Source organism: Sphingomonas sp. UYP23, from assembly GCF_054059235.1.
In genome coordinates, this window is sequence record NZ_JBSSBX010000001.1 from 1,414,252 (window position 1) to 1,470,293 (window position 56,042).

Below are 56,042 nucleotides of genomic sequence, written 5' to 3' on the forward strand. Positions count from 1 at the left end.
CGTACCCCGCGCCGGGCACGACATCGGCAGGCCAGACCAGATTGGGGTCGCCGAGCCCCGGAATACGCAGCGCCATGAAGCCGTGGATGAGCGAAAAGCGCTCCTCATCGGTCATCTTGGTCTCGGTTTCGGCCGCCCAGCGGTCCGCCGCCGTCTCGCGTTGCAGCGCGGCACGATCGCCAGCGCCGCCCGGCGCCTCCGCACCGGCCGCGCTACCGAAAGGTCCCACGACAGCCGCGCAAAGCAGCAAAAGCGTTCGCAAGTTCGTCTTCATCTGTATCCCCTGTCTGCGATCGGGGCGGTTCGGCCAACCCGTAGCGCCGCGGGTTCGTGGGTATCGGAAATGGTAGCGTGCCCGAATACCCGCATCGCGGCGAGCATTGCGCGAGAAGGTCTGCGCAACAAGGCCCGTCATGCGACCCGAGGCAATTCCCGACGCGCACGCACTAGGCTTGCCCACCAGAGGGGTGACGAACACCGCGACGCGGATCGCGCCGCGCGCCTTCCGGTCGCTGCCAATGCTGCCGTTGACGATCATACGGGCGCCTAGCGTGAGCGCCGGGTTGCCGAGCAGATCGACCTTGACCGCGCGCTGGTAGCCGACATCGACCTGGCAGACGCGGCGAGCGGCATCTGCGGCAACAGCACCCATGCGTGCCGCCGCCGGTGAACGTCCAGCGCGGCGCGTTCAGCCGCTTGCCCGACAGATCCTGGAAACCACTGCTCGAGCTTGCGAGCGGAAGCCACCGCGAGCGGGCTGGCCGGCACCTCGGCGTGGATCGGCGGCATGCTGTTCCCGCGGCGCTTCGGGGCGCGCGCGGACGCATTGGCGATGACCCGCTCGGTGCTTGGCCGTATGCGCGGCCTTGCCGAATTGCGGGGGGCGAGCCGGGGGTCGCTTACGCGGCGGGGCAGCATGCAGTCGCGACGTCCTAGACGGCTTCCGGCGAGGGCGCCGCTGTTCCAGCACGAGGCTCCCCGACATTTCGAGTCATCGCTTTGAAGGACGAAAATCCTTGCCTCCCGGGGCCTGCTCACCGAAGCGGCACATGCCTGGCATGGTGTATCGCCCGGCGCGTATGCCGAAGGACCGACGATGCCCAAGAAGCGCCCCGAGGGGATCAAGGATTATACCGGGCCCGCGGGGGGTTGGGGCGCGCTGAAGGCGGTGGCGGTTGCGCTCAAGGCGCAGCAGATCGTCTCGCGCGGCGCGCAGACGCTGCTCAAGTCGAACCAGCCCGACGGCTTCGACTGCCCGAGCTGCGCCTGGCCCGACCCCAAGCACAGCTCCTCGTTCGAGTTCTGCGAGAATGGCGCCAAGGCCGTCGCGTGGGAATCGACCGCCCGCAAGATCGGCGCCGCGTTCTTCGCAAAGCACAGCGTCTCTGACATCTGGCAGCAGACCGATCATTGGATCGAAGACCAGGGCCGGGTGACCGATCCGCTGCGCTACAATGCCGCGACCGACCATTACGAGGTCGTCACTTGGGAAGAGGCGTTCGCCGGGATCGGCGCCGGGCTCGCCAAGCTCGAGGATCCCAATCAGGCCGAATTCTACACCTCTGGCCGCTGCTCGAACGAGGCGGCGTTCCTCTATCAGCTGTTCGTGCGGCTCTACGGCACCAACAACTTTCCCGCCTGTTCGAACATGTGCCACGAAGCGACCTCGGTCGGCCTGCCCAAGTCGATTGGCATCGGCAAGGGTACGGTCAGCCTCGAGGATTTCGACCATGCCGACCTGATCCTGTCGATCGGCCACAATCCCGGCACCAACCACCCGCGAATGATGGCAACACTGCGCGAGGTCGCGCGGCGCGGCGGCAAGATCGTCGTGTTCAACCCGCTCAAGGAACGTGCACTCGAGCGTTTCGAATCCCCGCAGTCGGTGGTCGAAATGGCGACCTTCGCGGCGACGCCGATCGCGACCAGCTATCTGCAGGTCAAGGTCGGCGGCGATGCGGCGGCGCTGAAGGGAATCTGCAAGGCGCTGGTGGCGCTGGACACCGCCGAAGCGCCGGTGCTCGACCACGCCTTCATCGCCGAGCACACTGCCGGCTTCGACGCGCTGGTCGCCGATCTCGCGACCGCCGAATGGGCCGATATCGAGCATGCCAGCGGCCTCGGGCGCAGCGACCTCGAGGAGGTCGCACGGCTCTATTCGCAATCGAAGGCGACGATCTGCTGCTACGGCATGGGCATCACCCAGCACCGCACCGGCACGAGCAACGTCCAGCAGATCGCCAACCTGCTGCTGCTGCGCGGCAATGTGGGCCGCCCGGGCGCCGGCATCTGCCCCTTGCGCGGCCATAGCAACGTGCAGGGCGACCGCACCGTCGGCATCACCGAGCGGCCGTCACCGGTGTTGCTCGACACGATGCGCGATGTGTTCGGCTTCGAGCCGCCGCGCGCCGACGGGCATTCGGTGGTCGAGAGCATCGCGGCGATGCGCGACGGGCATGCCAAGGCGGTGGTGTGCCTCGGCGGCAACCTCGCGATCGCCTCGTCCGACCCGCAGGCGTGCGCGCAGGGCTTCCGCAACATGGATCTCGCGGTCCACATCACCACCAAGCTCAACCGCACCCAGCTGCTGATGGCCAAGGGCGCGACCTACATCCTGCCCTGCCTCGGCCGGACCGAGCGCGACAGCCAGGAGGGCGGCGTGCAGGCGGTGACGGTCGAGGATTCGATGTCGATGGTCCACGCCTCGCGCGGCTTCCTGATGCCGCCGGGGGAGAATGTCCGCTCCGAGCCGTGGATCGTCGCCGGCATCGCCAAGGCGACGCTGGGCGCCAAGGGCGGGATCGACTGGGACGGCTATGTCGCCAATTATGACCGGATCCGCGACAGCATCGAAGCCGTGTTCCCCGCCTTCAAGGACTATAACGCGCGCATCCGCGAGCCGGGCGGCTTCCATCTGCCCAATTCGGCGGCGCAGCGGATCTGGCTGACCGACACGAAGAAGGCCAATTTCATCGTTTCGCCGGGGCTGGAGGAAGACGAATCGACCAGGGACCCGACCGTCCTGCGGCTCACCACGCTGCGCTAGCACGACCAGTATAATACGACGATCTACGCGCTCGACGACCGCTATCGCGGCGTCTTCGGGCGGCGCGACGTGCTGTTCATGAACGCCAAGGAGATCGCGCGGCTCGGTTTCGCCGAGGGCGATGTGATCGACGTCACCACCGCGCTCGACTTCAAGCGCGCCGATCGCATCGTTCAGGGGCTGATGCTGGTCGAGCACGCGCTGCCCGACGGCTGCTGCGCGTCCTATTATCCCGAAACGCAGCCGCTGATCGCGCTCGAGGATCACGATCCGCAGAGCTTCACCCCATCCTACAAATCGGTTCCCGTCCAGATCCGTCGCGCGGGCGCCGACGATGGCGCGGAGCGTGTCGTCGCGCGGGCCGGCGTCGCCGGGCGGCTCACGTCGGTGAAAGCCTGACCGATGTACGCACCGACCGTAACCACCTTCGCCGACCGCGCCGCTGCGGAGGCGGCCTCGATCCGCCGGTCCCCGATCGGCTTCTTCGTCGGCGCGATGCTGGCCGGCGCCTATATCGGCATCGCCATGATCCTCGCGCTCAGCACCGCCGACGCGCTGCCCGCGGGGGTGCGCCCGCTGGTCATGGGCGCGACCTTCGGGCTCGGCCTGATCCTGACGGTCTTTGCCGGCGGCGAGCTGTTCACCGGTTATGTCCTGTATCTCGGCTTCGGGCTGATGCGCCGCACGCTGAGCTGGGCGGATGCGACGCTGCTGATGGTGGTCGTATGGGTCGGCAATCTGGTCGGCGCGCTGCTGCTCTGCGCCATTTACATCGCCGGCGGTGGCGGTGCGGTGTTTGCCAACGCCGCGACCATGTTCAACGCCTATGCCGCGCATAAGGTCGAGGCCGACGCGGTCGCGCTGATCGCGCGTGCCGCCCTGTGCAACTGGCTGGTATGCCTCGCGATCTGGACCGCGGCACGCGTGCAGGGCGACACGGCCAAGTGCATCGTCATGGCCTGGGTCCTGCTTGCCTTCGTCGCTGCGGGGTTCGAGCATTCGGTCGCCAACATGACCGCGCTCACGCTCGGACTGTTCGCGCCCGGCGAGACGATCACGATGGTCGGCATCGTCCGTAATCTGGCGCTGGTGACGCTCGGCAATGTCGCGGGCGGATTGCTGTTCGTCGTCGGCGCCTATGGGCTGGCGGCGAAGACCGATGCCGAGCCGGTGCGCCGCTGAGGGCCACGCCGCAGGGCGGCGGGTGCGTCAGACCGCCAACCCTGCGGCACCCGGAATCGAGCCTGAAGGTCAATTCGACGATGCCGTCGCCGTCCAGGGGAATCCCCGCCTCCTCGAGCCGCCGCCGATATCCGATGCCGCGCCCGAGGCTGTTCGATGCATCCGCCAAGCTGCAAGGCCGGCGGAGATTCGTACGCCGCCACATGATCATCACAATCCGCCCCGCCGCCCGCTCCATCGGCTGCCGTAAGATGTGAGCGGATCGTACCGGCGGCGATGCTGCGATCGCCTTCGGCGGCATCGCGATACCGGATCAGCGTCGGCACGGTCGTCGCGACGAGCCGCTCGCGCAGTAGTCCCGTCAACACGCCGTCATCGCCCAGCGCGGTGCGCGCGGCCGGTGCTTTGACGTGTCTCGCCCGGAACCGACCATCCGTGACGCCAGGCGCACATCATCCATGCGCCGATCCGTTCGGAACCGTCGTCGCGATCGGCCATCGGCCAGGTGCCGTCAGAGCCAGCCCTTGTTTCTGGCGATCCGGCTCGCTTCGACCCGGTTGTTCGCCCCGATCTTGGCGGCGGCTTCGGACAGGTAATTGCGCACGGTGCCGGGCGACAGCGACAACCTTCGCCCGATCTCCTTGTTCGAGAGTCCTTCCTCCGCGAGCCGAAGCGAAACCCGCTCGCGTTCGCTCAGCGGATCGTCCGCTTCCCAGGCGCTTGCTGCCAGATCGGCGGCGATCGTCCGTCCTCCGCCCGCCACCGTGCGGATCGCGGCAGCCAGTTGTTCGACGGGGCTGTCCTTGAGCAGATAGCCCTTCACGCCGGCGGTCTGTGCGCGCCGGAGATATCCCGCCCGGGCGAAGGTCGTCACGATCACGACCCGGGTCGCAAGCCCCTCGTCGGCGATCGCCTGCGCGACTTCGATCCCCGAGCGCTTGGGCATCTCGATGTCCGACAGCAGGATGTCCGGCGTCAGCGCCCGTACCAGGTCCAGCGCTTCGTCCCCATCGGTGGCGCGACCCACGACCTCCAGGTCGGATTCATACCCCAGGAGCGTCGCGATCGCACCGAGCACGAGCGCCTGGTCTTCCGCAACGACGACGCGGATCATGCCACACCGGTGGGTACGGCAGCGGCCAGGCGGGTGCCCGGTGCCGAATTCTCGAGACGGAGGCTGCCGCCCGCCGCGGTCAGCCGCTGGCGCATCCCCCTCAGCCCCGTGCCCTCGGCAAAGGTGCCGCCGCGCCCGTCGTCCTCGATCGTGAGGCGTGCCAATCCGTCGAAGGTGGAGATCGCCATCCGGCAATGCCGTGCGCCGGCGTGGCGGATGACGTTGGTAATCGCCTCGCGCAATTCGCCCAGCCCCTCGCGCGCGGCGCCCGCCACGCTGCGCATCTCGGCGGCCGCCGCGAGCGGGTCGTCGATCGCCAGCCGGGCGGCGATGTCGGATTTCAGCGCGACGAGCGTCAGCGTGCGACCGACGACATCGTGCAGGTCGCGCGTGATGCGCTCGCGCTCCGCCGTCTGGCTGAGCCGCCGCACTTCCTCCTGCGCCGCGAGCAGCGCGTCGTTCCGGTCGAGCACGGCCTCGCGCGACATCACGCCGAACCCCGTCGTCCCGATCAGCAGAACACCGGGCAGCCACCAGATCAGCGGATGCGACATGGTCAGTCCGACCACGACCGTCAGCACGGCGAAGCCGAAAATCGTCCATCCGGCGAAGCGGCCCGGACGCAGCCCTCCCGCCATCGATCCCGCGTAGATCGCGAACACCGTCCAATTGCCACCCCAGGGCGCAAGCGCCACGGCGATGACCATGACCAGGCAGGCGGCGGTGAACAGGCCCCAGCCTGCCGTCCGGGATCGGCTCAGATAGAGGGGCAGGAACAGCACCAGACCGATCAGGGAGGCGGTGACATCCGCGCGTGTCGGCCTCACCCAGAACCATGGCACGCTATAGAACGGCAGATAGGCGAGCCATGGCAGCGGCCCGTTGAGGAAGCGTCGCCAAGCGGTGTCGTTGCGCAACGATGGCCGTAGTCGGGTCATGGTGCGAGCCTCTCCGTTGCGCCGTCCGCCGTCAAGCCGGGCTGCGGCGCCATCCGGCCCGCGCCCAGACGGCGGCCACGCCGGCCATCGCCATCACGATCGCAATATGCACGCGCGTATCGCCGATAACGGGTGCGCCGACGATCGCGCGCGCGATCTGGCCGAGGTGATAGGCCGGCACGACCTCGCCGAGCGTCCGCATCCAGGCCGGGAGCAGTGCCGACGGGATCCACAGGCCTCCGACCACCGCCGACCCCAGGAACAGCGCGTTTGCCATCGCGACAGCCCCCTTCCCGCCCATCCGCATGCCGATCCCGAAGCCGATCAGCGCATAGGGGATCGTCGAGACGAGATGCAGGCCGATCAGCAGCGCCCAGCGTTCGGGTGCGAGCCGGACGCCGCCGACCGACGCCAGCGCGTAGATCAGCGCGATCGCGGCAGCCGTCGTGGCGACGGCTGCCGCCAGCTTGGCGGCGACATAGGCGGCCGGTGGCATTGGCGAGACGCGTTTGAGTTCGACCAGCCCCTGCTCCCGCTCCATCGCGACGCCTGCGCCGAACCCGAACAGCGCGGGGCCGATCGACGCGAACACACCGTAGCCCGCCAGCGACGCCGCCGCGGCCGCGGGCGACGGCTTGCCGATCGCAAGCGTGAAGAGTGCATAGAAAGCGGCCGGGGTCAGCACCGACGGCAGCATGAACTGCGGCAGGCGCCACGATCGGCGGAGTTCGGCCAGGCATTCGCGGCGCCATACGCCGACGGGATGGGCGAGCGCGCTCATGCCGCGATCCTCGTGTCGGCCTGCAGCAGGACGGATAGCGGATCCTCCAACGAGGCCTCGCTGATCCGCAGATCGGCGAGCTCGACATCCGCCGTGACAAGCGCGCGTACCGTGGCGACGGCATTGCCGGACTGGACGATGCACTCGGCACCCGCATGCTCGACCCGGCGGACCGCCGGCAGCGCCAGCAGCGTCGCATCGCTCAGGGTCGTGCGGCACCGCACGGTCGACCCGCCGACCTGCGCACGGATCGCCGCCGGCGTGTCGTCGGCAATGACGCAGCCCCGCGCCATGACGAGCGCGCGATCCGCCAGCGCGTCGGCTTCCGCGAGATCGTGGCTGGTGAGCAGCACCGCAGCGCCCGAATCCGCGGCTTCGCGCACCGTCGCCCACAGCGCCATCCGCGCCTCGCGGTCCATCGCCGCGGTCGGTTCGTCGAGCACCAGCAGATCGGGCCGTCCGCAGATCGCCAGCGCATATTGCACGCGGCGCGCCTGGCCACCTGACAGCGCGCCGCAGCGACGCTCTGCGAGATCGGTCAGGCCCGCCATGTCCAGCGTCTCATCGACGTCCCGAGCATCGGCATAATAGCCCGACTGCAGCGTCACCACCTCACGCACCGTGAGCACGTCGGGCAAGCCTGCCGCCTGCAGCATGACGCCCATGCGCGCGCGTGCGGCCGGCCGGATCGGGTCGAGGCCGAACAGCGTTACCTTGCCGTCGTCCGGACGCAGACGACCGGTCAGCAGGCTGACGGATGTCGTCTTGCCCGCGCCATTGGGCCCGAGCAGCGCGGTCACCTCCCCCGCCCGCACGGCCAGATCCAGCCCCGCCAGAACGGCATTGCCGCCAAGCGTCTTCGAAACCCCGACCAGCGCCGCTACGACCGAAAGATCTTCGCGCTTCATATGCATCTCCTTGTTACCAAACAGGTGATGCCCGCAACTGGAGCGCATGATCAGTGCGCGATGTCATGTGCGCGAGGTGACAGATGTCACTGTTCGCGGGACGGGGATCCCGCGCATCTGGTCCAACCAACTGGAGGGACGCATGATAAAAACTGGCATCAGATCGCTGACGTTCGCGCTCGGGGTCGCCGCCTCGGTCGTGCTCGCTGTGCCGGGCACGGCGTCGGCGCAGAGCAGCACGGCGTCGCCGACTCGCCTCTATGCTGACAGCAGTCTCGTTTCGACCGACCGCATCTCGGTCGAGACCGTCGGGCGCGGACCCGATCTCGTTTTCATCCCCGGGCTCGCCTCGTCTCGTGAGACGTGGCATCGCACCGCCGATCGGCTGCGAGCCCACTTTCGGGTGCATCTGGTGCAACTCAACGGATTCGCCGGGGAGCCCGCGCGGGCCAATGCCAGCGGCGCCGTCTTCGATCCGGTGGCGGAAGCGATCAGCGCCTATCTCGGCACTTTCAAGCACCCGGTCCTCGTGGTCGGCCACAGCCTCGGCGGTACGTTGGGCCTGGCAATCGCCGAGCGGCACCCGGGGCTGATCTCCAAACTCATGGTGGTCGACGCTCTTCCGTTTTTCGGGGTCGCGATGGGTGGCCCCGCCGCAACGCCGGACACGCTCAGGCTAATGGCGATGGCGATGAAGGCCGGGATGAAAGGCGCGATGCCCGATGCCCGCGCGCAACAGATGGCCGCCGCGATGGTCACCGCACCGACCGATATCGCCCGCCTGGTCGGCTGGATGAAGGCCAGCGATCCTGCCGTGGTCGCGACCGCAATGACCGATGATATGCTGGCCGACCTCCGGCCGGGGCTCAGCGCAGTCGGCATACCGGTCACGGTGCTCTATGAAACGTTGCTCAGCGACGCGGTGACGACGGGTTATGCACCCTTGCCGACGAAGTCGCTGGTCGAAGTGCCCGACGCGAAGCACTTTATCATGTACGACCAGCCGGCGCGGTTCGATGACGCGCTAGACGCCTTCGTGGCGACCAGGCGCTGACCGCATCCGGCATTGCCAGAAGAGCCCGTGCGAGGACGACACCACCGGCAGGTGCGAACAGGCGGAGCCGGGCTTCATCGATGCCCGCGGCATCCCATTATTGGGATGCCGCTGCGCCGGGACCCGCCTTTTGGTCGGGGCGGGCCGGAAAACGGGTGAGCGCGGTCAGCGCCGCCAGCGTGAGCGTACGAATGCCGGTCGGGATCGCGCGCGTATAATCGGGCGCGAAGAATGGGGAATGGTTGCTCGGCACCACCACATGCTGTGCCGCGTCGCGCGCGATCACCGCCGGATCGTACCCGCCGATCGAGAAATAGACCGATGGCACGCCCGCTTCGATAAAGGCGGAATAGTCCTCGCTGGCCGTCCAGCCGGGGGCGGTCGCCGGTTGCCAGACGATCGTGTCCGAACCGCCCGCCGCGGTGAGGACGTCCAAGGCTCTGCTGGCGAGCGCGTGATCGTTGACGACCGAGGTGGTGCCGTGAAGCCATTTGACCTCCGGTGCCGGGGCGAGCGCCATAGCGGCGGCCGCCTCGGCGGTGCGCTTCACGCCATCCAGCAGCAGCGTGCCAACCTCTGCCGCGTAGGAGCGCAGCGAGAGCTTGAGATCGGCCGTGTCGGGAATGATGTTGCCCACGCTGCCGGACTGGAAGCTGCCGACGGTCACGACGCCGAACGCGTTCGGGTCTTTCTGCCGGCTGATGACGGTCTGCACATCGCTGACGAAATGCGCGCCCATCACGATCGGGTCGATCGATGCCGCGGGCATCGATCCGTGCGCACCGCGACCGTGGAAGATCACCTCGACCGAGTCCGAATTGGAGGTCGTGACACCGTCCTTGATGACGACCTCGCCGGCTGGCCCGTTCCCGACATGCGCGGCGAAGCCCATGTCTGGCTTGGGAAAGCGGGTGAAGAGGCCGTCGTCGACCATCGCCTTGGCGCCCTTGACCAGTTCTTCCGCCGGTTGCGCCACGAACATCAGCGTTCCGTGCCACCGCGCCTTCATCGCCAGCAGGGCCTGTGCGGACCCCAGCCACCACGCCATGTGATTGTCATGCCCACAGCTCATCGCGACGAAGGTCTGCTTGCCGTCATCGCCCAGGGTCTGAACGCGGCTGGCGTACGGCAGACCCGTCTTCTCCTCCATCGGCAGACCATCCAATTCGGTGCGGACCATCACCACCGGCCCGTCGCCGTTCTTGTAGATGGCGACCACCCCGGTCCCGCCCACCTTCTCGGTCACCGTGAAACCCAGCGCCCGCATCCGTGCCGCGAGAAGAGCGGCGGTGCGCTGTTCGTGCATGCCGAGTTCGGGGTGCTGGTGGATGTCCTTGTAAAGCGCTTCGAGCTGCGGCCAGGTCTTCGCGATCTGCGCATCGATCTCCACGCGCGCGGCGGTCGGGTCGATCGGCTGTGCGGCGGCCGCGGTGGACAGGACACAACAGGAAAGCAGGCCGAGGATGAAGCGGGTCATGCAGGGGATCCTTGGAGAATGGCACCGTTCCCTATCCAGCGCCGGACCAGCCGCCAAGCGCCGCGGAGCCTTGCCGTGAACGTTCGCATGACCTGACGGAAATCGCGAGCTTTCGCAATGTTGCCGTACTGCCACAGCCGCGGACACAAACTGATCGCAATGGGCCGACGCATATAAAGTTTGTTGCTAACCTGTTTCTGGAGCGTCATGGTCGCGTGCGAAACGACCTGCGCGACAACGACAGGGACGGCATTGGGGAGCGGGGGTTCGAGCGCGGCTGCGCGCGACCCGATCATGCGGCAAACGGCTTTAATGGGCCAAACAGACTGTACCCGGAGACGTTCGGGCGCACCGGACGCCTGTAGGATCGGATGCGCAGGGTGACGGCCGGGGCACTATTCCATCAGGGGGCAATGATTGATGAATTGGACGAGGTTTCGCGCGATGCTGGCCTGCACCAGCGTTCTCGCCACCGGGAGCGTGGCAAGCGCCGCCTGGGCACAAAGCGTACCGGCCGCACCCGAGCCGAACAGCGCCGACCCGACGACCCCGTCCGCATCGGCACCCGCGAGCGCCGCAGGTGACCAGGACATCGTCGTCGTCGGCTCGCAAATTCGGGGACGCGCTTCGGAGGCGCTGCCGGTAACGGTTATTGGACAGGCCCAAATCGCCACCACCGCCGCGGTATCCGGCGAAGAACTGTTCCGCGCCATCCCGCAGATGGGCAGCCTGACGTTCAACAGCTCGTACCTGCCCGGCAGCAGCAATTCGGCGCGTGGCGACGTCGGCTCGGTCAATCTGCGCGAGCTCGGGCCCGGCAACACGTTGGTGCTGCTCAACGGTCGCCGCGTCGTCCAGCACCCGGTAAGTCAGGCGGACGAGAATCTGGTCCCGGTCATCTCGTACAACACCAATGCGATCCCGGTGGGAGGGATCGAGCGGCTCGAAGTGCTGCGCGATGGCGCCGCCGCGATCTACGGCACCGATGCCGTCGCCGGGGTCGTCAACACCGTGCTGCAGCAGAATTTGCACGGCGTTTCGCTCAACACGCAATACGGCGTCGCAGAGGGCACCTCGCTGCGCGAATCCTCCACCACCTTCACCGCCGGGCACAATTTCGAGCATGGCAATCTCAGCCTGGTCGCGAGCTACACGCACCGCGATCCGCTCTATTCGGCCGATGAGGACTATACGGCGTCGAACGACCTCCGTCCGCTGTTCGCCAACACGCGCTTTGCTGGAACGGCCTCGCTCGACGGGCGGAGCACGACGAGCGACTATGCGAGCCTCTCGACCCCGACGAGCGCCGGCACGATCCGCCGGGGAACCACCGCGCTGACCAGCGCCGCGGGCGCGTTCCACATCCAGCCATCGGCGCAGACCGGCTGCGCTTACACCTTCACCAACGGCACCTGCCTCGGCACCGGCGCGCTCGCGACGTCGGGCGCCAATCGCGACGCACGCTATGACTCGTCGCTAGCAGACGGCACGACGGTCATTCCTAGGCTCGATCGTCTCAACCTGTTCCTGACCGGCCATTACGACGTTTCGCCCGACGTCACCGTCTATAGCGAGGCAGGCTATTACCGCGCCGTGACGCGCAACGTCGTTGCCTCGACCGGCACGCTTTCGTCGGTGAGCATCACGGTCCCGGCCTCCAATTACTGGAACCCGCTGGGGCCGGTCACCTTCGCGAACGGCACCACGAACCCGAACCGTATCCCGGGCCTCACCAACGTTCCCGCCGCCGGGCTGCCGGTGACGATCACCGGGTACGATTTCTCCGACGTCGGCCCCAACATCGTCACCGATCGCAACTACCAGTATCGCCTGCTCCTGGGCACCCGCTTCAACCTGTTCGGCTTCAAGTGGGACAGCGCCGCAGTCTATTCGAAGGCAGGCGTGACCGACACCTCGACCGGCGTGAGCGCCACGCTGCTCCAGCAGAATCTCGCGCTTTCCACGCCCGATGCGTACAACGTCTTCAACGGCGGCAACACGACGACGTTCAGCCTCGCCGACACGTCGCCCAGCAGCCAGGCGGCGATCAACGCGATCCGTATCACGTCGGTGCGCAAGGATACGTCGACGCTGGCGATGGCGGACCTGAAGGGCAGCAACGCGCACCTCCTCACCCTCCCGGGCGGCGACCTTGGCCTTGCGATCGGCGGCGAAGTGCGGCGCGAGACCCAGCGCGACGATCGCGATCCGCGCGTCGATGGCACGATCACCTTCACCAACAGCACGACCGGGGTCGTCTATCCAAGCGATCTCGTCGGAACGAGCCAGACACCCGACGCGCAAGGATCGCGCGTGGTGGCCTCCGCATTCGGGGAACTCGCGATCCCGCTGATCTCCCCTGAAATGCACATCCCGCTGGTCCGCCATGTCGAGTTGCAGGTGGCCGGGCGGTTCGAGCATTACAGCGATTTCGGGTCGATCGCGAAGCCCAAGGTGGCGGGCGCATGGGACATCGTCGATGGCCTGCGCGTCCGCGGCTCGTGGGCGCAGGGGTTCAAGGCGCCCAATCTCGAACAGATCAACGCGACGCTCGTCTCGCGGTCCAACACCCGCAAGGATTATTACCGCTGCGAGGCGGAGATCGCCAACAAGCTCACCACCAGCATCGCCAACTGTACGGGCAGCAACGAGAGTTTCTCGGTCGCCGAGAACCGCTCGGGCAACAAGGACCTGCAGCCCGAACAGAGCGAGACGTGGTCGGCCGGCGTGGTGCTGCAGCCGCACTTCATCCCCGCCCGCTTCGGTCGCCTTACGCTGACGGCCGACATCTGGCATGTCCAGCAGACGGGCGTAGTCGGCCTGTTCGGCGGCGCCAACGCGCTGATCCTCGACGATCTGCTCCGCAAGCAGGGCTCGTCCAATCCCAACGTGGTGCGCGCCGCGGTGACGGCGGACGACATCGCCGCTTATGCCGGGAGCGGTCTCGCTCCCGCCGGCAAGGTCCTCTACATCAAGGATCAGTACCGCAACTTCCTGCCGCAAAAGGCGCAAGGGATCGATATCGGGCTCAACTATCAGCTGCGCAACACGCCGATCGGCAGCTTCACGCTCGACATGAACGCCGCCTATCTGATGAAATTCTATCGCGATCCGTCGCCCGACGTCGTGCCGCTGATCACCGCCCAGGCGGCCGGACAGATCAATGCGGGCATTCCGATCACCGGGGGTGGCGATCTCATCGAGCAGAACGCGCGGCCCCGCTGGCGTGCGACCTCTTCGCTGATCTGGGATCTGCACGACTTCGAACTCGGCGCTTTTGCAAGCTATACCGGCAAGGTGAACGATACCGGCCTCGTCGACAGTGCCGGCGTGGCCTGGGTCGTCAGCAGCCAGATCGTCGGAAATGTCTATGCGCAATGGAAGGTCCACGGCTTCGCCGATTATCGTTTCCGCGTCGGCGTCCGGAACATCGCAAATACCGCCCCGCCCTTGTCGTCGAGCGGGTATACCGGCACGCTCTACGACCCGTACGGCCGCTATCTGTACGTCAACGTCGGCGTGAACTTCTGATCCCGAGCGCGGAGACTCCGAATGACGAAACGCCTTATCTGCACGCTCGCGATGGGCGCCGCGAGCGCCGCGCTGATCGGGGCGCGGGCGCCGATCGCAGCGCATGGCACCACCGCGATCGTCGGCGCGGTGGTGTTCGACGCGACGGGTGCGCCGCCGCACCCGGCAACCGTACTGATCGAGGGTGACCGCATCATCGCGGTCGGGCCGGACGTGAAGGTGCCTGCCGGTGCGAAGATCATCGATGCCAAGGGCGAGGCGCTGCTCCCCGGTTTCTACGACCTGCACACGCATTGGACGCCGAGCGGCGATCCCGGCGTAACCCCGGCGATCGCCAACGCCTATGTCGCGGCCGGAGTCACCACCAGCAACGATTTCAACTCGGCGCCGGAAGCGTTCGAGGCGCGGCGCCGCTGGCTGGCATCGCTGGCGGTGGCGCCCCACGTCAATCTATGCGGCCGCCTCTCCACGCCTGGCGGACACGGCGCCGACTGGGCCGACACCGCCACCACCAAGATGATCGTGACACCGCAATCCGCGCGCGCGGGGGTCGACCAGATCCTGCCCTACAAGCCCGACTGTCTCGGCGAGGTGATGACCGACGGCTGGCGCTATGGCCTTTCGCCGGACAATACGAGCATGAACGAGGACGCGCTCACCGCTCTGGTCGATGAAGCGCACAAGTCGAACATCCCCGTTCTGACGCACACGCTGCGCACCGAAAAGGGCGCGGAAGCCGGGCGTGCGAAGGTCGATGTGATCGCGCACGCCCTGCAGGATCTGCCACTGACCGATCAGCAGGTCGAGACGATCCGCAAAGGCGGGTCCGCCTTCGCGCCGACCTTGGCGGTGTATGACCCGAGCAAGCCGAGCCGCCGCACCGCGCCCGGCGCCGACGAGGCGCGTCGTGTTCGCGCCGCGGCGAATTGGGCCAACGCGACCGCAAATACCAAGAGGCTCTACGATGCTGGCATTCCCGTCGTGTCGGGCACCGATGCGGGGATGCCGGGCACGCCGCACGGCATTTCGGTGCTCCGGGAGATGGAGCTGCTCGTCCAGGCCGGTCTGCCGCCAGCGGGCGCCCTGATCGCGGCCACCGCCAACAGCGCCAAGGTGATGCACCAGCTCGACGATCGCGGCACCATCGAGACGGGCAAGCGCGCCGACCTCGTGCTGATCAAGGGGACGCCCTGGACACGTATCGGCGACGTCGAAAAGATCGATCGGGTCTTCGTCGATGGCCGGCTGGTTTTTGGCCCCGGCGCACCGCCGCCCAATCCCGTCCAGCCGATGCCGGCGGTGACAGTCGGGCCGCTGGTCGATGATTTCGAGCGCCCGGACGGCCGCTCCAACCTCGATACGCTGGTCGTGACCGATCCCGACGGCGGGATCGAGCGCAGCGTGGAGGTCATCGACATCGTCAGCCGGGAGGATGGCGGCCATGCGCTGAGCATGATCGGCCGGATGGCGGTCAAACCCGATCCGCAGATCGCCATAGTGCTGCCGCTCACAAAAGGGGCGATCGCGCCGGCCGATCTGCGCCGCTATCGCGGCATAAGACTCGCGCTACGCGGCGACGGCCCATACGAGGTCGCGCTCAACACATTGAGCGGCAGCTATGCCGCGACGGTCTCGGCCGGCGCGAAATGGCAGACCGTCGAAGTGCCCTTCAGCGATCTCAAGAAGGAACGCGGCCGGGCTGAATCTGCTACCGGTGGCTGGACGGGAAGCGATGTGGTGAGCCTAGCGATCAAGACCAGGCGCAAGAGTGGCGAGACGGGCTGGCTGATGCTCGATAATGTCAGCTTCTACTGACACGGGGGGCAAAGGCGCCCGAGCGGCGTGTGGTCGGGCGATGCCTTTGGCTTCGACCGCTGCATTGCGGAAACCTCGATCCAGACCGGATTCTCCCGCTGAGGCGGTCCCGCAGGAGAGGTCGCCAGCTCGGCTAGCACTTGAGATGCTCGCCCTGCCAGCGGGTCGAGGACACGGCGGCGGCTCGTTCAACAAGGATTCTCACATCCCTCAGATAGGGCTGGGACACCGGAACGCTCAGTCCGCCGCGTAAGCCAAGCTGCGCCGTGCGACCCGCTTTGGTCAGATCCGCAATCGCGTTGGTTGCGACCCACCACGAGCGATGGACGCGCAAGCCGGCTACGCCTTCGGTCTCAAGCAGGGCTTCTGAAAACCGCATCAAGACGAGGGTCGAGCCGACATCCGTATGCACGCGCACATAATGGTCTTCCATTTGCAGGCACAGGATGGAGCCCCGCGCATGGGGCGGCAGACGCTTCAGGAGCGGCGGCAAAAACGGGGGCGCGCCGCGCGCCGAAGCGCGCTCTTGCGTGTTCTCAACCCGCGCCGCAGCGCCCGCGCGCACGGCCAATGGCGAGGTCGCTCCGTCGTCGGCAACCGAGGAAGGCGCGCGCCTCCGGGCCAGCCGTTCGGACATGCCATGATACAGCAGCTCCAGGACCAGAACAATCAGGAGCGTGCGGCCGATCATGCCGACGACCTCCCCAATGGGCTGCCGCCAACCATGTAACGCGACCAGAGCCGCCCCCGCGATCAGCACCATCGGGACAAAAGCGAGAACGCGGGCGAGAAGCCACTGCTGTACCGACGCGCGGCGCTGGAACCACGCGGACCGCATGAGGGGAAATGCGACGCATAGCGACAGCGCAAACCACAGGGCAGACATACTCGTCCAGAAACCGATCTGAACGAAAAACCCATCCTGCTCCATGTGGAATGGGCCGAGGAGCGTGAAGGCCATTCCTGCAAGCAACGCCACGCCCGCCATGCGCGGCACTTCGGACGCCAGATCCGCGCCGTGCAATTTCGCGAAACCCCGCATCGCAAACCCCGCAAATTGAGCCAAATCCTTAGGCTCACGCAGGAATTTGCGCAACGCCGCACCTCCTGTCGCCGGCGACGCCGGCACGATTTTACAAGGAGCGGCCCGCGCTTTCGCGGACAGGCTAGGAGCACCCCCAGTGTCGAGAAACCGCGTTTGCGATCCGCTGATCCCAATACCCGTCCCCGCGATGAATGGCGCCGTTCGTTCGGCCAAGATGCGGCGGCAACGCCACGCCGTGTTTCGGCGCTTCGAAGCCGTACACGCCGTACTGCGGCGCTTTGACACACGATGGGTTCTGGCGCTCGAACTCTGGTTGATCGCGGCGCCGGCTTTGGCCGACCCGCCGCGTCCGGCGGCACCGCCTTCCATCTCGCTACAGACGCTGAAGGACGTCACCCGGACATTGTCGTCCGATGCGTTCGAAGGACGAAAGCCGGCTACGCCCGCAGAGACAAAAACGACCGATTACATCGTCGCGCGCTTCAAGGCGGCGGGGCTAGAGCCTGCGAATAACGACAGCTGGTTCCAGCCGGTGCCCGTCGTCCAGCTGACTCCACACGACGTGTCGCCGATGGTTTTCAGTGGTGGAACGAGCCCGGTGTCGCTTCAGTACCGCGAGGACATGGTGCTGGCGTCATTCCGGGTCACGCCCGAAATCGTGATCAAGGACAGTCCGGTCGTGTTCGTCGGCTATGGCATCACCGCGCCGGAACTCGGTTGGGACGACTATGCCGGTACCGACGTACACGGCAAGACCGTCATCATTCTCGTCAACGATCCCGACTGGCGGTCTCCAACCCGGACCGGCCTGTTCGAAGGCAAGGTGATGACCTATTATGGTCGCTGGTCCTACAAGCTCGACGAAGCCGCACGCCATGGTGCGACCGCCGCCCTCATCGTTCACGATACCGAACCGGCCGGATATGGCTGGAATGTCCTGCAGTCGACGAGCACCGGCCCGCTGCTGGAACCCGACGATACGAACGGCCACGCCGATCAAAGCCAAGCCATTGGCTGGATGCAGCTTGCCAAGGCCAAGGCGCTGTTCGCGAGCGCCGGCAAGGATTTCGACGGGCTCAGCGCTGCCGCAGCGATCAAGGGCTTCAGGGCAGTCCCCCTCGGCGTGAGCGCCTCTGTTTCTTTCGCGAATACCATCAATCGACAGACCTCGAAGAACGTCATCGGCATATTGCCCGGCACGTCTGCTGCAAAAGACTATTTTCTGTTCACCGCGCATTGGGATCATCTCGGCCATTGCGACGCCGTCAACGGGGACGATATCTGCAACGGTGCTCTGGACAACGCCAGCGGCATCGCCGGGCTGGTCGCGCTTGCAGAAGCCAATGCCAAAACTGGACGAGCCCGACGTTCGCTCGTCTTCATGGCGCTCACGTGTGAGGAATGCGGCTTGCTCGGCTCCCGCTACTATGCCGATCACCCGGTATACCCGCTGGCACACACGGTCGGCGGCGTGAACATGGACGTCCTGAACGTTTCCGGGCGCACGAAGGATTCGTCGTGACAGGCGCGGGCAAGTCCGAGCTTGAGGATCGTGTAAAGATCCTGGTCGCAGCGCAGGGGCGCATCATGAAACCCGACCCGTATCCGGAGCGGGGCAGCTATTTCCGTTCGGACCATTTCAGCTTCGCCAAGGTCGGCGTGCCGATGTTCTACGGCGAATCCGGGGAAGATCTCCGCGTCGGTGGCGAAGCGGCTGGGCGCGCCGTTGCGCTCGATTATCTTCAGAACCGCTATCACAAGCCGCAGGATGCCTATGATTCGACCTGGGACTGGTCGGGCACGATCGAGGATCTGCAGCTCTATTACGGCCTGGGACGGCAGCTGGCAGACAGCAATGACTGGCCGAACTGGTATAAGACTGCGGAATTCCGCGCGATCCGCGACAGGAGCCGCGCCGCGAAGTGACCCCGGCGGCGGCGCATCCGCAGGTGCCCGCCGCGCCCGACAGTCTTTGGATCGGCGCGCGGCGGCACAGCCGGCTCGGTGGCGTGGCGATCAGGCGATGGCGATCTTGTCCTGAGTGCGCAGGTCGAAATCGCTCGAATCGTGCCGCTCGTGGAGCTGCTCGGACGGCGCGCCGGTGAAGCGGTTGACGATTCTTCCGCGCTTCACGGCCGGGCGCGCAGCGATGTCGGCCACCCAACGCTGGACGTTGGCATAGTCCTGCAGCGCCAGGAATTCCGCTGCGTTCCCGTAAAACTGGCCCAGCGCGACGTTTCCATACCAGCACCACACCGCGATGTCGGCGATCGTATAGTCGTCACCGGCCAGATAGGGCGTTTCCGCCAGTCGTCGGTCGAGCACGTCGTATTGACGCTTGGCCTCCATCGCGAAGCGATCGATCGCATATTCGATCTTGGTCGGCGCATAGGCGTAGAAGTGACCGAAGCCGCCGCCGAGATAGGGCGCACTGCCCATCTGCCAGAACAGCCACGCCAGGGTCTCCGCGCGCGCGGCCCGATCGGTCGGCAGGAATGCGCCGAACTTTTCCGCCAGATAGGTCATGATCGCCCCGGACTCGAACACGCGAATCGGCGTGGGCTCCGAACGGTCGAGCAGCGCCGGTATCTTCGAGTTCGGATTTACCGCGACGAAGCCGCTTCCGAACTGGTCACCCTGGTCGATGCGGATCGGCCAGGCGTCATATTCGGCACCCTCATGCCCCAGCGCGAGCAGCTCCTCGAGCAGGATGGTCACCTTCTGGCCGTTCGGCGTGGCAAGGGAATAGAGTTGCAGCGGATGCCGGCCGACCGGCAGCGCCTTGTCCTGGGTCGCCCCAGCGACAGGACGGTTGATGGCTGCGAACTGGCCGCCGTTCGGCTTTTCCCAGACCCACACCTTGGGTGGATTATATTCCTGCTGATCGGACATGCTGTGCTCCTGTTGATGGGTCGCGATATGGTGTCGGGCTAGTGTGGCTGGTATACGTGATTCGGCCCCAGCCCGTCGCAACTGCAGCGGCCTTTGTGACCGCGGTGCTGAACGCCGGGCGCGCGTCGAGCGTGGCGAACCAACGCGCGAGATTGGGAGTGGCGGCCGCGGAATGGGCCAGGGCCCGCGCGATCAGCAGTTCGGCAAACTGGAGGAGCAGGAGGATCTCGATCGCGTACGGGATGTTCGCCTGCGCGAACGACACCAGGAGCGTCTCCGAGAAGGTGTAGAGCCGGTGGGCTTGGCTGAGGGCGGCGCGTCCCATGCGGCACCTATGCCGCTTTGCGGCGCGCGAGCGCCGACAGCGTCGCCGTGATGGCGCCGGGCTCGAGCCGGTTGCGAAAGTCGACATCGACATGGGCGAACGCGATGATCCCGTCCCGGTCGATCACATATGTCGCCGGTATGGGAAGCACCCAGCTTTCGTCACCGTTGCGGTCAGGCAGCGCGTGGCCAAAGCCGGTGAAGATCGGCCGCAACGCGTCGGCGAGATCGAACGCGATTCCAAAGGACCTGGCGACGCGCGATCCGATATCGCTCAGCACCGGGAACGCGAGGTCGTTCTTCTCGACCGTGCTCAGCGATTCATCCGGCGTCTGCGGCGAGACGGCGATCAGCGTCGCGCCTGCAGCCTCGAATTCGGGGAGCATCGTCTGGAGCGCGCGCAGCTCGAGATTGCAATAGGGGCACCAGCCACCGCGGTAGAAGCTGAGCACGACCGGGCCAGCGGCGCACGCATGCGAGAGGCGCACCACACCGCCACGCGCGTTGCTCAGCGTGAAGTCGGGCGCCTGGCTGCCCGCCTTGAGCGCAGCATCGAGGATACCCGACGCACCGAGCGCGAGGTCTGCCTGGGACATCGCGGCTGCGATCCCGGCCGGCACCCGCGTCAGGAAATCGGCGTTCAGGGCCTTGAGGTCAGCTGTAAGGGACATCGGGGGTTCCTCGGGCAGAATGCCGGTTCAGGTGTGGCTCGAGAGGAGCAACACCACCGCGGTGAGCATGAAGCTGGAGAGGCCAGCGAGCGTCGGGACGAACTTGCGGATCATGTCGTGTCTCCGGTGAAAAAAGCCCCGAGGGTGGGGGGGAACACCCTCGGGACAGGCTGGGACGAGGTCAGGCGGCAGTCTTCAGGTAACCGGGGGCGACCCGTTCGACGCCCTGCCGGACGCCATCAACCGGCGTGCCGGCAGGGGCGGTTGCAGTGTCGCGACGTTCGAACTCGGTGATCGTCATGGTCGGTGTCCCTGAGGGGTTCGGGGCCAGCCGCACTGCTCGCCTGCCACCTGAATGAGCCATCCAGTGCGCTTCCAGAAGGCGGGCTGTGGCGATATGATCTATGCAGATACGGAATATACAAACGCCGCCTGCTGGACCGTTCGTCCGCGATGGAGGTCCTCACCCCGTTCGCGGACGCCGGGGCGATGGCCCTGCCGGGAGGCTTGCTCAGGAGCATCCGTCAGGACGTCGGGCGGAAGAATGGCGCGTGGACCGAGATCGATGCGCCTCGATGGAGCCGGACATCGCAACGGCCCGCCTGCGTTCGAATCGCGCCGTGTCGCCCGAGGCAAGCTCGCCGCGGGCTGAGCATAAGACCGTGCACTCCGTGCCGGATTATCCCGTGCCGTGCCGCATCATCCGTATTTCGCATCTCGTTGCGAAACGTCTGGAATCGTCACGACAAAACCGCACACTATGCCGATCATGAACACCACAGCGATCGACCAGATTCTCGCCGCGCTCGTGGTGAACGTGAAGGAGTTCGCCGTGTGTGAGTTCACCGCGACTTCGGCGATCGCGATCGAGCCGCTCGACAAGATGGAAGTGCATTTCGTGCTCGCAGGTACGCTCTATCTCGGCCTGGTGGACGGAGACTCGGTCACCGCGCCGGTGGGCAGCGTCGTCATCGTGCCGGCGCATATCCGCCAGGTAATCGGGGGTTCGGCAAATCCCTCGGATATCTTCCGCCCTGAAGACACGTGCAGCAGGCGCCGCGATGGCTTGATGCAGTATGACGCCACGCTGGGACGCCCGGGCAGCGTCGTTGTCGCCTGCGGTCAGATCAAAGCCGATATCGGCGGATCGTTCGGGCCGTTTGAAGGGCTGAAAGAGCCGATCTGTTCGCCTGTCGCCGATGAACCGGTCGTCGGGGTTGCCGTCTCGACGATCCTTCGGGAAACGGGTGCCACGTCGCTCGGAAGCAAGGCGCTGATCGGATCGCTGATGAAGGCGTGCCTGATCCTGGCGCTCCGTCGATCTGTCGAAGAGCTTGGCGCGCGGAAAGTCCTTCCCGGCCTGTTCGAGCGACCGTCCTTGGCGCGGGCGGTGGCGCTCGTCATCGCGGAGCCAGCGTCAAATCATAGCCTGACCGCCCTCGCGCGCGCAGCCGGCATGAGCAGGTCCAGATTCGCGAAGGTCTTTGCGGAGACGTTGGGAACGCCACCGATGGCATTCGTGAGCCAGGCGCGCCTCGAAAAGGCGCGGGACCTCCTTTTGTCGACCGGGCTTTCGATCTCCGACATCGCGCATCATGTTGGCTTTGCCAGCCGCAGCCACTTCAGTCGCAGCTTTCGCAACGCCTTTGGCATCGATCCGACCCGCATGCGCCGGACCGGCGCGAATGGGGAGGTGCAGGATGCGACATAAGCGAAGGCGCGCGATAGCGAGAGCGAACCGCATCCCGGCGCTGCGGCGAAGCCCCCTACCCGAATTTCTTTTTTCCAAATCTGTAACCGGCCCGCCCGTCTTGCCGAAAGACGCGATGTGCAACCCCGCCCACGTCTTGCGTTTCAAAGATCGGCCAGCGCCGCAGCTCTGGCGCCGAGGAGCGCGTCGATGAGCGAGACCGCCGACCAATGGGGCCAGTTGATGGCCGCGGCCCAGGATGGGCACGCCGCCGCCTATCGACGGCTCCTCGACGAACTCAGGCATTGGCTGAAGGGCTTCTACGCACGCCGCCTTCCCCCCGCGGTGGTCGACGATGCCGTCCAGGACACCCTGATTGCGATTCATGAAAAGCGCCACACCTACGACCGGGAACGGCCATTCAAGCCGTGGCTGATGGCGGTCGCCCGGTACAAGTGGATCGATCGCCTGCGGTCGATGAGCCGCTCGAGGACGGAGGAGCTCCCCGACGAGATCGCCGTCGAGGATCATGAGAGCAGCGTGACCAGCTCGGTCATTTTGGCGCGGTTGATGACCGAGTTGAAACCCGCGCAGGCCGACGCCATCCGGCTCGTGAAGATCGAGGGCTTTTCGGTTGAGGAAGCCTCCGAAAGGACCGGCCAGTCCGGATCCCTCATCAAGGTGAACATCCACCGGGGGCTGGCACGACTGGCCGCGATTGTTCAGAAGCAGACCGATGTCGAATGATGCCCTGATCGATAAACTGGTAAGTGACCTTCGTCCGGTACCCCGGCCGAGGCTCGCCCCCCAGCTTGTCATCCTCCTCGCTTTAGCCACCGTCGAACTCGTCGGTTTCCTGGCGCTTGGCACGATGCGGCCCGATATCGGCGCAGCGCTTGGCCGACCAGCGTTCTGGTGGAAGATGGCAGGGCTCGCGGTTCTCGCGATGATTGGCGTACATGTAGCGTTGCGGTCCTTCAGCCCCGTGTCGTCGCCGCGAAAGGGGCTTCGCCGCTGGGCGCTCGCCGTTGCCGGGATCATCCTTGCGGGCGCACTTCTCAACTTTGCGGGGCTCGGTCTGGATGGGCTGGGGGCCCGGCTGATGTGGCGAATGGGCGTCGAGTGCCTGACCGTGATGACGGTCCTCTCGGTCCCGCCTGTTATCGCGCTCGGCTATATGATGCGCCGCGGCGCACCAACCGATCACGCTGCAAGCGCAGCCGCCGTGGGTGTGGCGGCAGCGGCGTGGGGCGCATTCATTTTTGCCTTCCACTGCCCCAGCGACGACCCCTTCTACATCGTGTTCTGGTACGGACTCAGCTGCGCCGCCATTACGCTGCTCACGCGCGCCATTCTCCCGTTGCTTTCACGCTGGTAGGATCGGCCAACGCGCGAAAGCAGGCCCGTCCGTGTCGGCCGGAACGGTCGCACGCCGATGGTCGGTAGTTTGCCCAGCAGGTCGGACGCCAAGGCGCGAGTGCAAGAACCGACCCGCCCACCGCCTGGGCGGCCTTGAGCGCGCTCAGGAAAAAGGGACGGATCGGCTTTGCCTGAAGCGGTGCGGCGACACGTGCCGACGAAGCGCAAAACGAAAGGCGGGCGAGAGATGCAGCTTTCCGCAATCGAGGAACACCAGGCGTCATCGGTCGCGACGGTGTGACGGTTACGACTCAGCTCGCCTTGGTGGCCGCAATCACGGGACCACCGCGACCCGCCTGGAGGAATACCGCCGTCGAAAGACCCGGCGCCGCGCTCGGGACAGCATATTTCACTGCGGCGCCGGTCCAGTGACCGACCATTGTAAGTCGGCGAACAATGTTCCGGTGCGGGATCGTGCGGCCGCCGTTTTCGCCAGCCCTGATAGCGACCTGCACGGTTCGCGGATCGAAATTGGCGACCCAGACATCAGCGCCCCGAGCGGGCGACCGGCCGGCAGCGATGGCGAGATTGCCGTCGCGGATGGCCAATGCGGGTCCTTCGGCGGAGGCGGCGCGAATCGCGGTATCGAGCTCGGTTCGGTCATTGCCGACGATCGTCCGGTTGCCGTTGATCCACACCTGGGGCGTCGCGACATTGCCCCGGTGGTTGAAGCGGGCAAAGTCCCATTGCCGCTCGGTGAATTGCGGAGATGCGAAGGTGTCGCGCCAGCCGAGACTATCCCAGTAGGTGACGCCGAACGAGAGCGCCACGACATCCGGCCGGTCGGCGAGCGCGTTGACGTTCGCATCCGCCGGTGGGCAGCTTGAGCAGCCCTGGCTCTGGTAGAGTTCCACGAGGACCGGCCCGCCGTGGCGCGATGTGGCCGGTTGCACAGCCCCACGGCTGGATTCGAGCGCTGCGACGCTTCCGGCAGTGACGGCAAGAAGGGCGAAAATGGCGAAGGGGGTCCGCATCATAAAATCCTCGGTCAGAGTCCAGGCGTCGCGGTTATCATCGTTCCCGCGAGCGGAACGGCGGCGCTCCCCAGCGCGGCATGGAGCGGGGCACCCGCGCCCAGAAAGGGGAGCGCGGCGAAGAGCGCCGGATGGCTGAAATGCGTGTTCATCGGGATGGTCCTTGAACTGGAGTGCGATGCCACAGAATTCGCCGGTACGAGCGGTCCGGTTACAATGCACCCAGACGGATCTGCCGTGCGCCAGGACCGGCGGAAAGCGGCCATTCCGTCACCGCTCCCGGCATGGATGCACTTCCTGCGCACGCTCCGTGCGCAGGACCGAACCCGCCATACGGTCAGCGCTCGCCTCCCAGGATCGGCGGCGCGGGGCGCGCGAGCGTTCTCCTGCGCAAGGGTCTCGTCTCCGGCGCAATCGTCGCCGAGATCGGCGTGCGCGTCTGGCCGGGCTCGGAACCCCGCCCTGACCGGGCCGTAGCGCCGATGGCTGCGTCGTTCTGGATCAAGCTGCGGTACACTGCGTCGGTCGCGGCGACGCGTTTCATAGCCCTTCAAAGCCGTCTCGAGCCCGTTACTCGGGTGTCGCCTCGAGTTCGCCCAGCAGCCAGCGCCGGAAGGCGACAATTTTCGGATCGCTGCGGCGCCCCCGTTCGTAGGCGATCCAATACGCGCTGCCATCGCGCGACGTGTGATCGAAGGGTGCAATGAGTGTGCCCTCGTCAAGGTCCCGCCTCGTAAACGCCGGCATCAGGATCGCAATGCCCTGGCCGGCGCGCGCCGCAGCCGTGCATTCTGTCTGAAAGGTCAGTTTGATCTCGCGTCCGCTGGTGCGGCGCTGACCGGCTGCGGTCTCGAACATCCAGATATCCCACCACGGTTCGGGCGGAACGATCCGACGCAGATCTTGCAATTGTGAAAGCGCGATGGTGCCCCCGCATGCGCGCAGAAATTCCGGGCTGCACATCGGCGTGAACGTGACGTCGAACAGCTTTTGACTGACCAGCGGTTCCCAACCCCCGGCACCCGATCGTATGGCGATATCGTAGTTTCCATCTGCCGGATCGCGGATCTCGTTCTCACCGACGACGCGAAGATCAATGGTCGGATGACGGTCCTGGAAATTCCCCAGCTTTGGACTGAGCCACAGATTGGCAAAGGACGCAGTCGTCGTAACCGCCAGGGAATGATGTCCCTCCGGCCTGCGCAGCCCCTCTTCGATCAGAGTGAAGGCGCGGATGACGGCTTTGGCGACGCGTTCGCCATCGCCGGTCAGCGAGACGCCGCGCCCGCCCCGCCGAAACATCGTCTGGCCGAGATGCATCTCGAGACGCTTGATCTGATAGCTGACCGCCGCCTGCGACATGCCGAGTTCCTGGGCCGCCGCCGTAAAGCTGCCGAGCCGCGCCGCCGCCTCAAACGCCCTGAGGGCCGTCAGCGAGGGGAGATTACGCATGTCTACCGATAAGCTCACCTTATGACTCGGGTCAAGTTCGCGTTGGTAGCGACGTGGTGCGCGCAATACGCGCCAGGGTCTCGGAGCATTTGGAGACGACGTTGCGAACGGTGGATCAGGGGTGCCGAAAAAGGCAGAACAGGCGCCGTCGCACCCGCGCGAGGACCGGCAGTCTCGCGGGCATCCCTTGTTCGTACCGGGCCGCCATCGCCATTCTTACGATCGGCGGTCTCCCGCAAACGCTCCATGCACAGGTGGCGGACGGCGCCGACGTGTCTCCCAGCCCGGCGAGCATCGCCAACGTCCTGCCGGTCGCGGTAGGTCCACCGGCCGTCTCTCAAGGGCGGGCCGACGAAAACGTCGTACGCCAGGCAGAGGATGCCTTCGGCGCGACGATCGGGCGCGAGACGCTGGGGATCTACAGCAGCAGCAGCGTTCGTGGCTTCTCGCCGCTCGCGGCGGGCAATGCCCGTATCCAGGGGCTCTACTTCGATCAGGTCGCAGCACTCGACGCGCGTATCCTTCGATCGGTCAGCATCAAGGTCGGTCCATCCGCCCAGGGGTACGCCTTCCCGGCACCGACCGGCGTGGTCGATTCGGTATTGCGTCGCCCAGGCGCAGAGCGCCTCCTTTCTGCGACGATCGACACCGATACGTTCGGCACGAGGAGCATCGAGCTCGATGGCGAGCTGCCCGTGTCGTCCACGCTGTCGATCGGAGCCGGTGCGGGCCTCTACGACACCCGGAACTTCGACCATACGAAGAGCCATCAGAACGATGCGGCGGCAACGGCTTGGTGGAGGCCGGGCGCCGGCGTCGATATCCAACCCTTCTGGTCACGCTCGAACCTGACCGGCGCAAATTTCAACCCGGTGCTCGAGCCGGCCGGAGCGTTCCTGCCGCCGCGTGTTCGCCGAGACCTTTATTACGGTCCAAGCTGGGCGACGTCCGCGGTCGAATCGACGAACCTCGGCGTGATCGGGCGGGCAAAGCTTGCACCGCATTGGACGCTCGACGCCGGCATTTTTCGATCGATCACGGACATCCCGTACAATGTCGATATCTTCCTCATCAGCTTGCAGCCTGACCGGTCGGGTGACCTTATCGGGTTCTTCGATCCGCCGGTGCGATCGGCATCGACGTCCGGCGAGGTCAGGCTCACCCACGATTTCGACGAGGGGCCGCGCACGCATTCGGTGCTGGTGTCGGTGCGCGGGCGCGACAGCACGAACCGCTATGACGGTTCGTCCTTTGTCGATCTGGGCCCGGTGACCGAAGGGGTCAAGATCGATATGCCGGAGCGGCGGGTCAGCTTCACCGCGCAGAACCACGGCCGCGTCCAGCAGATTACCGTCGGCGCAGCCTATGCCGGGCACTGGCGCAACGTCGGCGAGTTGAGCCTCGGCCTGTCGCGTGTCGACTACACAAAGACCCTCGGCCCGCCGGGCCTGCCCGGGGTGAAGACGACGGACCGCCCCTGGGTCTACAATGTCGGTGGGGCCGCCTACCTCACGGGTCGGGTCGCGCTTTACGCGGCCTATACGCGCGGCTTCGAGGAGACCGGCGTGGCACCATCGAACGCCGCCAACCGCGGCCAGGCGCTGTCCTCGATCGTGACCGAGCAGAAGGAAGCCGGCATCCGCTGGCGTGTCGCCAAAACAGTCAGGTTGGTCGTCGGCGCCTTCGACATTCGCAAGCCGTATCTCAGCCTGGATCGCCAGAACGTCTACACGACCCTTGGCAGCACCGAGAACCGGGGCATCGAAATCTCGCTGTCCGGGACTCTGCCGGCCGGGTTGAGCGTCGCAGCCGGCGGCGTCTTCCTCGATCCGACAGTCGCCGGAGCGGTGCGGGGTCTTGGCGGGGTCGGCAAGCGTCCAGTTGGAGTCCCGCTTCACTCGGTCGACGTCAACCTCGACTGGCAGATCCCTGGGCAAAAGGCCCTTTCGGTCGATCTGGACGTCGACAATACCGGCCGGGTGGCCGCTTTGGTCGACAACCGTCTGTTCCTCCCGGGGATGACGCTCTTCGACCTCGGAGCGCGATATCGGTTCAAGGTTTCCAACGCCAAGGCAACATTTCGGGTCCAGGCGGCGAACGTCTTCGATCGATTTGCCCACAGTTATTACGCCCCCGGCGCGTTCCAACCGATCAGCGGTCGTCGCATCAATGCCTATCTCGCAATCGATATCTGATCGCCGGCTCAGCATGGTCGGGACGAGGGCGTTGCCGCCCCCGGGAACGACCCGAAGAACGCGGGAAATGCCGGATTTTTCCTGCGTCGATGTAACCTGCACCGCCGAAGCGTCGAACGTGTCTTTTTGCCGGACGGGTCTTCCCGCCACTCGCGCCCGGCACATCATTTGGAGGTAAGCCGTGCCGCACGTCGAGATCGCGCCGTTTCAGGGGTTCGGGCTTGGGCTGCGCATCCCGCACTTCCAGGATTTTATGAACGACCCCGTCCCGGTGGATTTCGTCGAGATCATCTCGGAGAACTTCATGGTCGCCGGCGGCCGCCCCCTCTATGTCCTCGACCAGGTGCGGGAACGCTGGCCTGTCGCGATGCACGGTGTTTCGATGTCGATCGGTTCGGCCGACGGGGTTCGGACAGACTATCTCAAGCGTCTTAAGCAGCTCGCCGACCGAGCCGAGCCGCTGTGGGTCTCCGACCATCTCAGCTGGTCAAGGGTGGAGCATGTCAATTCGCACGACCTTCTGCCCCTGCCCTTCACCGACGAGGCGCTCGACGCGGTCTGCGCCAACATCCGGCACGTCCAGGACGTGCTCGAGCGGCCGCTCGTTCTCGAGAACCCGTCGACCTATCTGGCCTTCGCCGACGATCAGATGACCGAATGGGCGTTCCTCACCGAGATGACCCGGCGCACCGGCTGCTATCTCCTCCTCGACGTGAACAACATCTATGTAAGCGGCACCAACAACGGCTTCGACCCCTATGACTATCTGGCGGGTGTCCCCGTCGATCGCGTCCGCCAGATCCATCTCGCGGGCCATAGTCAGGGGCGCGAGCGACTGATCGATACGCACGACCAGCCGGTGCCCGATCCGGTGTGGGACCTGTTCGGGCGGATCTACCCGCGACTGGGTCCGGTTGCAGCGATGATCGAACGCGACGACAATATCCCGCCGCTCGCGGCGTTGCTGTGCGAGCTCGACATCGCACGCCGGATCGCTGCCGAAGCGATGGCGGTCGCGGCATGAGCCTGCTCGCCCTGCAGCGGACGTTCCTCGACTTCCTGCTCGACCAACCGACGGACCTTGCGGTTGCCGTAAGCGGCAGTGCCGGACCGGGTCTGGCGGTCTACCACAATGCCTATCGCGCGCAGCTCGTCGCTTGTCTGAAGGACAGTTACGAACGGCTCTGGGCCTGGCTCGGAGACGACGCTTTCGACGCGGCGGCGCTTGCGCATGTCAGTCTCCATGCGCCCACGAGCTGGACGCTGGGCGATTACGGGATCGGCTTTGCCGACACGATCAGCGCCCTCTATCCCGAAGACCCCGAGGTCGCCGAGATCGCTGCGCTGGACTGGGCCCTACGGCGCGCGTTCGACGGTCCCGATGCGTCGCCGTTCGATCCGACTCGCCTCGCAGAGATCGATTGGGACGAGGCCGTCATCCACTTCGTGCCGACCCTTGCCCTGCTACCGGTGACAACGAATTGCGGCGCGATCTGGACTGGGATCGCAGCCAGCGATGATGTTCCGGCCGCGCAGATGCTGCCCGAACCGGCGTGGGTTCGCGTCTGGCGGGTCGAATTGCAGCCGCATTTCGCGACGATCGAAGCGACCGAGCGGGAGGCGATCCAGCTTGCAGCATCCGGGGAGCGTTTCGCCCGCCTGTGCGATCGCCTCGCGGAAACGATCGGCGTGGAGGAGGCCGTTTTGGCCGCAAGCCGCTATTTGTCGTCCTGGCTACAGGACGGTCTGATCGCGGACATCCGACAAAGATAAGCGCCTGGCGTGACCACACCCGCAAGAGGAGACCCTGCATGATCCGCTTCTATTTCCATCCGTCGCCCAACCCCGCCAAGGTGGCGCTGCTCCTCGAGGAAGCTGGTATCGCGTACGATTTGGTACCGGTGGATACGAGCAAGGGCGAGCAGCATCTCCCGGCGTTTCGCGCGATCAACCCCAACGCGAAGGTGCCGGCGATCGTCGATACCGATGGATCTGGCGGCAACGAGACCAGGGTATTCGATTCCAACGCCATCTTGCTCTACCTTGCCGAAAAGAGTGGTCGGTTCCTCGGTGATCCGCAGCATCGCTCCGAACTCCTCTCATGGCTGTTCTTCATTGCCTCGGGTCTGGGCCCGTTTTCCGGCCAGGCGGTCCATTTCAAGCGGATGGCGCCCGAGCTGGAGTATGCCGTGAACCGCTACCGCCGCGAGGCAGAGCGCCACTATGAAGTGCTCGATTCACATCTGGCCGGCCGGCGCTTCATCGTCGCTGACGACTACACGATCGCGGACATGGCCGCCTGGGGTTGGATCGAACGCGCCGGTGTCGTCCTGTCGGGATCGGAGGATCCCCTCGCGGCCTATCCGAACATCAAGGCGTGGTTCGCCAGCATCGACGCGCGACCGGCGGCGCAGCGCGCACGGACGGTGGGCGGGGATCACCCGTTCAAGCGGATCAACGACGAAGAAACCAAGCGGGCGCTGTTCCCGTCCAATTACCCCAAGGAAGAATGAAGTCCCGACCGATGGAGGTCAGCGGCAAGCGGGATCGGGCGGCGACGGCACATGCCCGTGCGGCGGTCCGCGATGCGAAGAGCCGCGCGGTGGAATGGTCGTGAAGATCAAGTCCAGGAGCGCCTGTGCCTTTCCGTCATGGACGCCGAGCCGTAACCTTCCGGCAAATCCGAACGAACAGGGTATCATGACCCAAATCAGCCCCCCCGCCTCCCGCCGCGGTTTCCTTGCTCTGTGCACCACCGGTACGATCGGTGCGCTGGCATGGCGGTCGATCGGTCGCAGCGACGCCGCGACGATCGCGGCCACAACCGCCCCGTTCAGACTCACCGACGCCGCGTGGCGTAAGCGCCTGTCACCGCAGGCCTATGCGGTCCTGCGTCAGGCCTCGACGGAATACCCTTTCACCAGCCCGCTCAACAACCAGCATCGCGCGGGCACTTTCGTTTGCGCAGGCTGCGCGCTTCCGCTGTTTTCATCGTCGACCAAGTTCGACAGCGGCACAGGCTGGCCGAGTTTCTACGATCATCTCCCGCATGCCATCAATGCGCGTGCGGACACCAGCCTCGGCGAACAGCGCACCGAAGTGCAGTGCGGACGGTGTGCTGGCCACCTCGGACATGTCTTCGAGGACGGGCCAAGACCCACGGGTCTTCGCTACTGTATGAACGGTGTCGCTATGGCGTTTCATCCGGCGTAGCGCCTGCTGGCTGGCCCTACGCTCGCGGCTCGTTGCGGAATCACACCTGTCGCCGCAGGCATGTCCGTGCGGGGAGGGTCGGGCTTGCGGTTGGGCGGCTGGCGTTTTCGGTGCGCCGCGCCGCCCAAGATCGCGTCAGTATGGGCAATCGAGAGCCAAGATGGGCCTTACTTGAAGGCGACCACCTGCAGGCGAAGGACCCTGGTCTCGAGGAACAGATCGTCTGCCTGTTCGACAAACTCCTGTCCTGCCGGGCCGGCCATATGGGCTTCGCCAGCAGCTTCGTCGACGAACGAGTCGAACACCCGATAGAGGCCCGTCTCGCCTTCGACCTTCGAGCCGTGCCAGGTCAGATTGCCGGGCTCATCCTTTACCAGCGACGCTTCTTTCGCAAGAAACGCCTCGACCTCTGCTTCTTTGCCAGGCTTGGCCTTCATCTCGATCAGGAATGCGAACTTAGCCATGTCAGTGTTCCTTGTGTTGAATGGCGCACGCGGCTGCGCACGCAGTACGAAGCTTGCGTCGCTTCGCCAGGTCGGTTCCGTGGACGTAACGACAGTGAGGAGACGTCAGGCGGCGTGCTGGCGCGCGAGCTGGTCCAGAACCGGGAACATCGCCGACGGCTCGGGGCGGCGGGTATAATCGCCATTCACCTCGGCGTAGACGATCGTTCCATCCTGCGCGATGATGTAGCGGGCGCTCATCGGCAGGGTCCAGCTGTCCTCGCCGTTGAACTGCGGCAGGTCGGCGCCGAGCGTGCGGTGGGCCACCCGCAGATATTCCGGCAGCGTCCAGCGCAGGTTGAACTGCGCGGCGACATCGCCGCCATGGTCGCCCAGGATCGGAAAGCCGAGCGCGTTCTGGCGCTGCGACTTGCGGCTGTTGGGCGCCAATTGCTGCGAGATCGCGACCAGGCTCGCACCACGGGCCTCGATCTCCGAGCGGGCCGCTTCGAGCGCGGTCAGCTCGTAATTGCAGTACGGGCACCAGACGCCGCGATAGAAGCTGACGACCAGGGGGCCTTTGGCAAGCAGCGCTTCGGACGAGACCGGATTGCCGTCAGGGTCTGGGAGCGTGAATGCTGGCGCGGTGTCCCCGGCCTTCAGTGCGCGCGCCGGTGCACCCGATGCGATCAGTTCGTCGACCGAGCGATGCAAGGCTTCGACGGCTGCCGGGGGGGCAAGTCGGGTATCGAACTCGACCTTGAAGGCGTCGAGCTTGCCCTGCAGCGGCAGATCGGATTGCATGATCTTGGCGAAGGTTTCCTGGAACGTCATCGCGCTTCTCCTTGGCGGCTCAGCACCATCGCTGCCGTGACGCCCAGATGCGCTATTCTGTTACATTGCAGTAGGATGGTAGAAGCGATATGACTTATTCAAATATAGAATAGGCGGTGTATTGAATGGATCGATCGCATGCGATGGACGTCTTTGTCCGCGTAGCTAGGACCAGATCCGTCTCAGCCGCAGCGCGATGTGCAGGTTCGCCAGCCCGATGTGTCGAAATGGATCGCGGCGTTGGAGGCGCGTCTCCGGCTGCGGCTTCACATCGCCAGCGCGGTTTCCTTGGCGTCGGCGATCGGTGACCGTCCCGAAGCCGCCCCGTGCGAAACGTTCGGAATAGGTCGTCATCCGATCGGCTGGCCGACCATCCTGGGCCGCCGCGATGCGCGTCATCGGCGTGACCGCGAGGCGGTTCTTTATAGTATGGCCGTTTATAACGATGGGCGTGAAAACGGCGCTGCCATCGATGTTCATCGTTCAGACCTCCGCAGCGGTACTTCGGACACTAGTGTCGAAATGTGAAGGCTTCTGTAGTATCGAGGCCCGACCCAGTCTGGGCAGATGATCCGGAGAACATGCATTTGACGACCAGCACTATATCCGCCATCGTTATAGTATGGATCTCGCCGATGTTGCTCTGTTTCGCACCATTGCATCGCTCGGCAGTCTTTCGGCTGCGGCGCGGCAGATGGGCACGTCGCCGATGCTGGTCAGCCGCAGGTTGGCAGGCCTCGAAGCCGAGCTGGACGCGCGGTTGTTCCACCGCACAACGCGCTCGCTCTCGCTGACTCCGGAGGGAGAGGCCTTTCTGCCCCACGCCGTCACCCTCCTGGAAGCCCGAGATCTGGCGTTCGCCTCGGTCTCGTCCGGCAGCTCCGGCCTCTCCGGCGTATTGAAGATTACCGCGCCCAACGTCATCGGCCACACCGTCGTCGTCCCGGTCGCAGCGGCGTTGATCGCCGGCAATCCCGCGTTACGGATCGACCTGATCCTCAGCGACGCTGTCATCGACCTTGCGACGGCGGGAATGGATGTGGCCGTTCGCGTGGCGGAGATGAAGCCGTCGGACATGATAGCGACAAGGGTAGCCGACAACCCGTTCACGCTGGTCGCTGCGCCAAGCTACGTCGCGCGCTTCGGGCAGCCTGCGACGACGGAAGACCTGGCGGGTCACCCCTGCATCAAACTCCACGGCATGGACGCGTGGCCATTCATGCGGGGCGGCGAGTTGCACCGCATGCGGGTGAGCGGGCCCTTGTCGGCCAACACGGTCGACGCGGTGCGAGCGGCGTGCATCGCGGGCGTGGGCCTTGCGATGTTGACCTACTGGGACGTGCGCCAGCAGATCGAGCGCGGAGAATTGGTGAGCGTCCACCTCACCGATGTCGAGCCGCGCGAGGTTGGGATATGGGCCGTATTCCCGAGCCGCGCGCATATGCCCGCCCGGGTGCGGGTCTTTATCGATGCGTTGCGAGATCGCTGCTTGCCGGGATCTGACGCTCCTCGATCGAACCATGCGGGCGGTCTTTGAATATTCGGTGGTGGTTGCAAACAGGGTGCCGAGGCTGGTCGCGGCGCTATCGCATGCAGCCGCCCGCCTTGTCCGGCGCCATGCACACGCAGGCCCGCTAAGTCGGGATACGAGCAAAGCGCGCGCGCAGGTGTGCGCTGAGCTCGGCTCCAGGGAAGAAGATCGTCCTGTCGTCGTCGCGGGACATCGTGTTCGACACGCTGGTACAGCATCACCGGGGCGGACAGAGGCGCGCGCGGACATCGGCACCAGCCACAGCTGCGCCCGATGCGCAGCCACTGACGTCAAAATTTCGAGCGATCGAGCCGCGGCCTGAACTCCCCGCATCATCAGATGCGGGGCAGAATGTCCGCGAAATAGGCTGCGATCGCTCGCGCCGACGGTTTGGCGGCGCGACCGCTTGTAAACAATGCATGGACGTCCACCGACCCCAGATCCCAGTCCGGCAAGACTTGGACAAGCGTACCGGTCGCGAGCTCGTGCCTGAAGGCGGACAATGTCGTCACAACGATGCCCATTCCTTCGACCGCGGCCAAGTATACGCCTTGCAGGTCGTCGATTCTCAGTCGTCCCTCGAGGCGCACCGAAGCCGTCGTTCCCTCCTTGCGGAACACCCAATCCCGGACTCCACGCGGACCGATAATGATCGCGTGTGCGGCCAAGTCCGCCGGCGCGTTCAGGACTGGAGCCGCGCTAAGATAGCTCGGCGCCGCTACCAGCGCGCGAGGCCAGGTCACGAGCTTGCGAGCGGTTGCAACCGAGTCGGCAAGGACTCCAAAGCGAAACGCGACATCGACCCCCTCCTTCACCAAATCTTGGCGGGCGTCATCGAGCAACAGGTCTAATCGCAACGCCGGATGCCGATCGAGGAAAGGCTTGAGGTGCGGAATCACAATCCGCGCAGCCAGGCTGGTGCCAATTGCCACGCGCAGCGTACCCCGTAATTCTTCCGAATGGCGGGCCGAATGCTCCGCATCGTCGAGATCGGCCAGGATTGGATCGATCCGGGCAAGGAACTCGGCACCGGCATCTGTCAATGTGACGGCGCGCGTGGTGCGCACGAGCAGCGATGCCCCGATCTCTCGCTCAAGGGTCGCGATCGTTCGCGAGGCCGTCGATTGAGACATGCCAAGCTCTCGGCCGGCAGCGGAGAAGCTCCCGCGGCGAGCAACCCGGATGAACAATCGAAGCGATTCGAGATGGTTACTCATAGCAGAAATGGATACGTCATAGCCGTGCAGTCTGGCTAGTCCGGGCGATAGAAAAGATCGATCTCCTTGTCTCAGCGCCCCGGCGACACCCAAGGAGATAGTCAATGACCTTTCGGAAAACTCTCGCGACACTCGCGAAATCTGGCCTGCCGCTACAGGACAAGCTCGATGCGCTGACATCCGAATTCGAAACGAACGTCGCCCCATCTTCTGTGGTCGAGGTCCTGCGCCGCGCCACCCGCGAGCTGATCGCATCGGGCGCGCAGAATCGGGCGCTGAGGGCGGGAGATGTTGCGCCCGAATTCACCCTTCCCGACCCTGACGGGAATCCCGTATCTTCCAGGGCACTGGTTGCCAGCGGTCATCTGGTGCTGACCTTCTATCGCGGCGCCTGGTGCCTGTATTGCAACTTTGACCTGAGTGCGCTGGAGGGAGCCCGCTCGGAGATCGAGGCCCGCGGTGCAACCCTTGTTGCCATCTCCCAGCAGACGGCACCCAACAGCCGCAAATCGCAGCGGCAGAACGGGCTCGGGTTTCCGATCCTGCGTGATCATGGTGGCGTCGTCGCTGCCCGGTTCGGCGTGCGCTGGACCATGCCGGCGTATCTCCGCGAGGTTCAGCAGGCGCTTGGTGCCGACCTGGCGCAGTTTAACGGCGAGGACAGTTGGACGCTGCCCATGCCGGCGCGTTTCGTCATCGCTCGAGACGGAACGATCGCCTACGCCGAGGTGAATGCCGATTACACCCGCCGGCCTGAACCTGCGACCATCTTCCCGGTCCTGGAGCAGCTGGGCCGACGGCAACCGGCGTGATCTTCCTTCGCGGCTCCACACCAAGCCGGTCTTCGCAGCCCCAAATCATCGAAGATCCGGTCCGACGAGAATTGCGCTCAGCCAACCCCATTTCAGCGAGGAGAATCATCCCATGGCGACCGAGACCTTCACTTTTGTCAACACGCGCGGAAGCCGCCTAGCGGGCAGGATCGAAGCCCCGGACGTTGCGCCCCGAGGTTGGGCGCTGCTCGCGCATTGCTTCACCTGCGGCAAGGACGGTTTGGCCGCAGCACGGGTTTCGCGAGCGCTCGCTCGTGCGGGGATCGGCGTGCTGCGGTTCGATTTCGCCGGTCTGGGCGAAAGCGACGGCGACTTCGCCGACATGACCTTTTCCGTCGACGTCGACGACCTTGGCTCCGCTGTGGCCGCCATGGCCGAGGCGGGTAAGCCCGTTTCGCTGCTGGTCGGGCACAGCCTCGGCGGCGCGGCGGTGATCGCTGCAGCCGCCCGCTTGCCGGAGATCGCTGCCGTCGCGGTGATCGGCGCACCCGCCGATGTACGGCACGTGCTGCACCAGATCGACCCGGCGACGCTCGATCGGTTGGTGGCCGACGGCGAGGCTGACGTCAGGCTTGGCGCACGGCCCTTTCACATGCGGCGATCGTTCGTCGACGACATGGCGCGCCATGATATCGAGGCGAGCGCGGCCTCGCTTCGCCGGCCGCTGCTCGTCATGCACGCGCCACGCGACGCCGTGGTCGGAGTCGAGCACGCCGCGCGGCTCTTCCTCGCCGCCAAGCATCCCAAAAGCTTCATCTCTCTCGACGGGGCAGATCACCTGCTCACCCGCCGCGAAGATGCCGATTACGCAGCAGCGATGATCGCGACTTGGGCGAGCCGCTACCTCCCGCCGGTCAGTCCGGACCTGCCGCAACAACACGGTCGATCAAGCCCTGGCGCGGCGTGAGGAAGAGGCTGCGGGGTGACGGCGTCGACCGCGAACCGACACTGCGAAAGCATCATGCGACGCCGTCCGAGAATCGAGCAGGCCGACCGCGAGTCGCTCGACAAGGCTTCGATATGCCTGACGGTTCGCTCGCGACAGGCGATACCCGGAGCGGGCGCGTTCGGCGGATGCTGATCGACGCTCGAACCGGGCCCTTTGAAACGGCGTTGCGAAATTGGGCGAAGGATCGCCCGATGGTTGCAAGGGAGCGGTCCACAGAGCATTCGGCGCTACCGTCAAAATGACGGTCGCCCGCCCTTCCGTGTCCATCACCCCCCCACCCAAGGCGATCACCATCTCGCTTTTCTCGAGGACTTGAAACGCGATAAGGCGATAGCGTTTCGGTGTCGTTCGCACCTGCCGGGGTGCCACATGGACGTGTTCACGATGCCGGCGACTCCGTGTCACATCAGCGGGGAGCGACGGAACGGGGACGCCGAGTTCCTGCCCGAAAGACGAACCACAATACGCTTCCCTGCCCGTTCCCGGCTTGGGACGGGCAGGACCAAAAGGCGAAATTCGCAATCGGACCGAACTGCGCTAAGGGCGCTGACCGTTCTTGGTCAGGAGCCACGCGTGCCCGCCTCACTTCATCCCTACCGGCCTTGAGCGCATGACGGATGCCCGCCTCCGCAGCACGCCCCTCCGCGTGATCGTCGTGGCGATCGCGGTCCTCGCGATCGTGCTGCCAATCCTGCTGATTCGTTTCGCGCCGCCGCTCGTACGCCATCACGTCGCGCGCAGCGCGCCGCAGCGCGTCGTGCCCGCCGCCGAGTTGCCGCCGGTCGAGCCGGTTGCCTTCCAGGATCTTGAGCCCGACGATGCGCGCACGTTCAACGCAAGCGTGCCGTTCGTCGATGGTCCCAACCCCGCGGCGCGACCGTTCAAGCTCGGTGGCGATACGCTCGAGCGCGCGCGCGCGATCGACTGCCTGGCCTCCGCCGTGCTCTACGAAGCGGGTGACGAGCCGATCGGGCAGCGCGCGGTGGCGCAGGTCGTCATCAATCGCGCTCGCCACCCGGCGTTCCCCAAGACCATCTGCGGCGTCGTGTTCCAGGGCGCCGAGCGCTCGACCGGGTGCCAGTTCACCTTCACCTGCGACGGCGCACTTGTGCGGCATCGCTGGCTCGACGTGCAATGGAAGCGCGCGCGCGACGTGGCGTCTGCGGCGCTCGCCGGCGCGGTCTACAAGCCGGTCGGCTATGCGACCCATTACCATACCAATTGGGTAGTGCCCTATTGGCAGTCGAGCCTCGACAAGATCGCTGCGGTCAATACCCATCTGTTCTTCCGCTGGACCGGCTGGTGGGGCACCCCGCCCGCCTTCAATCGCCAGGTCTCGCCCGAAGAGCCGATCATCGCGCAGCTCGCGCCCTATTCGGATGCGCACAAGGCGGGCGCAGACCCGATCACCGGACAGCCCGGCCTGCCCGACGCGGCGGGCGACGCAACCCCGATGCCGACCACCGCAGCGGCGACGGCACCAACCTTGCGGCCGCTGGCGAACGATCCCAATACCTATCTGATCACGCTCGATCCGCGCATGCCAGCCGATGAATATGCGGAGCTCGCGCTGAAGCTCTGCGGCGACCGGCCCTATTGCAAGGTAATGGGCTGGAGCGACACGACCGAGACCGCGACCGCTTGGCCCCTCTTGCCCGCGCAAATGACGACCATGTCGTTCAGCTATCTGCGCGACGTGCGCGACGCGGCGCATCCGTTCGACCGCACCGTGTGGAATTGCGCCGAGTTCCGTCGAGCAGACCCGAAGCAATGCATGCGGGTCCAGGCCTTTCTCCCACGGAACAGCGAGGCGCCAAGATCCGAGACAGCGTCCGGCGCACGCGCGACGACCGTGACGCCGCCTTCGGCCGAAGGACTCCCGGGGGTGCGGCGCAAGGCGGACACGCCCGAGACAAGGTCGGCGCCGGTCGCGCGAGCATCAGCAGGCCGCGCGGTCACCGCCCCGGCCGCACCCTAACGCAGCAAAGCCAGCGCGGGAGCGGGTATCGATCGCTTTCCGCCGTCGCTGCATCAGGCCGTGACGAACATTTTCCACCGGATCGCCATCTGCGCTGCGGCGCGTGCGTCGATCTTTCGGCACACAGCACGCGCGTCGGGCACGCGCCTCGGGCATGACCCGCTCGGCGACGTCGCGCGCGATCATCGGCTTGGCTTTGGAAGGCGGAATCGCCTCCTTCCGCAGCCATTAGCTTGGTCGCCGCGGTCGCCATCCGCAGCCACCTCTCGCCGAGCCCGCAGATGCCGATGCTGTGGATATAACGGCGTGGTCCGGCGCGGATATGGTCGGGGTTATGCAGGCCGTTCTGCGTAAACCAGTTCATCCCCACATGTTGCTGCGCGATATCGGCGTTGCCACCGACCGCGCGACACTCGGGGTCGAAGTGCGAATGCCCGCGTTGGAGCGAGGGAACGTCCCGCTGCGCGCGCGGCCCGTCGACGCCGCCCAGAGCGTCCCCGGCCGCCGGCATATCCTTCGCCAGCGGCATCGGCGGACGTAGACTGCCCGTTTAACCCCGAAGGCGCCCTTAGGATTCCTCGCCGGCGGAGAAGCGCAGCATGATCGTGACCGAAGCTTTGGACCACTTCTCGTTGATCACCGAACCTTCGCTTTGGGGTGTTCCATCGGCAGCTTCTGTCAGAAGCAGACGTTCGCGGTAGCTGATCTGAACGACCGGCTCTGGTCGCAAGCGGAAAGGCAGCTTCATGGCCGAAAGGACCCAGAGCACGAAGCCGCTGCGCGGCATTGGTGTTGGTGGTGAGGTAGCGCCTTTGCGGTGAGGTTTGGCCCGGCGGCAGCGGCGGCAGACGATGGAGTTCCTTCAACCAAAGGAACTTGATCATGGCGATTGTACCGATCGAACGACCCGTCACCCCGCTGCGTCAGCGGATGCTCGACGACATGGCGATGCGCGCGATGCGGTCGCGGACCCAGCATGATTATATCCGCCACGTCCGCGCCTTCGCGGCTTTCCTCGGGCGCTCGCCCGATACCGCGACCGCCGAGGATGTGCGCCGCTTCCAGCTTCACCAACGCGAGCAGGGTGTCGGAGAGTCCACGATCAACGGCTCGGTATCGGCACTGCGCTTCCTGTTCGACGTGACGCTCGAGCGACCCGACCTGTCGCGGCGGCTGGTGCTGGCGCGTCGTCCCAGGAAGCTGCCCGACGTGCTGAGCGTCGATGAGGTGGGACGGCTGCTCGAGGCGGCACCGGGCATCAAGTACCGGGCGGCGCTGGGCGTGGCCTATGGCGCTGGCCTGCGCGTGTCGGAGGTCGCGCACCTCAAGGCCGACGATATCGACAGCAAGCGGATGCTGATCCGGATCGAGGAGGGCAAGGGCCGCAAGGATCGTAACGCCATGCTGTCGCCGCAGCTGCTCGAGCTGCTGCGGCTGTGGTGGCGCGAAGGCAAGCGGCGCAGTGTCCTTCTGCCGCACGGCTGGCTCTTTCCAGGGCGCAGCTACACCGACCCGATCTCGACCCGGCAACTGCACCGCGCGGTCTGCGAGGCGGCCGAGGCGGCGGGGATTCGAAAGCGCGTCAGCCCGCACACGCTGCGGCACAGCTTCGCCACTCACCTGCTCGAACAGGACGTCGATATCCGCGTGATCCAGGTGCTGCTCGGGCACAGCAAGCTCGAGACGACCGCGCTCTACACCAAGGTCGCAACGCGCACGATCCGCGCCGTGACCAGCCCGCTCGACCGGCTGATGGCGCTCATGGAGGGCAAGACGCCGCCCGGTTGACGCCCTCGTGCGGACCTCCCTCGAGGTCGCCAACATCTTTCGCGGCGCTGGTCCCGCATATCGAACGGCGCATGCGGGGCACCTGAGCCTGCACCAGCTGAAGGTCATGTCGGCGATCGAACATTGCCGTACCGCCGTCATGGGCGGTCACGTCGAAGCCTGCACCGACTGCGGGCATTGGCGGGTGGCCTATAACAGCTGCCGCAACCGACACTGCCCGCGGTGCCAGGGTGCCGCCGCGCGCGCCTGGCTGGCCGAGCGTGAGGCCGACCTGCTCCCGGTCGGTTACTTCCATGTCGTGTTCACGCTGCCGGCCGAGGTCGCCGATATCGCCCTCCAGAACAAGGCCGCGCTATACGGCCTGCTGTTCCAGGCGGCGTCCGAGACGATGACCACCATCGCCGCCGACCCCAAGCATCTTGGCGCACGCATCGGCATCACCGCTGTCCTTCATACGTGGGGATCGGCGATGACCCATCACCCGCACATCCACATGATTGTGCCGGGCGGCGGGCTGTCGCCCGACGGCAGCCGCTGGGTGTCGTCGCGCCCGGCGTTCCTCTTGCCGGTGCGCGTGCTCGGCAAGCTGTTCCGCCGCCTGTTCCTCACCCGACTGATGGCGCTGCGCGACACCGGGCGGCTCGGCTTCTTCGGAAGCATGGGCCATCTCGCCGACCGGCGTGCGTTCCTGCGCCACCTGTCGCCGGTCCGGAAGAAGAACTGGGTCGTCTACGCCAAAGCACCGTTCGCGGGACCAGAGGCGGTGCTCGCCTATCTGTCGCGCTACACCCACCGGGTGGCGATCTCGAACGGCCGGCTGCTGCGCTTCGACGAGACCGGCGTGACGTTCCGCTACAAGGATTACCGCCGAGACGGAGCCGACCGCCAGCAGACCATGACGCTCGCGGCCGATGAGTTCATCCGCCGCTTCCTGCTCCATGTCCTGCCAAAAGGCTTCCACCGCATCCGTCACTACGGCCTGCTCGCCGGTGCCACCCGCAAGGGGCAGCTCGAGCGGATCCGTGAGCTACTTGGCGTTGCACCGCCGGCCATCACCGATGCGCCGACCGGGCCGGAAGACGTTCGACCGCCATGTCCATGCTGCGGCGGGCACATGGTCGTCATAGAGACCTTCGAACGCTGGCGGCAGCCGCGCGCACCGCCGCAGAGCACCGCATCGACCGGGACGACCACGCCATGACCCCGCATGGCTCAGCTTCATCCCGCCACGCAGGTCTTGCGGTTCCGGCGATGCTGCCGCTCGTGCTGGCAACATCACCGACTGCATCAGCGGCACCTTCAACCTGCGATCATGGGCAAGATGCACCCCGGACACTGCCCCTCGGGACCATGATCTCGGCCGCCGATACGCGCCTCGACAGCCGTCACACGCGCCGCACAGCCGGGCCAAACTCGAAATCCCCATAGCCAGTACACGTGGCCCGCGGCTTCCTGCTTTGGAGGATATCGTACGCCTCACGGCATCCGATTTCCTTCACAGAGTCCGACCAGCATGAGCAGGAAGTTTCGCAAGCCCATGGCTTCCAGGCCGCGACGTAGGTGGCGGCAGGTAAGAAATCTGGTCGCCCGTGGCGGACCGACGCTGATTTTTATCGTCTACCTGGCGGTAATTGTCACGTTCGGTGCCGGATATCGCGCCCTTCCGGCTGGAAGCTTTTATGCTCCCTATGCGCAGGATGAACCCGCCGGCAAAAATGATCGCAAACGTCTCGAGCAAGCCATCGAGCGGAGCTTGAAAACTCACCTCTTGCACGCTCCGGCTTTCGGCGGTGCATGGCTGGTTGATCCGCACTCCGTTCGCGTAAGCTCTTTGCGTGCTGACGGCGACGAAGTTTTCTTCGACGTAGCGCTTTACGCGACCGCGCAGATCGCCGGGAAGACCGTCGCAGTCAGTGGTCCCTATCGGTTCAGCATGCCCCTGCAAGGCCGCATGTTCGAGCTTCCATCGATGATAGGGCCATGCCGTTTGATCACACTTGTGTCCAAAGACGCATCTGGTCTCGCCGGTAAGGTGACGCAGGCACTGTTCCGAGCTGATCGCCCCTGTACAAATTTTCCAGCCCTCACGTTGACCTGGCGGGAGGATAATCAGCTTACGGCATTACATGGCGGTGTCGAAGCGGACCCCAGCCTTATCAGCGGTTGGCTGGGGCGTAGCATGTACTTGAGCGCGACTACCATAACCACAACTGGCTATGGCGATATCGTGCCACTTACGCCGTTGGCTCGTTTCATGACCGGGTTAGAGGCCATCCTAGGCTGGATCGTATCGGGCATTTTCATCGCGGTGCTTGCGGCTCAAGCACCTTGGCGAGTGATCGAAGCGGTGGACGAAGGAGATGAGGTGCCGCAAGCACCGAAAGATTTCGATGAGTCTCTCCGGGGCTGAAGGTCGCAGCTCTAGAGTTGACGAGACCGCTGAAACGATAGCCGGATAGCGCTTGCGAGGTGACCAGACTTGCTTCAGCTTTCGAGCATGACCCCGACACCCGGCAGCGACTTTAATCTTCGGCTCCAAACTAACGAGATGATCGAACGCGAGCGGCTTGCCGCGCTGCTAGCCGCCATCGAGGATGCCGTGCGAAAGAACCTTCCTCGTGGGTCCCGAGCCTACCTGCTTGTCGGCACAGTCCGGGCGGGCAGCGTCGACATCGCCCTCGCGCTCGGCGGCATAGCCGCAACCGTGATTGTGGGGCTGCCGCCGTGCCTCGTGGCTCTCAAGCAGCTCGCCCGCGACCGCCGCCCCGAACCGAATGCCTTCGCCGTCGCGCTCGCCGACGTAATGGCGTTCGACGCCACCAATCGCGTTGAATTCATCCACAAAGACAATGTGGTTACGATCGAGCGTAACGAGGTGAGAGGTGGCCCGGCAAATCTGGACAGGCTGCTAAGTGGAGTTTCTGCCTGAAGGCGGCCAGCATGGCGCCGAACAGGAGATGAGATGACAAAGCGAACACGCCGGAACCATAGTCCGGCCTTCAAGGCGAAGGTGGCTCTGGCTGCTGTGAAGGGCGAGAAGACGCTGGCCGAGTTGGCGCAGCAGTTCGACGTTCACCCGAACCAGATTACGATCTGGCGCGGCCAGCTGCTGGAAGGGGCGGCAGGAGTTTTCGGGTCGGACGGCCATAGTGAACCAGCCGAACCTGCGATCGACGTAAAGACGTTGCACGCCAAGATCGGCGAGTTGACGCTGGTGAACGATTTTTTGTCCGGGGCGCTCGGGAAGGCGGGACTGTTGCTGAGCCACCTCTAACGGCGGAGACGAGGCGCAGGAGCGCCTGGTCGTTGGGGAAGACCCTGACCTTGACGGTGCGCCGCTTGAGCTATTGCTGGACGGCGCGCTCGATCAGGTTCGAAGTGCGCAAGCGTCGGCGATGATGCTCGGGCAGCGTAAACACAGCCAAGCCTTCGGGAACGGCGTTTTCCACTCGTTCTCTCCACAGGGTGTGTTGCAACTCCATGGAATGCCGAAGATGGGCAGTTGGTGCCGCGGCATGCCCCGGCACCAACTTACAAATCTCGACCCGATCGAATTTCCAGACCTCGCGTTACACAACCCTATGATCGTCGCGAGTTTGGCAGATTAGCTCAGTGGCGTTCCGCCAACGCGCGTGCTTCGCCTCCAGAAACGGGCACGGTCCCTGCAGCCTGGGCTCGCTCAATAAGTAGCGTTGTCGTTGCGTGGCGATCAACGGCACGCGAGAACAGGTAGCCTTGGCCCAGGACGCAGCCAATTGCCTGGAGTTGGCTGGCTTGATCCTCTGTCTCGACTCCTTCTGCGACGACTCGGATATTCAGCTTCTGTACGATCTGAATCAGTCCTTCGACGATCGCCATGCTGGCGTCTCCGGGGGCGAGGCGATCTATAAAGCTCTTGTCGATCTTGAGGATATCAACCGGCACCGTCATCAAATGCGTGAGCGAGGCAAAGCCGGTGCCGAAATCGTCCAGCGCAACGCGCAAGCCTTTCGCTCGCAACACTTCCACCGCGTTCTGGACGGCGTTGTCGCCGTCGCCCATGTAGACCGCCTCGGTGACTTCGAGGATGACGTGCTTTAAGGGTACATTCTGCTGCTCGAACGCGGTCGTGAGGACACGCTCGACAGTGCCACCGTGGATGTCTGCCGACGAGACGTTGATGCCGACGTGCTGGAACGGGATGCCCATGTCGAGCCAGACGCGCACGTCTGCAGCAACCAGCGCCATCATGCGCGCCGTCAGGGCGGTCGCGACGTGCGCGTCCTTGGTTGCCTCGTGAAAAAGCGCCGCCGGCACGACCTCGTTACCCATTCTCATCCGGCAAAGAGCTTCGAGGCCGACGATCTCCCGTGTGTCCAGCCGCACCACCGGCTGGTAGAAAGCATCTATTCGGTTTTCGCGAAGCGCCGCGTCCACGTCCCGAATGTCGCCCAGTCTGCGTGTGATATTAGTCCCAAGGCCCGGCCAGTACCGTACGAAGCCACCGCGTCCGGTTTCCTTGGCGTGGTACAATGCGAAATCAGCATTCTGGCGAACGCGCTCGGCAACGACGTCACCGGACGAGACGACAGCGCCACCGATCGTAGCTCTAGGCACAACGACGTGCCCGCTACAATATGCCACTTCTCCAAGCGCCTCCGCTAACTCCGCTGCCACGCCTTCAAGGTTCCGCAGGGAACGGGCTGTCTTGAGGATTATGGCGAACTCGTCCCCTCCTATCCGGAACACCCGCTCCGGGCTGACCTGCGCCGCGATGCGTTGGCCGGCGGTCTGCAAGAGACAGTCGCCTGCATGATGGCCAAACGTATCGTTAATGATCTTCAGGTTGTCCAGATCGAGGACGAACAGTGCCCAACCGCCAGGTTCATCGCAGCTCAGGGCGGTCAGCGCAGCGTCGAACGCTCTACGGTTGGGCAAGTTCGTGAGCGCGTCGGAGAATGCGCGTCTCTCGTGCTCGACCACTCGTTGGTGCCGATCGAGTGCGATCGCACACAGGTTTACGCAGTGTCTGACGATCTCCTTTTCGAAAGCCGTTGGGCCGCGACACTCACGATAATAGAAAGCGAAGGTGCCGACAGGATCATCGTGCGCGGCATAAATCGGGGATGACCAGCAGGCTCGCAGCCCCAGCGGCAGCGCAAGCTGCTTGTATGCCGCCCAGCGCGGGTCCGTTTCAATGTCCGTTGCCGCTATCTCCATGTGCAGGTACGCCGCTGTACCGCACGATCCTGCATTCGGCCCGATAGCTATGCCTTCGAGCGCGTTGGAATATGCTTCCGGCAGGCGCGGTGCCGCGAGCGGGTGGATTATGCCAGCGGCGTCGACGGTGAGGACGGAGCAGATGACGTCAGGCATCAGCTTCTCGACCTCCAGACAGAGGCGCGTTGCCGTACGCTCCAAGGTGTCGCCCTTTGCAATCATCTCCAGGACGATGTTCTGAAGCTTGAGCAGGGGCTTCTCTAAAGCTGAATCGCAGTCAGTATTGACCATAAACGCCTCCGCGAACTGACCATGCCCATAATTATTAAAGATCTGCCCTCGGCGCTGATTAAATGGCAGCGCGTTCCAAACGAAGCTCGTCCAATCACCAATCCGTTCCGTTCCGAGGGTTTTGGTCGGCGCACGATCAGATCCGCATTCGTTTCCCTTTGCCAGAGAGTAACGGCATGTTTCTGTCCTCTGTGAGGCTTCGCAAGCGAAGGCGTCCCCGCAATACATCTATAGGACGATCACCGGTCTGCCACGCAGGCCGCCGGCTTCAAGCGTGCGTTGCGCGTCGGCCACTTGGTGGATGCCGTACACGCCCGTCACCCGCAGACAAATTTCGCCGGCCTCTACAACCTTGCTGAGCAGTTCGAGCCATTCGGTGCGTTCGAAGGCGGGGTAGGTGTAGCGGCTCGCAATGATGATCCGCCCGGAACGGCAATAGATGGCCTCTGTACATTATGGGGACACAGATTCCGGTAGGCTTCCAGAAACCAGTTACTGTAGAGTTTTCCTGCGAAATCGATTTATGAAAGGTCGAAAGCCGCACATTTCTGTCGTCACTTTGCTACTTTAAAAACCGAACGTTTCCGAGATTAACAGCCATATATCAACCACCTGAAGCTAACCGTAAATCCATGTCCCTATAATGTACGGGGGCCATTGCGGCCGAAATTGCGCGCGAACTCCGTCGCAGCCACTTCTGTCATCGTGCCCTCCTTTGCGATCGGCGTAGCCGATCCGGCATGGGGCGCTTATAGTTTTTACGTCTACCAGCGCAGCACGCGGGGCCCAATTAGTGCACCCAGCCCGGCAACAAGCAGCATACCTAGAGTATACCAGGTGAGCACGAACAATGGCGACACTTCTGGACAGTGGAGACAGTAGAGGGTTGCACCCCATGCCCCCGCAGCCAGCCCCGCTGTCGCGCCGGCGATCCGCAGCCGCGTCGGTGCCAACTGGCGGAACGACCACAGCAGCCCGGCGAAGATCGGCATCGCCAGCACCATCACGAGCCACGGACACTTCGTCCAGGTTTCGCCCAGCCACATCGACAGCCAGTCCGCAGGATCGACCCGCGCCATCTCGGCAATGCTCAATCCGGCGAGAGCGACGAATGGCAGCGTGATCGGCCAGAACCGCCGCAGCCCGATCGGCTCGGGCCGCGCCAGCCGCGACGTCATGACGAGCGCACCAATCCCGAGCGAGATCGTATAGCCCCATTTCATCCAGAAGGTCGTGCCGCGTACCGCCTGCGCCAGATCGGGGCGGAAGCCGAGGATTGTAACGACCAGCAGCAGGGTGACGACCGCGCCGATCCCCAGCCCCACCAGCAATCGCCGCGCGACAGGAAAGCGCGGTACGCGACGCACGTCGTCAGAGAGTATTTTGATGAGCACGTCGGTGTTCATCGCCGGTCGCCAAGCACGCGCGCGGTCAGCGCCTTGATCCCGCGGTGGATCGACACCTTCACGTCGGATTGGCCGATGCGGGCTTCGTGTGCGGTTTCCGCCACGCTTAGCCCGTCGATCCGGGTGCGGCGGATCGCGCCGGCCTGTTTTGACGGAAGCGCGGCCAGCAGATGGTCGATGTCGATACGGGCATTGTTGGCTTCCTCGAAATCGGTGCCGATCAACTCGTCCAGTAATCCCTCGATCGGGACGACAGGGTGATGGCGGCGGAAATTGTCAATCATCTTGTACCGCGCGATGGCGAACAGCCACGCGGTGAACACGCGGTCGGGGTCGAATGTCGCGCGGCGGGTATGAACCGCAATCAGCGTCTCCTGAACGAGATCCTCGGCATCGTCGTCGCTGCCCATGCGCCGACGATAGAAGGCGTGGAGCAGCGGCACGATGCTCTTCAGCAGCGCCGCGTGCGCCGACGCATCCCCGTTGAGACCGCCGATCATCCAGATCTTAAGTTGTTCCTCGCTTGCCCGCATCGATGCTCCACCGAGTCATTCGCACGAGAGGCCGTGCGGGTTACACATTGATCTTACCCCGATCGAGACGGGTTGTCCCGCGGGGAGAACGTGATCCATCGTTGCCGGGAAAATGCTTGCTCGGTGTAACCGACAGCTGATCGGTTACGAATAGGGGGTATGAACCAGTCTCCACCCCGCCGCTTGCTCTCCTCGTTCAAGCTTGTGACCGGCAGCCTCGCACTGGCCGGCATCTTCGCGACCGGCTCGATCCTGGCGGCGCCCGCGGCGCCCGTCGCCAATCCGGTGGTGGTCGAGCTGTTCCAAAGCCAAGGCTGCTCGTCCTGTCCGCCGGCCAACGCCAATCTAAACGCTATAGCTGATCGCCCTGACGTGCTCGCGCTGTCCTTCTCGGTCACTTACTGGGACCAGCTTGGTTGGAAGGATACGTTCGGGTCGCCGCGCTGGACCGCGCGGCAGTGGGATTACGCGCATAGCGCTGGCCGCCCGCAGGTCGCTACGCCACAGGTGATCGTCAACGGTGGACCGACCCTGGTCGGCAACGACGCGGCGCAGCTCGCCGCGGTAATCGCCAAGACTGGTAGGCCGCGCGGCGGGCCGGTCCTGGCGCGGGTGGGCAACACGCTGCGCGTCGGCGCGTCGGCACCCGGCACGACCGCAACCATATGGCTGGTCCGCTACGATCCGCGCGTTCGTGCCGTGCCGATCCGGGCCGGCGAAAATGGTGGCCGCACGCTTCCCCACCGCGACATCGTGCGCGAACTGGTGCCGCTCGGCACATGGCAGGGGTTGGCCGCGGCCTTCGCGCTTCCCGCAGCCAAAGAGGCAAATCTTGCCAGTGCAGTCCTTGTCCAGCGCGGCAAGGGCGGGCCGATCATCGCCTCCGCCAAGATCTAGCCTTTCGCAGACCGGTCCCGCCGCGGCGTCTCGGCGGGATTCGTATTTATGACGTCGCCAGCCAAAAGGAAATACCTATGCGCCTGCTTACCCTGATCGCCGTCTCCGCGATGTCGCTCTCTGTTGCCGCTCCCGCGTTCGCGCAGGACGCGATGATGAAGGCCGACAGCATGAAATCCGGTTCGATGAAAAAGATGTCGGCCCGCGACACGAAAAAGATGCAGTCATGCAACGCTATGTCGCACGACATGATGATGAAGAACACAAGCTGCAAGAAGATGATGAAGATGCACCCCGACATGATGAAGCACGACGAGATGATGAAGTCGGGCAACTGATCTGAACCGCGGCGAGGGCGCGTCGCCGCTGGCGCTGCGCTCTTGCCGCACAATCCATAGGGAGCACCGGTATGCCCGGCGGGGAGCTCATTTACCGCCAGCGCTGGCCCGTCAGGGTGTGGCACTGGCTCAACGCACTTGCAGTGACCGTCATGCTGATGAGCGGCCTGATGATCTTTAACGCGCATCCGCAGCTCTATTGGGGTCAGTACGGCGCCAATGCCGAACGGCCGTGGCTGGCGATCGGCAGTACCAACAAGGTCGGCTATCTGCGGCTCGGCTCGGTGACCATTCCCACCACCGGTGTGCTCGGCCTGTCGGGTGACGGCGACGCTGTGGCGTTCCCCGCGCTGGTCACGATTCCGTCGAGCTATGATCTCGCCGGAGCACGGCAGTGGCATTTCGCCTTTGCATGGCTGCTCGTTGGGCCGGGAATATTGTTCTGGCTGTGGGGTTTTGCTACGCGCCATATGCAGCACGATCTCGCGCCGAGTACCGAAGAGCTGCGACCACGCAACCTCTGGCGCGACGTCAAGGATCACGCCCGGCTCCGTTTCCATACCGGAGACGCCGCGCGGCGTTACAACGTCCTCCAGAAACTTAGCTATGTCGGCGTGATCTTCGGCCTGCTGCCCGTGATGGCGCTGACCGGACTAACAATGTCGCCGGGGATCGACGCCGCGTGGCCGTGGCTGCTGGATCTGTTCGGCGGGCGCCAGTCGGCGAGATCGATCCACTTCATCTGCGCCGCACTGCTGGTCGGATTCGTCATCGTTCACCTGGCCATGGTGATCCTAGCCGGTCCGCTCAACGAACTGCGATCGATCGTCACGGGCTGGTATCGGTTGCCTGGGGAGAAGCAGTCGTGACGCTCATCGACCGCAGGCGGCTGATTGGCTCGTTCGCCGCCGGTGCCGGTAGCCTTGTCCTTTCCGGGTGCGACCGCATCGTCGCGTCGCCGGTGGTGAAGACCGTGCTTGGCATGGGTGAGGGGCTGACGTTCGATACGCAGAGACTGGTCACCGATCGCGCCGCGTTGGCGCGCGAGTTCGCGGCGTCGGAGATGTCGCCGACATTCCGCACCAACGGCAACACCATGCCCGCGAGCGAAGCCTATCAAACGCATCTGGCGAACCGTTTCGGCGACTGGCGACTGGTCGTCGACGGGCTCGTCCGCAAGCCGCTGTCACTTTCCATGCAGCGCATCCGGGCGATGCCCGCGCGTACCCAAATCACCCGGCACGATTGCGTCGAGGGGTGGAGCGCGATCGGCAAGTGGACCGGTATTCCGTTGCGGCTCCTGCTAGGCGCGGCAGGCGTCATGCCGGCGGCGCGCTACGCCGTGCTTCACTGCGCCGACGACTTTGACGGTGATCCCTATTACGAGAGTATCGACCTGATCGACGCCTTCCATCCGCAGACGATCCTCGCCTGGGGGATGAACGACGAGTTGCTGGGCGTCGGGCACGGTGCACCGCTAAGGCTGCGGGTGGAGCGCCAGCTCGGCTACAAGCAGGCCAAGTACGTCATGCGCGTCGAACTGGTCCCGTCTCTCGCACATATTGGCGCGGGCAAAGGTGGGTATTGGGAGGATGTTGCTGATTACCAGTGGTATGCGGGCATTTGAGCCGTCGTGCGTACACGGACTTTGATTATCTGCTGACGGCGACAGCGGAAATGACACATTCCGCCTCAGCGACGCAGAGTGTCACAACCGGACGAGACCGTTGAAAAAGTTCGCTATCGGCTCGACGGTAAGGTTAACGCGAAATATTACATCAACTCCGGTGCTATCAGTAATATTTTGGGGTCAGCAGGGCGTTTGCGGCAACGCTTTGTTGCTCAAAATTTGTGAGGAACGGCGCTCTCCGACTTTTTTCAACAGTCTCGGTCAGTTTTGATGCTGCCGACCCAGCGAGATATTTTGCGGCTGCCGAGCGTCAGACCCCAAGTTAGCTTCATCCGCCTTTGGGAATATAAGGATCGCCCCTGCTGCATGCAAAAGTCAAAAGTTTTGCATCAAATTCAGTCACACGGCAGACCGGAAAGGATCGCCAGCAACGTAAAAGTTGCCTAGCCAGTTCCCGATTGCAGTAGCCCGAGTTTTGGATAATCTGATCCCCAATGGTCAAATCGAGTGCCCTCACCGTAGATCAATATTTTGCCGATCTTGACCCGAATCGCCTCGAGGCGATGTGCCGATTACGAGAAGAATGTCGCTCTCGCCTGAAAGGCTGGGAGGAGCGGATGCAGTGGGGCATGCCGGGCTATGGGCCTGCACAGTCCGACGCTCTGATCAGCTTTGATGACAAGAATGGTTATCTCTCGGTATTTATCCCAAAATCAACGATCAGTTGTCATAGGAAGTTCGTGAAGGGCGCGAGCTTTGGCATGGGCTGCATACGTTATCCTCGGCCAGACCTTATCGATTTTGATGTTCTCGGAGCGATGCTGTCATCGTCCTTCCGAGCAAAGGGCGGCATTGCGTAGCCGGGGTCAGAAGACGAATTAATATTATCTTATATTGGGCATTCATGAGGGAATCGGGAAATAGTAAAATGTTTTCGGTTGAGTTTGACAGAACTGCGGGCATCATTAGATGCCGCATTGAGGGTTTTCTTTTGAGTGATCAGGTTAACTCTATCATTCAAGCCACCAAGTTGGCGAAAGAAACATGTAAGCACCTACATGGCGATATGAAGATGCTTGTCGTTACCGATGGCCAGGTTCAAAGTGTTGAAGCTATGAAGACGGTAGCAGTTCAACGCGCTGATAAGATTAGTATTTATGATCGTCGTGCTTTTGTGCTGCCGACCAGTTTGCAAAAGCTTCAAGTGAGCAGAACTTTTAATTTGCCGACGGAGCAGTGCTTTATTTCTGAAAAAGCCGCGATCACATGGTTACTGGCAGACCGCGAACACCGCCCTCCGAGCGCCTGTAACACGTGAACATAGGGGCAATGTGAACCGCACAGAAGGGTCGGCGCCGTCGACCGCCCCTTCCGTGGGCGATGCGAAAATCACACAGACCGTGTGAAAACCCGGTCTGAGGATTCCCGCGGATCGCGGCGCGTGGTACGTTTCTGTCATGGCGCATTTGTCTGGAACGGACCGCTCGCAGCTCCTGCTGCTACCCGAGGCGGTTGATGATTATGTCGGGCCGGACAATCCGGTCAGGTTCATTGAGGCCTTCGTCGACGGGCTCGACCTTGGTGCGGCCGGGTTCGTCCGCGTACAGCCAAAGGCGACGGGCCGCCCTGGCTACGATCCGGCTGATCTGCTCAAGCTCTACATCTATGGCTACCTGAACCGGATCCGGTCGAGCCGTCGCCTGGAAGCCGAGACGCACCGCAATATTGAAGCCATCTGGCTGCTGCGGCACCTGAAGCCGGACTTCAAAACCATCGCCGACTTCCGCCGCGACAACCGTGCCGCCTTCAAGGCGGTGTTCCGCGAGTTCGTGGTGCTGTGTCGTCAGCTCGACCTGTTCGGGCGCGAGCTCGTGGCGGTGGACGGCACGCGCATCAAGGCGGTCAACAACAAGACCCGAAACTTCACTCGGACATCGCTGGCCAAGTTCATTCAGGACGCGGACGAGAAGCTCGCCGGCTACATGAAACGGCTTGATGAGGGGGATGCCGACGAAGACCGCACTCCCAGCGGCGGTCCCAGCAAACGCGACAGCAAATTGGCGGAGAAGATCGCCGCTATCCAGGGAAAGCGCGATCGTCACAAAGAAATGGTTGCCGAACTGGATCGCACCGGTGCCGACCAGATCTCGCTTACAGACCCGGACGCCCGCGCGATGGCGCGCATGACCAAGGTGGGGGTCGGCTACAACATTCAGCTCGCTATCGACGTGAAGCACAAGCTGATCGCCGAGCAGGCGGTGAGCAACCAGGTCCTCGACCTGGGACTGCTCGCCCAGACCGCGACAGCGGCAATGGAAGCGCTCGGCGTCGAGCGGATCGAGGCAGTCGCCGACCGCGGCTACTTCAAGATCGAGGACATCGAGGCCTGCGAGGCGGCAGGCATCACGGCTTACGTGCCCAAGCCAATCCGCGGCTCCGCTGTGCGTGAGGGCTTCTTCGGCAAGGAGGTGTTCCGCTACGAGCCGGACCAGGATGTCTTTATCTGCCCGGCCGGGGCAGCGCTCTCGCCGCGCTACCGGGGCAAGTCGCGCGACAATGTGAAGATCGACTACGCCAACCGCGATGCCTGCAAGGCGTGCGCGCTGAGATCGCGCTGTACTCGGTCCTTCCGCCGTGTCTCCCGCCTGGAGAACGAGGCCGTTCTCGACCGCATGGCAACGCGTCTGTCGCTGCGACCTGAAATGCTCGACCAACGTCGTAATAGTGTCGAGCATCCCTTTGGGACCATCAAGCAATGGATGGGCCAGGGCGCGTTCCTGATGCGCCGGCTGGAGAACGTCCGCGGCGAGTTCAGCTTAACCGCTCTCGCCTACAATATCAGACGGGCCATAACCCTGGTCGGTGTGCCGGGCCTGATCGCCGCAGTAAGGGCGTAAAAGCGGCCTTCTTGCGCCTCGAACGCCAAACCGGACCTCCAACAGGCCGTCTCTCGCCGCCTCAAGGCCCTCAACGAGCACCTTCCGGGCTTGTTCGGTTGTCGAACCGCTCCAGATTGGAATCGCTAACGCCAACCGCGCTATTCACGACTTTCCACACGGTCTGCACAAGTTTTGCATCAGGTCAAAAACGGGCGTTAGCAGTCTCCCGCTGACTCCCCGCCAGTCGCGGTACGCTGCCTTTCGCTCAAAGTGGCAAAAATAGCAGCCTGATCCAGATGGGCTTTGTTGCATAATTACGCGAGAGCATGACCGACGTTTTACTTGAAGATGTTATTGGATGCGGACGGTCACCGGCGTTCCTATTTCGGAGAACCGATTGAGAATTGCAGCACGGACTTTGAGCTCGGTAATCTGACGATCGAAGGTGCGGGCGACAACGCGCTGGCCCAGGAGTTTGAAGCAGTGCATTTTGGTCTCGACCAGACTGCGGCGATGATAGCCGCTCCACTTTTTCCAGATTGCGCGACCAAGCCGCTTTGTCGCGCGTAGCGCTCCATTGCGTGCATCGACGCCGGAACCGCCTTCTGCCCATGGTTGCCCGTTGCGGCGGACCGGGATGACCGCATCGGCACCGCGCCCGGCAATAGCGGCATGGCAGTCCCTGGTATCATAAGCGCCATCTCCGCCGACGCTGAGTATCCGCTCGTCTCCGGGAATTTGCGCCAGGAGAACGGGCAGCGTCGGTGCGTCACCAATGGCATTCGTTGTGACCTCAATGGCCCGGATATCCAGCGTCCCAGCATCAATCCCGAGATGCACCTTGCGCCACTGGCGACGGTAGGACGGTCCGTGTTTGCGCGTCTTCCACTCGCCTTCTCCCGTCATTTTGATCCCGGTGCTGTCGACCAGCAGGTGCAGTCCGCCCGAGCTGATCCGCCCGCCGAGGTTGACCTTCAACGTCTTCTGCCGTCGGCACAGCGTCGTATAATCCGGCACCGGCCAATCCAGTCCCGCCATTTTGATCAGGCTCGCAACCAATCCCGTCACCTGCCGCAAGGGCAGGTTGAACAGCGTCTTCAGCGTCAGGCAAAGCTCGATCGCGCTGTCTGAAAAGCGCATCGGGCGACCAGGACGACCGCAGGGCACCGAGCGCCAGTGCATCTCTGGATCAAACCATATTTCCAGCGATCCACGGCGCTTGAGCGCCGCATTATACTCGGGCCAGTTCGTCGTGCGATACACAGGTGCGGCAGGTTTGGGCATTACGCCTATCTATACCGCTCGATTCCCTGCGTGAATCCCCGCCATCAGTTTTGCAACAAAGCCATCCAGATGGTCGCGCTGCTCGCCTGCGTCGGATGATCGAGATGCTTTTTCGAGTTCACGGAAAGCGAGCTGTTCGTAATCGGTTGGGTTTACTGCGTTGGACAAAAGGGCCTCATCTCAGTGCTACGCCCGCGAAACTGCGGAACACGAAGTACGTGCGCTGAGCAATAGAGACGTGCCTCAATAGCTATTGAGGGGCCAAGTGGGCATAAGGCACGTTGAGTTGCC

Annotated in this window: 50 protein-coding genes and 3 pseudogenes (1 of these 53 running past the window's edge); 30 read left to right on the plus strand and 23 right to left on the minus strand. The window is 64.4% G+C overall.

Annotation, left to right across the window (positions count from 1 at the left end; genetic code table 11):
- Positions 1-652: the 5' portion of a beta-glucosidase gene (locus tag ACVWYO_RS06985; RefSeq protein ID WP_457349392.1), read on the minus strand. 1,952 nt of this gene lie to the left of the window's left edge; 652 of the gene's 2,604 nt are visible here — the first part of the coding sequence; its start codon is at positions 650-652; its stop codon lies off the left edge, out of view.
- Positions 653-1,096: 444 nt separating this feature from the next.
- Between ACVWYO_RS06985 and ACVWYO_RS06990 the strand changes: the two are divergent.
- Positions 1,097-3,445 (plus strand): annotated as a pseudogene (locus ACVWYO_RS06990) (FdhF/YdeP family oxidoreductase).
- 3 nt (positions 3,446-3,448) lie between these two features.
- A complete protein-coding gene (locus ACVWYO_RS06995) occupies positions 3,449-4,228 on the plus strand; it encodes a formate/nitrite transporter family protein (protein WP_457349393.1) in 780 nt (259 codons plus the stop codon).
- Positions 4,229-4,739: 511 nt separating this feature from the next.
- On the opposite strand, the gene ACVWYO_RS07000 is transcribed toward ACVWYO_RS06995, so the two are convergent.
- Genes ACVWYO_RS07000 through ACVWYO_RS07015 form a run of 4 tightly spaced genes read right to left on the minus strand, consistent with a single transcriptional unit; the run spans position 4,740 to position 7,969 of the window.
- Complete coding sequence (locus ACVWYO_RS07000; RefSeq protein ID WP_457349394.1) at positions 4,740-5,342, minus strand: response regulator; 603 nt, start codon at positions 5,340-5,342, stop codon at positions 4,740-4,742.
- On the minus strand, positions 5,339-6,280 hold the full coding sequence (locus ACVWYO_RS07005; RefSeq protein ID WP_457349395.1) for a sensor histidine kinase: 942 nt from the start codon (positions 6,278-6,280) through the stop codon (positions 5,339-5,341). Before ACVWYO_RS07005 ends, ACVWYO_RS07000 begins: the two co-directional genes overlap by 4 nt.
- A gap of 31 nt (positions 6,281-6,311) precedes the next feature.
- Positions 6,312-7,061, minus strand: a complete 750-nt coding sequence (locus ACVWYO_RS07010) for an ABC transporter permease (RefSeq protein WP_457349396.1) — start codon at positions 7,059-7,061, stop codon at positions 6,312-6,314.
- Positions 7,058-7,969 (minus strand): ABC transporter ATP-binding protein, encoded by a 912-nt coding sequence (locus ACVWYO_RS07015; RefSeq protein ID WP_457349397.1) that lies wholly within the window; start codon positions 7,967-7,969, stop codon positions 7,058-7,060. Before ACVWYO_RS07015 ends, ACVWYO_RS07010 begins: the two co-directional genes overlap by 4 nt.
- Before the next feature lie 142 nt (positions 7,970-8,111).
- Here ACVWYO_RS07015 and ACVWYO_RS07020 point away from each other — a divergent pair, with 142 nt between their 5' ends.
- Entirely contained in the window at positions 8,112-9,023 is a 912-nt protein-coding gene (locus tag ACVWYO_RS07020) for an alpha/beta fold hydrolase (RefSeq protein WP_457349398.1), read from the plus strand.
- Positions 9,024-9,120: 97 nt separating this feature from the next.
- Here ACVWYO_RS07020 and ACVWYO_RS07025 read toward each other — a convergent pair whose 3' ends face one another.
- On the minus strand, positions 9,121-10,500 hold the full coding sequence (locus ACVWYO_RS07025; RefSeq protein ID WP_457349399.1) for an amidohydrolase: 1,380 nt from the start codon (positions 10,498-10,500) through the stop codon (positions 9,121-9,123).
- 444 nt (positions 10,501-10,944) lie between these two features.
- Between ACVWYO_RS07025 and ACVWYO_RS07030 the strand changes: the two genes are divergently transcribed.
- Both ACVWYO_RS07030 and ACVWYO_RS07035 read left to right on the plus strand, forming a co-directional pair.
- Positions 10,945-14,031 carry a TonB-dependent receptor plug domain-containing protein gene (locus ACVWYO_RS07030; RefSeq protein WP_457349400.1) on the plus strand — a complete coding sequence of 1,029 codons (3,087 nt, stop codon included), beginning with the start codon at positions 10,945-10,947 and terminating at the stop codon, positions 14,029-14,031.
- Positions 14,032-14,052: 21 nt separating this feature from the next.
- Positions 14,053-15,846 (plus strand): CIA30 family protein, encoded by a 1,794-nt coding sequence (locus tag ACVWYO_RS07035; protein ID WP_457349401.1) that lies wholly within the window; start codon positions 14,053-14,055, stop codon positions 15,844-15,846.
- A 133-nt stretch (positions 15,847-15,979) separates the two neighbouring features.
- Here ACVWYO_RS07035 and ACVWYO_RS07040 read toward each other — a convergent pair whose 3' ends face one another.
- Positions 15,980-16,942, minus strand: a complete 963-nt coding sequence (locus tag ACVWYO_RS07040; RefSeq protein ID WP_457349402.1) for a LytTR family DNA-binding domain-containing protein — start codon at positions 16,940-16,942, stop codon at positions 15,980-15,982.
- A 163-nt stretch (positions 16,943-17,105) separates the two neighbouring features.
- On the opposite strand from ACVWYO_RS07040, the pseudogene ACVWYO_RS07045 reads away from it, so the two are divergent.
- Positions 17,106-18,817, plus strand: a pseudogene (locus ACVWYO_RS07045) (M28 family peptidase).
- 90 nt (positions 18,818-18,907) lie between these two features.
- Here the strand turns inward: ACVWYO_RS07045 and yghU are convergent.
- From yghU to ACVWYO_RS07060, 3 genes are read right to left on the minus strand one after another with little or no spacing between them, the layout of a single operon-like run.
- On the minus strand, positions 18,908-19,783 hold the full coding sequence (gene yghU, locus ACVWYO_RS07050; RefSeq protein ID WP_457349403.1) for a glutathione-dependent disulfide-bond oxidoreductase: 876 nt from the start codon (positions 19,781-19,783) through the stop codon (positions 18,908-18,910).
- Positions 19,761-20,108: a hypothetical protein gene (locus ACVWYO_RS07055; RefSeq protein WP_457349404.1), complete on the minus strand. Its 348-nt coding sequence runs from the start codon at positions 20,106-20,108 to the stop codon at positions 19,761-19,763. Before ACVWYO_RS07055 ends, yghU begins: the two co-directional genes overlap by 23 nt.
- A 7-nt stretch (positions 20,109-20,115) precedes the next feature.
- On the minus strand, positions 20,116-20,778 hold the full coding sequence (locus ACVWYO_RS07060) for a peroxiredoxin-like family protein (protein ID WP_457349405.1): 663 nt from the start codon (positions 20,776-20,778) through the stop codon (positions 20,116-20,118).
- Between the two features lie 760 nt (positions 20,779-21,538).
- Here ACVWYO_RS07060 and ACVWYO_RS07065 point away from each other — a divergent pair.
- The 3 genes from ACVWYO_RS07065 (at position 21,539) to ACVWYO_RS07075 (ending at position 23,846) form a co-directional block, all read left to right on the plus strand.
- On the plus strand, positions 21,539-22,489 hold the full coding sequence (locus ACVWYO_RS07065; protein WP_457349406.1) for a helix-turn-helix domain-containing protein: 951 nt from the start codon (positions 21,539-21,541) through the stop codon (positions 22,487-22,489).
- A gap of 189 nt (positions 22,490-22,678) precedes the next feature.
- The gene (locus ACVWYO_RS07070) at positions 22,679-23,215 is read left to right on the plus strand and encodes a sigma-70 family RNA polymerase sigma factor (RefSeq protein ID WP_457349407.1); all 537 of its coding nucleotides are present in this window, start codon (positions 22,679-22,681) and stop codon (positions 23,213-23,215) included.
- Positions 23,205-23,846 carry an NrsF family protein gene (locus tag ACVWYO_RS07075; RefSeq protein WP_457349408.1) on the plus strand — a complete coding sequence of 214 codons (642 nt, stop codon included), beginning with the start codon at positions 23,205-23,207 and terminating at the stop codon, positions 23,844-23,846. The genes ACVWYO_RS07070 and ACVWYO_RS07075 overlap by 11 nt, the downstream gene beginning before the upstream one ends.
- Positions 23,847-24,138: 292 nt before the next feature.
- Here ACVWYO_RS07075 and ACVWYO_RS07080 read toward each other — a convergent pair whose 3' ends face one another.
- From ACVWYO_RS07080 to ACVWYO_RS07095, 4 genes are all read right to left on the minus strand, one after another.
- Positions 24,139-24,864 (minus strand): DUF1223 domain-containing protein, encoded by a 726-nt coding sequence (locus tag ACVWYO_RS07080; RefSeq protein ID WP_457349409.1) that lies wholly within the window; start codon positions 24,862-24,864, stop codon positions 24,139-24,141.
- 11 nt (positions 24,865-24,875) lie between these two features.
- Positions 24,876-25,013 (minus strand): hypothetical protein, encoded by a 138-nt coding sequence (locus ACVWYO_RS07085; RefSeq protein ID WP_457349410.1) that lies wholly within the window; start codon positions 25,011-25,013, stop codon positions 24,876-24,878.
- A 185-nt stretch (positions 25,014-25,198) separates the two neighbouring features.
- Positions 25,199-25,405: a hypothetical protein gene (locus ACVWYO_RS07090; RefSeq protein ID WP_457349411.1), complete on the minus strand. Its 207-nt coding sequence runs from the start codon at positions 25,403-25,405 to the stop codon at positions 25,199-25,201.
- Positions 25,406-25,431: 26 nt separating this feature from the next.
- The gene (locus tag ACVWYO_RS07095; protein ID WP_457349412.1) at positions 25,432-26,313 is read right to left on the minus strand and encodes a LysR substrate-binding domain-containing protein; all 882 of its coding nucleotides are present in this window, start codon (positions 26,311-26,313) and stop codon (positions 25,432-25,434) included.
- Positions 26,314-26,567: 254 nt separating this feature from the next.
- Here ACVWYO_RS07095 and ACVWYO_RS07100 point away from each other — a divergent pair, with 254 nt between their 5' ends.
- The 5 genes from ACVWYO_RS07100 (at position 26,568) to msrB (ending at position 31,721) form a co-directional block, all read left to right on the plus strand.
- Positions 26,568-28,508, plus strand: coding sequence for a TonB-dependent receptor domain-containing protein (locus tag ACVWYO_RS07100; protein ID WP_457349413.1), 1,941 nt, complete (start codon positions 26,568-26,570; stop codon positions 28,506-28,508).
- Positions 28,509-28,689: 181 nt separating this feature from the next.
- A complete protein-coding gene (gene bufB / locus ACVWYO_RS07105) occupies positions 28,690-29,532 on the plus strand; it encodes an MNIO family bufferin maturase (protein WP_457349414.1) in 843 nt (280 codons plus the stop codon).
- On the plus strand, positions 29,529-30,281 hold the full coding sequence (locus tag ACVWYO_RS07110; protein WP_457349415.1) for an HvfC/BufC family peptide modification chaperone: 753 nt from the start codon (positions 29,529-29,531) through the stop codon (positions 30,279-30,281). Before bufB ends, ACVWYO_RS07110 begins: the two co-directional genes overlap by 4 nt.
- 38 nt (positions 30,282-30,319) lie before the next feature.
- Positions 30,320-31,021: a glutathione S-transferase family protein gene (locus ACVWYO_RS07115; protein ID WP_457349416.1), complete on the plus strand. Its 702-nt coding sequence runs from the start codon at positions 30,320-30,322 to the stop codon at positions 31,019-31,021.
- A 187-nt stretch (positions 31,022-31,208) separates the two neighbouring features.
- The gene (gene msrB, locus ACVWYO_RS07120) at positions 31,209-31,721 is read left to right on the plus strand and encodes a peptide-methionine (R)-S-oxide reductase MsrB (protein ID WP_457354895.1); all 513 of its coding nucleotides are present in this window, start codon (positions 31,209-31,211) and stop codon (positions 31,719-31,721) included.
- Between the two features lie 167 nt (positions 31,722-31,888).
- On the opposite strand, the gene ACVWYO_RS07125 is transcribed toward msrB, so the two are convergent.
- From ACVWYO_RS07125 to ACVWYO_RS07135, 3 genes are all read right to left on the minus strand, one after another.
- Positions 31,889-32,185 (minus strand): putative quinol monooxygenase, encoded by a 297-nt coding sequence (locus ACVWYO_RS07125; RefSeq protein ID WP_457349417.1) that lies wholly within the window; start codon positions 32,183-32,185, stop codon positions 31,889-31,891.
- 105 nt (positions 32,186-32,290) lie between these two features.
- The gene (locus tag ACVWYO_RS07130; protein ID WP_457349418.1) at positions 32,291-32,998 is read right to left on the minus strand and encodes a peroxiredoxin-like family protein; all 708 of its coding nucleotides are present in this window, start codon (positions 32,996-32,998) and stop codon (positions 32,291-32,293) included.
- 165 nt (positions 32,999-33,163) lie between these two features.
- Positions 33,164-33,478, minus strand: a complete 315-nt coding sequence (locus ACVWYO_RS07135) for an oxidoreductase (RefSeq protein ID WP_457349419.1) — start codon at positions 33,476-33,478, stop codon at positions 33,164-33,166.
- 142 nt (positions 33,479-33,620) lie between these two features.
- On the opposite strand from ACVWYO_RS07135, the gene ACVWYO_RS07140 reads away from it, so the two are divergent.
- On the plus strand, positions 33,621-34,535 hold the full coding sequence (locus ACVWYO_RS07140) for a LysR family transcriptional regulator (RefSeq protein ID WP_457349420.1): 915 nt from the start codon (positions 33,621-33,623) through the stop codon (positions 34,533-34,535).
- Positions 34,536-34,864: 329 nt separating this feature from the next.
- Here the strand turns inward: ACVWYO_RS07140 and ACVWYO_RS07145 are convergent, their stop codons facing one another.
- Positions 34,865-35,746, minus strand: coding sequence for a LysR family transcriptional regulator (locus ACVWYO_RS07145; protein ID WP_457349421.1), 882 nt, complete (start codon positions 35,744-35,746; stop codon positions 34,865-34,867).
- Between the two features lie 104 nt (positions 35,747-35,850).
- Between ACVWYO_RS07145 and ACVWYO_RS07150 the strand changes: the two genes are divergently transcribed.
- The 3 genes from ACVWYO_RS07150 to ACVWYO_RS07160 all read left to right on the plus strand — a co-directional run bounded on the left by ACVWYO_RS07150 (position 35,851) and on the right by ACVWYO_RS07160 (position 39,506).
- A complete protein-coding gene (locus tag ACVWYO_RS07150; RefSeq protein WP_457349422.1) occupies positions 35,851-36,558 on the plus strand; it encodes a peroxiredoxin-like family protein in 708 nt (235 codons plus the stop codon).
- Between the two features lie 112 nt (positions 36,559-36,670).
- Positions 36,671-37,486, plus strand: coding sequence for an alpha/beta hydrolase family protein (locus ACVWYO_RS07155; protein WP_457349423.1), 816 nt, complete (start codon positions 36,671-36,673; stop codon positions 37,484-37,486).
- Positions 37,487-38,138: 652 nt separating this feature from the next.
- Positions 38,139-39,506, plus strand: a complete 1,368-nt coding sequence (locus ACVWYO_RS07160; protein ID WP_457349424.1) for a cell wall hydrolase — start codon at positions 38,139-38,141, stop codon at positions 39,504-39,506.
- 568 nt (positions 39,507-40,074) lie between these two features.
- Here the strand turns inward: ACVWYO_RS07160 and ACVWYO_RS07165 are convergent.
- Positions 40,075-40,293, minus strand: a complete 219-nt coding sequence (locus tag ACVWYO_RS07165; RefSeq protein WP_457349425.1) for a hypothetical protein — start codon at positions 40,291-40,293, stop codon at positions 40,075-40,077.
- A 95-nt stretch (positions 40,294-40,388) separates the two neighbouring features.
- On the opposite strand from ACVWYO_RS07165, the gene ACVWYO_RS07170 reads away from it, so the two are divergent.
- The 5 genes and pseudogenes from ACVWYO_RS07170 to ACVWYO_RS07190 all read left to right on the plus strand — a co-directional run.
- A complete protein-coding gene (locus ACVWYO_RS07170; protein WP_457348793.1) occupies positions 40,389-41,294 on the plus strand; it encodes a tyrosine-type recombinase/integrase in 906 nt (301 codons plus the stop codon).
- A gap of 7 nt (positions 41,295-41,301) precedes the next feature.
- Positions 41,302-42,495: an IS91 family transposase gene (locus tag ACVWYO_RS07175; protein WP_457348794.1), complete on the plus strand. Its 1,194-nt coding sequence runs from the start codon at positions 41,302-41,304 to the stop codon at positions 42,493-42,495.
- 312 nt (positions 42,496-42,807) lie between these two features.
- Positions 42,808-43,704: a potassium channel family protein gene (locus tag ACVWYO_RS07180; RefSeq protein ID WP_457349426.1), complete on the plus strand. Its 897-nt coding sequence runs from the start codon at positions 42,808-42,810 to the stop codon at positions 43,702-43,704.
- An 87-nt stretch (positions 43,705-43,791) separates the two neighbouring features.
- Positions 43,792-44,223: a hypothetical protein gene (locus ACVWYO_RS07185; protein WP_457349427.1), complete on the plus strand. Its 432-nt coding sequence runs from the start codon at positions 43,792-43,794 to the stop codon at positions 44,221-44,223.
- Positions 44,224-44,256: 33 nt separating this feature from the next.
- Positions 44,257-44,520, plus strand: a pseudogene (locus tag ACVWYO_RS07190) (transposase); the annotation flags it as partial.
- Positions 44,521-44,903: 383 nt separating this feature from the next.
- Here ACVWYO_RS07190 and ACVWYO_RS07195 read toward each other — a convergent pair.
- The 3 genes from ACVWYO_RS07195 to ACVWYO_RS07205 form a co-directional block, all read right to left on the minus strand.
- Positions 44,904-46,784 carry a sensor domain-containing phosphodiesterase gene (locus ACVWYO_RS07195; protein WP_457349428.1) on the minus strand — a complete coding sequence of 627 codons (1,881 nt, stop codon included), beginning with the start codon at positions 46,782-46,784 and terminating at the stop codon, positions 44,904-44,906.
- Positions 46,785-47,548: 764 nt separating this feature from the next.
- A complete protein-coding gene (locus ACVWYO_RS07200) occupies positions 47,549-48,190 on the minus strand; it encodes a DUF1109 domain-containing protein (protein ID WP_457349429.1) in 642 nt (213 codons plus the stop codon).
- A complete protein-coding gene (locus tag ACVWYO_RS07205) occupies positions 48,187-48,723 on the minus strand; it encodes a sigma-70 family RNA polymerase sigma factor (RefSeq protein WP_457349430.1) in 537 nt (178 codons plus the stop codon). Before ACVWYO_RS07205 ends, ACVWYO_RS07200 begins: the two co-directional genes overlap by 4 nt.
- Before the next feature lie 204 nt (positions 48,724-48,927).
- Here ACVWYO_RS07205 and ACVWYO_RS07210 point away from each other — a divergent pair, with 204 nt between their 5' ends.
- The 7 genes from ACVWYO_RS07210 (at position 48,928) to ACVWYO_RS07240 (ending at position 54,485) form a co-directional block, all read left to right on the plus strand.
- Positions 48,928-49,620, plus strand: coding sequence for a DUF1223 domain-containing protein (locus ACVWYO_RS07210; RefSeq protein WP_457349431.1), 693 nt, complete (start codon positions 48,928-48,930; stop codon positions 49,618-49,620).
- A gap of 77 nt (positions 49,621-49,697) precedes the next feature.
- Positions 49,698-49,958, plus strand: coding sequence for a hypothetical protein (locus tag ACVWYO_RS07215; RefSeq protein ID WP_457349432.1), 261 nt, complete (start codon positions 49,698-49,700; stop codon positions 49,956-49,958).
- 71 nt (positions 49,959-50,029) lie between these two features.
- Positions 50,030-50,827, plus strand: coding sequence for a cytochrome b/b6 domain-containing protein (locus ACVWYO_RS07220; RefSeq protein ID WP_457349433.1), 798 nt, complete (start codon positions 50,030-50,032; stop codon positions 50,825-50,827).
- Positions 50,824-51,585: a molybdopterin-binding protein gene (locus ACVWYO_RS07225; protein ID WP_457349434.1), complete on the plus strand. Its 762-nt coding sequence runs from the start codon at positions 50,824-50,826 to the stop codon at positions 51,583-51,585. The genes ACVWYO_RS07220 and ACVWYO_RS07225 overlap by 4 nt, the downstream gene beginning before the upstream one ends.
- Positions 51,586-52,082: 497 nt before the next feature.
- A complete protein-coding gene (locus ACVWYO_RS07230) occupies positions 52,083-52,448 on the plus strand; it encodes a DUF1801 domain-containing protein (protein ID WP_457349435.1) in 366 nt (121 codons plus the stop codon).
- Positions 52,449-52,516: 68 nt separating this feature from the next.
- Positions 52,517-52,906, plus strand: coding sequence for a hypothetical protein (locus ACVWYO_RS07235; RefSeq protein WP_457349436.1), 390 nt, complete (start codon positions 52,517-52,519; stop codon positions 52,904-52,906).
- Positions 52,907-53,045: 139 nt separating this feature from the next.
- Entirely contained in the window at positions 53,046-54,485 is a 1,440-nt protein-coding gene (locus tag ACVWYO_RS07240; RefSeq protein ID WP_457349437.1) for an IS1182 family transposase, read from the plus strand.
- A 333-nt stretch (positions 54,486-54,818) separates the two neighbouring features.
- Here the strand turns inward: ACVWYO_RS07240 and ACVWYO_RS07245 are convergent, their stop codons facing one another.
- Complete coding sequence (locus ACVWYO_RS07245) at positions 54,819-55,751, minus strand: IS5 family transposase (protein WP_457349438.1); 933 nt, start codon at positions 55,749-55,751, stop codon at positions 54,819-54,821.
- Positions 55,752-56,042 lie beyond the last annotated feature (291 nt).

What these genes read in the sequence shown, in the direction of transcription:
- ACVWYO_RS07065 (WP_457349406.1), top strand. Translation starts at nt 21,539, where the DNA reads ATGCCGATCATGAACACCACAGCGATCGACCAGATTCTCGCCGCGCTC.
- ACVWYO_RS07140 (WP_457349420.1), top strand. Translation starts at nt 33,621, where the DNA reads ATGGATCTCGCCGATGTTGCTCTGTTTCGCACCATTGCATCGCTCGGC.
- ACVWYO_RS07195 (WP_457349428.1), bottom strand. Translation starts at nt 46,784, where the DNA reads ATGGTCAATACTGACTGCGATTCAGCTTTAGAGAAGCCCCTGCTCAAG.
- ACVWYO_RS07025 (WP_457349399.1), bottom strand. Translation starts at nt 10,500, where the DNA reads ATGACCCGCTTCATCCTCGGCCTGCTTTCCTGTTGTGTCCTGTCCACC.
- ACVWYO_RS07220 (WP_457349433.1), top strand. Translation starts at nt 50,030, where the DNA reads ATGCCCGGCGGGGAGCTCATTTACCGCCAGCGCTGGCCCGTCAGGGTG.
- ACVWYO_RS06995 (WP_457349393.1), top strand. Translation starts at nt 3,449, where the DNA reads ATGTACGCACCGACCGTAACCACCTTCGCCGACCGCGCCGCTGCGGAG.
- ACVWYO_RS07150 (WP_457349422.1), top strand. Translation starts at nt 35,851, where the DNA reads ATGACCTTTCGGAAAACTCTCGCGACACTCGCGAAATCTGGCCTGCCG.
- ACVWYO_RS07055 (WP_457349404.1), bottom strand. Translation starts at nt 20,108, where the DNA reads ATGGGACGCGCCGCCCTCAGCCAAGCCCACCGGCTCTACACCTTCTCG.
- ACVWYO_RS07080 (WP_457349409.1), bottom strand. Translation starts at nt 24,864, where the DNA reads ATGATGCGGACCCCCTTCGCCATTTTCGCCCTTCTTGCCGTCACTGCC.
- ACVWYO_RS07085 (WP_457349410.1), bottom strand. Translation starts at nt 25,013, where the DNA reads ATGAACACGCATTTCAGCCATCCGGCGCTCTTCGCCGCGCTCCCCTTT.
- ACVWYO_RS07230 (WP_457349435.1), top strand. Translation starts at nt 52,083, where the DNA reads ATGGTCAAATCGAGTGCCCTCACCGTAGATCAATATTTTGCCGATCTT.
- ACVWYO_RS07110 (WP_457349415.1), top strand. Translation starts at nt 29,529, where the DNA reads ATGAGCCTGCTCGCCCTGCAGCGGACGTTCCTCGACTTCCTGCTCGAC.
- ACVWYO_RS07155 (WP_457349423.1), top strand. Translation starts at nt 36,671, where the DNA reads ATGGCGACCGAGACCTTCACTTTTGTCAACACGCGCGGAAGCCGCCTA.
- ACVWYO_RS07145 (WP_457349421.1), bottom strand. Translation starts at nt 35,746, where the DNA reads ATGAGTAACCATCTCGAATCGCTTCGATTGTTCATCCGGGTTGCTCGC.
- ACVWYO_RS07005 (WP_457349395.1), bottom strand. Translation starts at nt 6,280, where the DNA reads ATGACCCGACTACGGCCATCGTTGCGCAACGACACCGCTTGGCGACGC.
- ACVWYO_RS07015 (WP_457349397.1), bottom strand. Translation starts at nt 7,969, where the DNA reads ATGAAGCGCGAAGATCTTTCGGTCGTAGCGGCGCTGGTCGGGGTTTCG.
- ACVWYO_RS07060 (WP_457349405.1), bottom strand. Translation starts at nt 20,778, where the DNA reads ATGTCCCTTACAGCTGACCTCAAGGCCCTGAACGCCGATTTCCTGACG.
- ACVWYO_RS07130 (WP_457349418.1), bottom strand. Translation starts at nt 32,998, where the DNA reads ATGACGTTCCAGGAAACCTTCGCCAAGATCATGCAATCCGATCTGCCG.
- ACVWYO_RS07010 (WP_457349396.1), bottom strand. Translation starts at nt 7,061, where the DNA reads ATGAGCGCGCTCGCCCATCCCGTCGGCGTATGGCGCCGCGAATGCCTG.
- ACVWYO_RS07090 (WP_457349411.1), bottom strand. Translation starts at nt 25,405, where the DNA reads ATGAAACGCGTCGCCGCGACCGACGCAGTGTACCGCAGCTTGATCCAG.
- ACVWYO_RS07115 (WP_457349416.1), top strand. Translation starts at nt 30,320, where the DNA reads ATGATCCGCTTCTATTTCCATCCGTCGCCCAACCCCGCCAAGGTGGCG.
- ACVWYO_RS07235 (WP_457349436.1), top strand. Translation starts at nt 52,517, where the DNA reads ATGTTTTCGGTTGAGTTTGACAGAACTGCGGGCATCATTAGATGCCGC.
- ACVWYO_RS07030 (WP_457349400.1), top strand. Translation starts at nt 10,945, where the DNA reads ATGCTGGCCTGCACCAGCGTTCTCGCCACCGGGAGCGTGGCAAGCGCC.
- ACVWYO_RS07170 (WP_457348793.1), top strand. Translation starts at nt 40,389, where the DNA reads ATGGCGATTGTACCGATCGAACGACCCGTCACCCCGCTGCGTCAGCGG.
- ACVWYO_RS07075 (WP_457349408.1), top strand. Translation starts at nt 23,205, where the DNA reads ATGTCGAATGATGCCCTGATCGATAAACTGGTAAGTGACCTTCGTCCG.
- ACVWYO_RS07200 (WP_457349429.1), bottom strand. Translation starts at nt 48,190, where the DNA reads ATGAACACCGACGTGCTCATCAAAATACTCTCTGACGACGTGCGTCGC.
- ACVWYO_RS07245 (WP_457349438.1), bottom strand. Translation starts at nt 55,751, where the DNA reads ATGCCCAAACCTGCCGCACCTGTGTATCGCACGACGAACTGGCCCGAG.
- ACVWYO_RS07035 (WP_457349401.1), top strand. Translation starts at nt 14,053, where the DNA reads ATGACGAAACGCCTTATCTGCACGCTCGCGATGGGCGCCGCGAGCGCC.
- ACVWYO_RS07135 (WP_457349419.1), bottom strand. Translation starts at nt 33,478, where the DNA reads ATGAACATCGATGGCAGCGCCGTTTTCACGCCCATCGTTATAAACGGC.
- ACVWYO_RS07205 (WP_457349430.1), bottom strand. Translation starts at nt 48,723, where the DNA reads ATGCGGGCAAGCGAGGAACAACTTAAGATCTGGATGATCGGCGGTCTC.
- ACVWYO_RS07180 (WP_457349426.1), top strand. Translation starts at nt 42,808, where the DNA reads ATGAGCAGGAAGTTTCGCAAGCCCATGGCTTCCAGGCCGCGACGTAGG.
- msrB (WP_457354895.1), top strand. Translation starts at nt 31,209, where the DNA reads ATGACCCAAATCAGCCCCCCCGCCTCCCGCCGCGGTTTCCTTGCTCTG.
- ACVWYO_RS07020 (WP_457349398.1), top strand. Translation starts at nt 8,112, where the DNA reads ATGATAAAAACTGGCATCAGATCGCTGACGTTCGCGCTCGGGGTCGCC.
- ACVWYO_RS07070 (WP_457349407.1), top strand. Translation starts at nt 22,679, where the DNA reads ATGAGCGAGACCGCCGACCAATGGGGCCAGTTGATGGCCGCGGCCCAG.
- ACVWYO_RS07000 (WP_457349394.1), bottom strand. Translation starts at nt 5,342, where the DNA reads ATGATCCGCGTCGTCGTTGCGGAAGACCAGGCGCTCGTGCTCGGTGCG.
- ACVWYO_RS07125 (WP_457349417.1), bottom strand. Translation starts at nt 32,185, where the DNA reads ATGGCTAAGTTCGCATTCCTGATCGAGATGAAGGCCAAGCCTGGCAAA.
- ACVWYO_RS07215 (WP_457349432.1), top strand. Translation starts at nt 49,698, where the DNA reads ATGCGCCTGCTTACCCTGATCGCCGTCTCCGCGATGTCGCTCTCTGTT.
- ACVWYO_RS07095 (WP_457349412.1), bottom strand. Translation starts at nt 26,313, where the DNA reads ATGCGTAATCTCCCCTCGCTGACGGCCCTCAGGGCGTTTGAGGCGGCG.
- ACVWYO_RS07240 (WP_457349437.1), top strand. Translation starts at nt 53,046, where the DNA reads ATGGCGCATTTGTCTGGAACGGACCGCTCGCAGCTCCTGCTGCTACCC.
- ACVWYO_RS07165 (WP_457349425.1), bottom strand. Translation starts at nt 40,293, where the DNA reads ATGCCGCGCAGCGGCTTCGTGCTCTGGGTCCTTTCGGCCATGAAGCTG.
- ACVWYO_RS07160 (WP_457349424.1), top strand. Translation starts at nt 38,139, where the DNA reads ATGACGGATGCCCGCCTCCGCAGCACGCCCCTCCGCGTGATCGTCGTG.
- ACVWYO_RS07185 (WP_457349427.1), top strand. Translation starts at nt 43,792, where the DNA reads ATGACCCCGACACCCGGCAGCGACTTTAATCTTCGGCTCCAAACTAAC.
- yghU (WP_457349403.1), bottom strand. Translation starts at nt 19,783, where the DNA reads ATGTCCGATCAGCAGGAATATAATCCACCCAAGGTGTGGGTCTGGGAA.